61 protein-coding genes (2 of these 61 running past the window's edge) are annotated in these 55061 nt (G+C 72.8%); 23 read left to right on the plus strand and 38 right to left on the minus strand.

The window, feature by feature from the left end; all coding sequences use genetic code 11:
• Positions 1–120, plus strand: the 3' portion of a protein-coding gene (locus tag OG392_RS06030; protein ID WP_329276388.1) for an undecaprenyl-diphosphate phosphatase. 753 nt of this gene lie to the left of the window's left edge; only the last 120 of its 873 coding nucleotides appear in the window; its start codon lies beyond the left edge, outside the window; it ends in the stop codon at positions 118–120.
• Between the two features lie 84 nt (positions 121–204).
• Here the strand turns inward: OG392_RS06030 and OG392_RS06035 are convergent, their stop codons facing one another.
• Entirely contained in the window at positions 205–798 is a 594-nt protein-coding gene (locus OG392_RS06035; RefSeq protein ID WP_329276390.1) for a flavin reductase family protein, read from the minus strand.
• Between the two features lie 81 nt (positions 799–879).
• Between OG392_RS06035 and OG392_RS06040 the strand changes: the two genes are divergently transcribed.
• Positions 880–1326, plus strand: a complete 447-nt coding sequence (locus OG392_RS06040) for a nuclear transport factor 2 family protein (protein ID WP_329276392.1) — start codon at positions 880–882, stop codon at positions 1324–1326.
• Positions 1327–1450: 124 nt separating this feature from the next.
• Positions 1451–3166 carry an apolipoprotein N-acyltransferase gene (gene lnt / locus OG392_RS06045; RefSeq protein WP_329276394.1) on the plus strand — a complete coding sequence of 572 codons (1716 nt, stop codon included), beginning with the start codon at positions 1451–1453 and terminating at the stop codon, positions 3164–3166.
• Here lnt and OG392_RS06050 read toward each other — a convergent pair.
• Both OG392_RS06050 and OG392_RS06055 read right to left on the minus strand, forming a co-directional pair.
• On the minus strand, positions 3090–3995 hold the full coding sequence (locus OG392_RS06050) for a Gfo/Idh/MocA family protein (RefSeq protein ID WP_329276396.1): 906 nt from the start codon (positions 3993–3995) through the stop codon (positions 3090–3092). The two genes, lnt and OG392_RS06050, sit on opposite strands and share 77 nt — an antisense overlap.
• Positions 3996–4054: 59 nt before the next feature.
• Positions 4055–5296: an FAD-dependent monooxygenase gene (locus OG392_RS06055; protein WP_329276398.1), complete on the minus strand. Its 1242-nt coding sequence runs from the start codon at positions 5294–5296 to the stop codon at positions 4055–4057.
• Positions 5297–5398: 102 nt separating this feature from the next.
• Between OG392_RS06055 and OG392_RS06060 the strand changes: the two genes are divergently transcribed.
• From OG392_RS06060 to OG392_RS06070, 3 genes are all read left to right on the plus strand, one after another.
• On the plus strand, positions 5399–6235 hold the full coding sequence (locus tag OG392_RS06060; protein ID WP_329276399.1) for a TetR/AcrR family transcriptional regulator: 837 nt from the start codon (positions 5399–5401) through the stop codon (positions 6233–6235).
• Positions 6232–6759 carry a DinB family protein gene (locus OG392_RS06065; RefSeq protein WP_443054688.1) on the plus strand — a complete coding sequence of 176 codons (528 nt, stop codon included), beginning with the start codon at positions 6232–6234 and terminating at the stop codon, positions 6757–6759. Before OG392_RS06060 ends, OG392_RS06065 begins: the two co-directional genes overlap by 4 nt.
• Before the next feature lie 182 nt (positions 6760–6941).
• The gene (locus OG392_RS06070; RefSeq protein ID WP_329276402.1) at positions 6942–7424 is read left to right on the plus strand and encodes a hypothetical protein; all 483 of its coding nucleotides are present in this window, start codon (positions 6942–6944) and stop codon (positions 7422–7424) included.
• Between the two features lie 36 nt (positions 7425–7460).
• Here OG392_RS06070 and OG392_RS06075 read toward each other — a convergent pair whose 3' ends face one another.
• From OG392_RS06075 to OG392_RS06110, 8 genes are all read right to left on the minus strand, one after another.
• Positions 7461–7934: a hypothetical protein gene (locus OG392_RS06075; protein WP_329276404.1), complete on the minus strand. Its 474-nt coding sequence runs from the start codon at positions 7932–7934 to the stop codon at positions 7461–7463.
• Positions 7935–8004: 70 nt separating this feature from the next.
• Entirely contained in the window at positions 8005–8688 is a 684-nt protein-coding gene (ung, locus tag OG392_RS06080; RefSeq protein ID WP_329276406.1) for a uracil-DNA glycosylase, read from the minus strand.
• 103 nt (positions 8689–8791) lie between these two features.
• Entirely contained in the window at positions 8792–10369 is a 1578-nt protein-coding gene (locus tag OG392_RS06085) for an ABC transporter substrate-binding protein (RefSeq protein ID WP_329276408.1), read from the minus strand.
• Between the two features lie 148 nt (positions 10370–10517).
• The gene (locus OG392_RS06090) at positions 10518–11285 is read right to left on the minus strand and encodes an SDR family oxidoreductase (RefSeq protein WP_329276410.1); all 768 of its coding nucleotides are present in this window, start codon (positions 11283–11285) and stop codon (positions 10518–10520) included.
• 29 nt (positions 11286–11314) lie between these two features.
• The gene (gene fabG / locus OG392_RS06095) at positions 11315–12076 is read right to left on the minus strand and encodes a 3-oxoacyl-ACP reductase FabG (protein ID WP_030316526.1); all 762 of its coding nucleotides are present in this window, start codon (positions 12074–12076) and stop codon (positions 11315–11317) included.
• A 239-nt stretch (positions 12077–12315) separates the two neighbouring features.
• Complete coding sequence (locus OG392_RS06100) at positions 12316–12699, minus strand: DUF3037 domain-containing protein (protein ID WP_073902014.1); 384 nt, start codon at positions 12697–12699, stop codon at positions 12316–12318.
• Entirely contained in the window at positions 12696–13541 is an 846-nt protein-coding gene (locus OG392_RS06105; protein WP_329276415.1) for a HipA family kinase, read from the minus strand. Before OG392_RS06105 ends, OG392_RS06100 begins: the two co-directional genes overlap by 4 nt.
• A 229-nt stretch (positions 13542–13770) precedes the next feature.
• Positions 13771–14913, minus strand: coding sequence for an agmatine deiminase family protein (locus OG392_RS06110; RefSeq protein WP_329276417.1), 1143 nt, complete (start codon positions 14911–14913; stop codon positions 13771–13773).
• Between the two features lie 183 nt (positions 14914–15096).
• Here OG392_RS06110 and OG392_RS06115 point away from each other — a divergent pair, with 183 nt between their 5' ends.
• A complete protein-coding gene (locus tag OG392_RS06115) occupies positions 15097–15735 on the plus strand; it encodes a TetR/AcrR family transcriptional regulator (protein WP_329276419.1) in 639 nt (212 codons plus the stop codon).
• Between the two features lie 35 nt (positions 15736–15770).
• Here OG392_RS06115 and OG392_RS06120 read toward each other — a convergent pair whose 3' ends face one another.
• The 8 genes from OG392_RS06120 to OG392_RS06155 all read right to left on the minus strand — a co-directional run bounded on the left by OG392_RS06120 (position 15771) and on the right by OG392_RS06155 (position 25318).
• On the minus strand, positions 15771–16754 hold the full coding sequence (locus OG392_RS06120) for an ABC transporter ATP-binding protein (RefSeq protein ID WP_329276421.1): 984 nt from the start codon (positions 16752–16754) through the stop codon (positions 15771–15773).
• Positions 16747–17760 (minus strand): ABC transporter ATP-binding protein, encoded by a 1014-nt coding sequence (locus OG392_RS06125; RefSeq protein WP_329276423.1) that lies wholly within the window; start codon positions 17758–17760, stop codon positions 16747–16749. The genes OG392_RS06120 and OG392_RS06125 overlap by 8 nt, the downstream gene beginning before the upstream one ends.
• Complete coding sequence (locus tag OG392_RS06130; RefSeq protein ID WP_329276425.1) at positions 17757–18611, minus strand: ABC transporter permease; 855 nt, start codon at positions 18609–18611, stop codon at positions 17757–17759. Before OG392_RS06130 ends, OG392_RS06125 begins: the two co-directional genes overlap by 4 nt.
• A complete protein-coding gene (locus OG392_RS06135; protein ID WP_329276427.1) occupies positions 18608–19567 on the minus strand; it encodes an ABC transporter permease in 960 nt (319 codons plus the stop codon). Before OG392_RS06135 ends, OG392_RS06130 begins: the two co-directional genes overlap by 4 nt.
• On the minus strand, positions 19564–21237 hold the full coding sequence (locus OG392_RS06140) for an ABC transporter substrate-binding protein (protein ID WP_329276429.1): 1674 nt from the start codon (positions 21235–21237) through the stop codon (positions 19564–19566). The genes OG392_RS06135 and OG392_RS06140 overlap by 4 nt, the downstream gene beginning before the upstream one ends.
• Positions 21238–21333: 96 nt before the next feature.
• Positions 21334–22347, minus strand: coding sequence for an agmatine deiminase family protein (locus OG392_RS06145; protein WP_329276431.1), 1014 nt, complete (start codon positions 22345–22347; stop codon positions 21334–21336).
• 577 nt (positions 22348–22924) lie between these two features.
• Positions 22925–23500, minus strand: a complete 576-nt coding sequence (locus tag OG392_RS06150) for a TetR/AcrR family transcriptional regulator (RefSeq protein ID WP_329276433.1) — start codon at positions 23498–23500, stop codon at positions 22925–22927.
• A 105-nt stretch (positions 23501–23605) separates the two neighbouring features.
• Complete coding sequence (locus OG392_RS06155) at positions 23606–25318, minus strand: serine/threonine-protein kinase (RefSeq protein WP_329276435.1); 1713 nt, start codon at positions 25316–25318, stop codon at positions 23606–23608.
• 88 nt (positions 25319–25406) lie between these two features.
• Between OG392_RS06155 and OG392_RS06160 the strand changes: the two genes are divergently transcribed.
• The 5 genes from OG392_RS06160 (at position 25407) to OG392_RS06180 (ending at position 29270) form a co-directional block, all read left to right on the plus strand.
• A complete protein-coding gene (locus OG392_RS06160; RefSeq protein ID WP_329276437.1) occupies positions 25407–25823 on the plus strand; it encodes a hypothetical protein in 417 nt (138 codons plus the stop codon).
• A gap of 61 nt (positions 25824–25884) precedes the next feature.
• A complete protein-coding gene (locus tag OG392_RS06165; protein WP_329276439.1) occupies positions 25885–26916 on the plus strand; it encodes a hypothetical protein in 1032 nt (343 codons plus the stop codon).
• 292 nt (positions 26917–27208) lie between these two features.
• Entirely contained in the window at positions 27209–27850 is a 642-nt protein-coding gene (locus OG392_RS06170; protein WP_329287096.1) for a TetR/AcrR family transcriptional regulator, read from the plus strand.
• A gap of 108 nt (positions 27851–27958) precedes the next feature.
• Complete coding sequence (locus OG392_RS06175) at positions 27959–28417, plus strand: group II truncated hemoglobin (protein ID WP_329276441.1); 459 nt, start codon at positions 27959–27961, stop codon at positions 28415–28417.
• A gap of 97 nt (positions 28418–28514) precedes the next feature.
• A complete protein-coding gene (locus tag OG392_RS06180) occupies positions 28515–29270 on the plus strand; it encodes an adenosylcobinamide amidohydrolase (RefSeq protein WP_329276443.1) in 756 nt (251 codons plus the stop codon).
• A gap of 128 nt (positions 29271–29398) precedes the next feature.
• Here OG392_RS06180 and OG392_RS06185 read toward each other — a convergent pair whose 3' ends face one another.
• From OG392_RS06185 to OG392_RS06215, 7 genes are all read right to left on the minus strand, one after another.
• Complete coding sequence (locus OG392_RS06185; protein WP_443054689.1) at positions 29399–30187, minus strand: alpha/beta fold hydrolase; 789 nt, start codon at positions 30185–30187, stop codon at positions 29399–29401.
• 91 nt (positions 30188–30278) lie between these two features.
• On the minus strand, positions 30279–31019 hold the full coding sequence (locus tag OG392_RS06190) for a DUF6230 family protein (RefSeq protein ID WP_329276445.1): 741 nt from the start codon (positions 31017–31019) through the stop codon (positions 30279–30281).
• A complete protein-coding gene (locus OG392_RS06195) occupies positions 31016–31648 on the minus strand; it encodes a hypothetical protein (RefSeq protein ID WP_329276447.1) in 633 nt (210 codons plus the stop codon). Before OG392_RS06195 ends, OG392_RS06190 begins: the two co-directional genes overlap by 4 nt.
• Complete coding sequence (locus tag OG392_RS06200) at positions 31645–32043, minus strand: DUF6114 domain-containing protein (RefSeq protein WP_329276449.1); 399 nt, start codon at positions 32041–32043, stop codon at positions 31645–31647. Before OG392_RS06200 ends, OG392_RS06195 begins: the two co-directional genes overlap by 4 nt.
• Entirely contained in the window at positions 32037–32822 is a 786-nt protein-coding gene (locus OG392_RS06205) for a DUF6230 family protein (RefSeq protein WP_329276451.1), read from the minus strand. Before OG392_RS06205 ends, OG392_RS06200 begins: the two co-directional genes overlap by 7 nt.
• Positions 32819–33352, minus strand: a complete 534-nt coding sequence (locus OG392_RS06210; protein ID WP_329276453.1) for a DUF6114 domain-containing protein — start codon at positions 33350–33352, stop codon at positions 32819–32821. Before OG392_RS06210 ends, OG392_RS06205 begins: the two co-directional genes overlap by 4 nt.
• A 164-nt stretch (positions 33353–33516) precedes the next feature.
• Positions 33517–34197, minus strand: a complete 681-nt coding sequence (locus tag OG392_RS06215) for a DUF6230 family protein (protein WP_329276456.1) — start codon at positions 34195–34197, stop codon at positions 33517–33519.
• Positions 34198–34393: 196 nt separating this feature from the next.
• Here OG392_RS06215 and OG392_RS06220 point away from each other — a divergent pair, with 196 nt between their 5' ends.
• Complete coding sequence (locus OG392_RS06220) at positions 34394–35014, plus strand: TetR family transcriptional regulator (RefSeq protein ID WP_329276458.1); 621 nt, start codon at positions 34394–34396, stop codon at positions 35012–35014.
• A gap of 15 nt (positions 35015–35029) precedes the next feature.
• Here the strand turns inward: OG392_RS06220 and lepB are convergent, their stop codons facing one another.
• Together lepB and OG392_RS06230 are read right to left on the minus strand one after the other, a co-directional pair.
• Positions 35030–35638 carry a signal peptidase I gene (gene lepB, locus OG392_RS06225; protein ID WP_329276460.1) on the minus strand — a complete coding sequence of 203 codons (609 nt, stop codon included), beginning with the start codon at positions 35636–35638 and terminating at the stop codon, positions 35030–35032.
• Positions 35639–35765: 127 nt separating this feature from the next.
• Positions 35766–36920 (minus strand): AraC family transcriptional regulator, encoded by a 1155-nt coding sequence (locus tag OG392_RS06230; RefSeq protein WP_329276462.1) that lies wholly within the window; start codon positions 36918–36920, stop codon positions 35766–35768.
• Positions 36921–37057: 137 nt separating this feature from the next.
• Between OG392_RS06230 and OG392_RS06235 the strand changes: the two genes are divergently transcribed.
• Positions 37058–37459: a Rieske (2Fe-2S) protein gene (locus tag OG392_RS06235; protein WP_329276464.1), complete on the plus strand. Its 402-nt coding sequence runs from the start codon at positions 37058–37060 to the stop codon at positions 37457–37459.
• Here the strand turns inward: OG392_RS06235 and OG392_RS06240 are convergent.
• Positions 37446–38189 (minus strand): cysteine hydrolase, encoded by a 744-nt coding sequence (locus OG392_RS06240; RefSeq protein ID WP_329276466.1) that lies wholly within the window; start codon positions 38187–38189, stop codon positions 37446–37448. The genes OG392_RS06235 and OG392_RS06240 overlap by 14 nt on opposite strands.
• Positions 38190–38267: 78 nt before the next feature.
• Here OG392_RS06240 and OG392_RS06245 point away from each other — a divergent pair, with 78 nt between their 5' ends.
• Positions 38268–38735, plus strand: a complete 468-nt coding sequence (locus OG392_RS06245) for a pyridoxamine 5'-phosphate oxidase family protein (protein WP_329276468.1) — start codon at positions 38268–38270, stop codon at positions 38733–38735.
• 83 nt (positions 38736–38818) lie between these two features.
• Here the strand turns inward: OG392_RS06245 and OG392_RS06250 are convergent, their stop codons facing one another.
• On the minus strand, positions 38819–39721 hold the full coding sequence (locus OG392_RS06250) for a LysR family transcriptional regulator (protein WP_329276470.1): 903 nt from the start codon (positions 39719–39721) through the stop codon (positions 38819–38821).
• A 73-nt stretch (positions 39722–39794) separates the two neighbouring features.
• On the opposite strand from OG392_RS06250, the gene OG392_RS06255 reads away from it, so the two are divergent.
• Positions 39795–40793: a DMT family transporter gene (locus tag OG392_RS06255; protein WP_329276472.1), complete on the plus strand. Its 999-nt coding sequence runs from the start codon at positions 39795–39797 to the stop codon at positions 40791–40793.
• Between the two features lie 73 nt (positions 40794–40866).
• Here OG392_RS06255 and OG392_RS06260 read toward each other — a convergent pair whose 3' ends face one another.
• Complete coding sequence (locus tag OG392_RS06260; protein WP_329276474.1) at positions 40867–42201, minus strand: aminotransferase class I/II-fold pyridoxal phosphate-dependent enzyme; 1335 nt, start codon at positions 42199–42201, stop codon at positions 40867–40869.
• 35 nt (positions 42202–42236) lie between these two features.
• Between OG392_RS06260 and OG392_RS06265 the strand changes: the two genes are divergently transcribed.
• Together OG392_RS06265 and OG392_RS06270 are read left to right on the plus strand one after the other, a co-directional pair.
• The gene (locus OG392_RS06265; RefSeq protein ID WP_329276476.1) at positions 42237–42962 is read left to right on the plus strand and encodes a pyridoxamine 5'-phosphate oxidase family protein; all 726 of its coding nucleotides are present in this window, start codon (positions 42237–42239) and stop codon (positions 42960–42962) included.
• Positions 42963–42986: 24 nt separating this feature from the next.
• Complete coding sequence (locus tag OG392_RS06270; RefSeq protein WP_329276478.1) at positions 42987–43631, plus strand: FMN-binding negative transcriptional regulator; 645 nt, start codon at positions 42987–42989, stop codon at positions 43629–43631.
• 78 nt (positions 43632–43709) lie between these two features.
• Here OG392_RS06270 and OG392_RS06275 read toward each other — a convergent pair whose 3' ends face one another.
• The 3 genes from OG392_RS06275 to OG392_RS06285 form a co-directional block, all read right to left on the minus strand.
• Positions 43710–44675: a DMT family transporter gene (locus OG392_RS06275; protein ID WP_329276480.1), complete on the minus strand. Its 966-nt coding sequence runs from the start codon at positions 44673–44675 to the stop codon at positions 43710–43712.
• A gap of 176 nt (positions 44676–44851) precedes the next feature.
• A complete protein-coding gene (locus tag OG392_RS06280; protein WP_329276481.1) occupies positions 44852–45940 on the minus strand; it encodes an EamA family transporter in 1089 nt (362 codons plus the stop codon).
• Positions 45941–45981: 41 nt separating this feature from the next.
• Positions 45982–46617, minus strand: coding sequence for a Clp protease N-terminal domain-containing protein (locus tag OG392_RS06285; protein ID WP_443054690.1), 636 nt, complete (start codon positions 46615–46617; stop codon positions 45982–45984).
• Between the two features lie 196 nt (positions 46618–46813).
• Between OG392_RS06285 and OG392_RS06290 the strand changes: the two genes are divergently transcribed.
• Both OG392_RS06290 and OG392_RS06295 read left to right on the plus strand, forming a co-directional pair.
• A complete protein-coding gene (locus tag OG392_RS06290; RefSeq protein WP_329276482.1) occupies positions 46814–47038 on the plus strand; it encodes a hypothetical protein in 225 nt (74 codons plus the stop codon).
• Between the two features lie 69 nt (positions 47039–47107).
• Positions 47108–47536 carry a type II toxin-antitoxin system Rv0910 family toxin gene (locus OG392_RS06295; protein WP_329276484.1) on the plus strand — a complete coding sequence of 143 codons (429 nt, stop codon included), beginning with the start codon at positions 47108–47110 and terminating at the stop codon, positions 47534–47536.
• Between the two features lie 76 nt (positions 47537–47612).
• Here OG392_RS06295 and OG392_RS06300 read toward each other — a convergent pair whose 3' ends face one another.
• The gene (locus OG392_RS06300; RefSeq protein ID WP_329276486.1) at positions 47613–48227 is read right to left on the minus strand and encodes a PadR family transcriptional regulator; all 615 of its coding nucleotides are present in this window, start codon (positions 48225–48227) and stop codon (positions 47613–47615) included.
• 292 nt (positions 48228–48519) lie between these two features.
• Here OG392_RS06300 and OG392_RS06305 point away from each other — a divergent pair, with 292 nt between their 5' ends.
• On the plus strand, positions 48520–49329 hold the full coding sequence (locus OG392_RS06305) for a PhzF family phenazine biosynthesis protein (protein WP_329276487.1): 810 nt from the start codon (positions 48520–48522) through the stop codon (positions 49327–49329).
• A 127-nt stretch (positions 49330–49456) separates the two neighbouring features.
• Here the strand turns inward: OG392_RS06305 and OG392_RS06310 are convergent, their stop codons facing one another.
• Complete coding sequence (locus OG392_RS06310; RefSeq protein ID WP_329276488.1) at positions 49457–50239, minus strand: CPBP family intramembrane glutamic endopeptidase; 783 nt, start codon at positions 50237–50239, stop codon at positions 49457–49459.
• 122 nt (positions 50240–50361) lie between these two features.
• Positions 50362–51861, minus strand: a complete 1500-nt coding sequence (locus tag OG392_RS06315) for a glutamate--cysteine ligase (RefSeq protein WP_329276490.1) — start codon at positions 51859–51861, stop codon at positions 50362–50364.
• A gap of 480 nt (positions 51862–52341) precedes the next feature.
• Here OG392_RS06315 and OG392_RS06320 point away from each other — a divergent pair, with 480 nt between their 5' ends.
• Complete coding sequence (locus tag OG392_RS06320; RefSeq protein WP_329276492.1) at positions 52342–52932, plus strand: hypothetical protein; 591 nt, start codon at positions 52342–52344, stop codon at positions 52930–52932.
• 332 nt (positions 52933–53264) lie between these two features.
• Positions 53265–53471, plus strand: coding sequence for a DUF5999 family protein (locus tag OG392_RS06325; protein ID WP_329276494.1), 207 nt, complete (start codon positions 53265–53267; stop codon positions 53469–53471).
• 91 nt (positions 53472–53562) lie between these two features.
• Here OG392_RS06325 and gcvP read toward each other — a convergent pair whose 3' ends face one another.
• Positions 53563–55061, minus strand: the 3' portion of a protein-coding gene (gene gcvP / locus OG392_RS06330; RefSeq protein WP_329276496.1) for an aminomethyl-transferring glycine dehydrogenase. It continues 1387 nt past the right edge of the window; 1499 of the gene's 2886 nt are visible here — the last part of the coding sequence; its start codon lies beyond the right edge, outside the window — the gene reads right to left on this strand; the stop codon is at positions 53563–53565.

The raw sequence follows: 55061 nt of genomic DNA on the forward strand, positions 1-55061 counted from the left end.
TTCATCACCACGAAGTCCTTCATGCCCTTCGTGATCTACCGGATCCTGCTCGGCATCCTGCTCTTCATCCTGGTCGGCACCGACGTCCTGAGCCCCCACGCGGGCGAGTCGGGCGGCTGATCGGGCCGGCGCCCCCAGCGCACCGTGAGCCCCTGGCTCCTCAGCCCGCGTCCCGGCGCGGGCTCCGGCGCGGGCTCCGGCCGGTCAGGCCCGGTAGGGCACGCGGGCGATCTCCCTGATGCCGCCCAGGGTGCCCCACTCGTTCTTGCCGAGCCTGGTCAGCGGGCGCATCAGGGCCATCTCGGGGTGGCCGTCGAGCACGACCGACTCGTCGACCGCCGCGTGGACGACCCGGCCGAAGACGACCGTCGAGTCGCCGATCCGCACCGTGCTGTGCAGCCGGCACTCCAGCGCCACGGGTGACGCCGCCACCCGCGGCGGCTTCACGCGGAGGCTCGGCTCGCGCTCGACCCCGCAGGCGTCGAACTCGCTGACCCCGCGCGGAAAGTCCGTCGCCGTCGCGTTGATCTGCTCGAAGAGCCCCTCGGGGGCGAGGTTCACGACGAACTCCCCCGTCTCCTCCACATTGCGCAGGGAGTCCTTGCGCCCCACCGAGGTGAACTGCACGACCGGCGGCGAGACCGACGCGATGGTGAAGAAGGAGTGCGGGGCCAGGTTGTCCGTCCCGTCCGCCGAGGACGTCGAGACCCAGGCGATCGGCCGGGGCACGACGGTGGCGGTGAGCAACCGGTAGAAGGAGGTGCGGTCGCTCAGTTCGGGATCGATGTTCACGCGCATGACCGACAGTATGACCGGGGCCGGGAACTCCCCCCGCGCACGCCCCTTGGCCCCTGGCCCGGGCTGCCCGACACTGATCCGATGACGCAGCGCGTGGACCTCGCGACCGTGATGGACCGAATCGCCGTCGACGACCTGGTCACCGGGTACGCGGCGGCCGTGGACGACGCCGACTGGACCGCCTACCGTGCCCTGTTCGCCGCAGACGGCAGGGCCGACTACCGGGGCTCGGGCGGCGTCGAGGGCCCGGCGTCCCAGGTGGCCGACTGGCTCGCCGAGACGTTGACGCTCTTTCCCGTACGCCAGCACCTCATCGTCAACCGCCGTGTCCTCTTCCGCGGGCCGGCCGGGTACCCGGAGAACGGGGACACGGCGGAGATCCGCGCCGACTACGTCAACCCGATGCGCTTCACCTCCGGCGAGGACTTCGTCTGCGGGGGCCGCTACGCGTTCGGAGCCGTGCGGACCGCCGGTGGCTGGCGGCTGACCTCGGTCGTCGTCGACGAACGGTGGCGCCGGCACGGCTGACCGCCACCACCGGCCCGGCGGCCGTCGCCCCGGGGAGTCTCCCGCCCCGGTCACCACGACGGACCGCCCGAGCCGCGCCGAACCCGGTCACGCCCGACACTGAGAGCAAGGGCGGAGGCATGCCATGCGAAATCCGTTCGTACGACGGGATCAGGAGCAGGGTCAGGGGCAGGGCCCGGACCCGGACGGGGACCAGGACCGCCCGGAGCCGTACCGGGGCCCGGGGAGGGGCCGGGACCGGGCCGAGGCCCCGGGCCGCGGTGGCCGGCCCCGGGGGCGCGCCCTCGCCCGCTCCCTGCTGGCCGTCGTCTGCGGCGCGCTGCCCGCGCTCGCCTTCCCCGCCCCCGGCCTCTGGTGGTGGGCGTACGTGGCGCTCGTCCCCTGGCTTCTCCTGATCCGGACGGCGCCCGGCGCCCGCCGGGCCGCCCTGGACGGCTGGCTGGGCGGGATCGGCTTCGTGTTCGCCGTCCACCACTGGCTGCTGCCCAGCCTGCACGTCTTCCTCCTCCCCCTCTCCGCGTTGCTCGGCCTGCTGTGGCTGCCGTGGGCCTGGCTCGTGCGGTCCCTGCTCGGTGGGGCGCCGTCGGCGCTGCGGGCCGCCGTCGGCCTGGTCGCGGTGCCCTCCGGCTGGCTGCTGATCGAACTGGTGCGCTCCTGGGAAGGGCTGGGAGGTCCCTGGGGGCTGCTCGGGGCGAGCCAGTGGCAGGTGCCGACGGCGCTCCGGCTGGCCTCGATCGGCGGGGTGTGGCTGGTGACCGCGCTCGTGGTGGCGGTGAACACGGCCGTGGCCCTGCTGGTGGCCGCGCCGGGGCTGCGTACCGTCGGGGTCGCGGGCCTCGCGGGCTGCGCGCTCGTGGCCGGTACGGCCGCCTGGGGCGTGGGGGCGCCGCGAGTGACCGGGACGGTGCGGGTGGCCCTCGTACAGCCGGGGGTTTTCGACGGGGCGGACGGCGCGGAGCGGCGGTTCGACCGGGCCGAGGAGCTGACCCGTTCGCTCGCCGGGCAACGCCTCGATCTGGTGGTCTGGGGCGAGAGCGGTGTCGGCGCCGATCCGGCCGGCCGGCCCGATCTCGCCGCCCGGCTCACCGCTCTCTCGCGGGAGGTCGACGCGCCGCTCCTGGTCAACGTGGACGCGCGGCGGGCCGACAGCCCGGGCATCTTCAAGAGCGCCGTACTGGTCGGTCCGGCCGGGCTCACGGGTGAGCGCTACGACAAGATGCGGCTGGTGCCGTTCGGCGAGTACATCCCCGCGCGCGGTGTCCTGGGCTGGGTGACGTCGTTCGGCAAGGCCGCCGCCGAGGACCGGCGGCGGGGCACCGCGCCCGTCGTGATGCGGCTGCCCGCCACTGACGACGGCAGCCCGCGGGAACCGCTGGTCGGCCCGCTCATCTGCTTCGAGTCCGCCTTCCCCGACATGAGCCGGAACCTCGTGCGGAACGGCGCGGGGCTCCTCGTCGTGCAGTCGTCGACCAGCACCTTCCAGGACAGCTGGGCGCCCGCCCAGCACGCCTCCCTGGCGGCGCTGCGGGCGGCCGAGACGGGCCGGCCCGTCGCGCACGCCACGCTCACCGGGGTCAGCGCGGCGTACGGCCCCGACGGGCGCGCCGTCGGGCCCGTCCTCGGTACGGACGCGAGCGCCGTCGCCGTCCGCGAGCTGCCGCTCTCGGACTCGACGACCGGCTACGTCCGCTGGGGCGACTGGCCCTTGTACGGGGCGCTCGCCGTGGTGGGCGCGGTGTGCGCCGCGGAGGGCGCGGGCGCGTTCAGGAAGCCTGGGTCAAGGCCTCGCGTACGACGCGCTCGCACAGCTCGTGCGTCTGCAGGGCGTCCCGGGCACTGAGCACCCGACCGTCGCGCACGGCGTCGAGGAAGGCCAGGACGGCCTGCTCGATGCCGCGCTGGCGGGGCACCGGCACCCAGTCCCCGCGCCGCCGCAGGGTCGGCTGCCCCTTGTGGTCGACGACGTCGGAGAGGTTGATGATCTGGCGCTTGGTGTCCTGCCCGGACACCTCGAGGATCTCCTCGGTGGAGCCGTTCATCCGGTTCATCATGCCGATGGCGGTGAACCCGTCGCCGGAGAGCTGGAGCACGACGTGGTGCATGAGCCCCTCCCGGATCCGGGCGCGCACGTCGACGTGCTCGATCTCGCCGGGGAGGAGGAAGCGCAGGGTGTCGACGACGTGGATGAAGTCGTCGAGAACGAAGGTGCGGGGGTCCTCGGGCAGGCCGACGCGGTTCTTCTGAAGGAGGATCAGCTCGCGCGGGTGCTCGGCGCACTGCGCGTACGAGGGGGCGAGGCGCCGGTTGAATCCGACGGCGAGCGCGACCGCGCGCTTCTCGGCCAGTTCCACGATCCGCTCGGACTCGGCGTACTCGTAGGCGAGGGGCTTGTCGACGTACGTGGGGACACCCGCGTCCAGGAGCCGGCCGGCGATCTCGGCGTGCGCGGCGGTCGGGGCGTGGACGAAGGCCGCGTCGAGTCCGGCGGCGAGCAGCGAGTCGAGGTCGCCGTGGCGCTGTGCGGCGGGCAGGTGGAGGGTGTCGGCGACCCGGTCGAGCGTCGCGCGGGTGCGGGTCTGGAGGTGGAGTTCGACCCCGGGGAGGGTGGCGAGGACCGGAAGGTAGGCCTTCTGCGCGATGTCGCCGAGTCCGATGCAGCCAACCTTCACGGGTTCTCCCTTGTCGTGTCCACAGGCCCTGTGCGGGTGGGCCGTTCGCGCTGGTCAGCTTACGCGGACCGGCCCGGGGCCGTCGGCGGCCGCCAGTCGGCGATGCCGTCGAAACCGCGCAGGACGAGCCCCGGGCCGAACCGCGAGACCGCGCTGACGAGCGTGGTGCGCAGCGCGACGGCGGGGCGGGCCGCGAGCAGGGTGACGGCTCCGGTGCGGGCGGCCTTGCGGACGATGGCGGTGGTACGGGGCAGCCGGTCGGCGGTGTACGCGGCGAGGTCACGGCTCGGGACGAAGTCGGGCGCGGGGCCGTTGCGGTGGGCACCGCGCGCGGCACCGGAGGGCGCGGGGGCGGCCGCGGGGCCGACGTGGTGGGCGAGGACGACGGCGTCCTCGATCGCCTGGTTCCCGCCCTGTCCGAGGCTCGGCATCATCGCGTGCGCGGCGTCGCCGAGGAGTGCGACCCGGCCCCGGTGGAAGGCCGGCAGCGGGTCGGGCAGGTGGTGGACGTCGTGGCGGAGGACCAGCGCGGGATCCGCGGCGGCGAGGATCTCGGGGACGGGGTGGTGCCAGTCGCCGAACAGGCGCAGGAGTTCGGCCTTCTCGTCGTCGGGCGCCCGGCCGCCCGCGGGGGCGGCGGCCATCGCGTAGGCGTAGATCCTGCCGTCCTTGAGGGGCTGCGTCCCCCACAGGCGCCCGGCGCCCCAGGTCTCGTGCGGGGCGAAGGGCCGCTCGGGGGCCGGGACGACGACCCGCCAGGTGGTGCAGCCCGCGTACCGCGGGCCGGGGTGGCCGGGGAAGAGGGCGTGCCGCGTCGCCGAACGGATGCCGTCGGCGGCGACCACGAGTGCGGCCTCGATCTCGCCGTCGGGGGTGGCGAGGCGGGCGGGGCGGTGGTCGTCGCCGGGGTCGACGAGCGTGGCGGCGGACCCGGTGCGGACGGTCCCGTCGGGGAGGGCGGAGGTGAGGATGTCGACGAGGGTGGCCCGGTGGAGCAGGACGAGCGGCCCGCCGAAGCGGGCGGCGGCGGCCTCGGCGTTCGTACGGGCGATCCACCTGCCGCCGGGGGTGCGCATGCCGCCGTCGCCCTGCCAGGCGGCGAGGGCGCGAACGCGGTCGCCGAGGCCGATGACGTCGAGGGCGCGCTGGGCGTTGGGGGCGAGTCCGATGCCGGCGCCGACGGGGGCGAGGTCGGCGGCCCGCTCCAGGACCGTGACCTGCCGACCGGCGCGGTGGAGGGCGACGGCGGCGGTCAGTCCGCCGACGCCGGCGCCGACGACGACGGCACGGTGCTGCTCCATGGCTGCTCCTCGGATCAGGGAACTACAGGTGTAGTACCTTCGATGCCGTGACCGTACTACAGATGTAGTGAGCCGGGAAGCGAGCGGTTGTAGGTTGTCCTCATGACCTCGGCGACGCCCTCCGCTGCCCCTCCCGGCCCGACCGGATCCACCGGCCCGATCGGGCCTCCTGAATCCCCCGGACCCTTCGGCGCTCCCGGCGCTCCCGGCGCTCCCGGCACCACCGCCTCCACCGCCTCCCGTGCGGACCGCATCGGCGACGCCGCCCTGGACCTGCTCGTGGAGCGCGGCATGCGGGGCCTGACCCATCGCGCGGTGGACGAGCGGGCGGGACTGCCCCAGGGGTCGACGTCGAACCACGCCCGCACCCGCCAGGCTCTCCTGGAGACGGCCGTACGACGCCAGGTGGAGCTGGAGTCCCGGGTCCTGACCCCGGACGAACTGCCGGGCGCCACCGGGCCCCGAGCGGCGGAAGGGGTTCCCGGCGGGGAACCGGCACCGGGAGGGCCGGGCGAAGGGGTGAGCGTCGACACCGGCACCCTCGCGGACGCCCTCTCCCTCGCACTGCACCGCTATCTCACCGACCACCGCGCCCTGCTCGTCTCCCGCTACGAGCTGGCCCTGGAGGCGACCCGCCGCCCCGAACTCCGCGCCTTCTTCGACGCCGCCGGTTCCGTCTTCCACGGCCCCCTGATCGCGATGACGGCTGCGGCCGGCTCGTCCGAGCCCGAGCGCCACGCGCTCTCCCTCATCGCCTGGTGCGAGGGGCTGATGTTCTCCTGCGCCGCCGGCTCCTTCCACGCCGCCGTGCCGGGCCGCGCGGAACTGCGCACCGGATTCGACGAGTTGCTTCGGGGCATGCTCGGCGACGAGACCGGTCCGGGCCGCGGGGAAAGCACTGGCACGGCCCGTGAGCGTGGGGGACGATGCCCCACATGATCGCCGAAAGCACCGACAGCACCCCCCGGGTCGACCCGTCCACGACCTCGGGCGAGCGCGAAGCCCTGGAACAGTGGCTCGACTTCCACCGCGCGACCCTCGCGAGGAAGTGCGAGGGGCTCGACGACGCCCAGCTGCGCACCCTGTCCGCCCCGCCCTCCGAGCTCAGCCTGCTGGGCCTCGTCCGCCACATGGCGAAGGTCGAGCAGGGCTGGTTCCGCAACGTCCTGGCCGGCGAGAAGGCGCCGAAGCTCTACTCGACCGAGGAGGACCGGGACCGGGACTTCCACGTCACCGACGAGGACACCTACGCGGAGGCCCACGCGACCTGGCAGGCGGAGATCGCCCACGCGCGCACCGTGGCCGCCGCGCGCGGTCTCGACGACCTCGGGGAGGGCGAGCACCACTCCGGGAAGCCGTACAACCTGCGCTGGATCTATCTGCACATGATCGAGGAGTACGCCCGCCACAACGGCCACGCGGACCTCGTCCGGGAGCGGATCGACGGCGCGACCGGCGACTGAGCACCCACCCGCCTCGGACCGGCCGGGGTCCGGCCGCGCGACCATGGGCGCGCCGGCGTGCCCACGACGACGAAGCAGGTCCCGCGCGGGGTCAAGGACGGTGCCGCGTCGGCTCACCCGTGCGGGGCATTCCCCGCCGGTAGGGGCGCGAAGATCACCACCGGACCCGCAGAGTTGCGCGGGTGCATGGAACCCGAACAACAGCGAAGATCCTGGTGGGGGCGGCCGTGGCCGCCCTCACGGGTTGCGTCGCGGTGGACACCCCGCCGACGGCCCCCGCCCCCGCGCCCGTCGCGGAGACCGTACGCCCCGGCCAGGACGTGGCTCCGCAGATCGTCGAGGGACCGGCCCTCGACGCCCTGGAGGCGGCGCTCCCCGCTCCCCCGCCGTCCGCCACGCCCCGCGCGACACCCCCACCCGACACGCGCCGGCGGGAGGCGGCTCCTGCCCGTCCCGCCGCGCCGCGCGCCGAGTCCGTGCCGCCACGGCCGGAGCGTCCGCGTCCGGAGACCCGGCCGCTGCCCGAACTCCCGGCGGAACCGGCCGAGCTGCCGAGGAACGCACCGGTCTCCCGGACGGACGTCTGCGACCTGGGCGAGCGGTTCGGCGGCTGGGCACCCGACAGCGACCCGTCACGCATCTGCCACGGCGCCTACGGCCCCTGAGGCTCCGGGGCACGGGGCCCGCGAGGCCCCCGGCCCTCACATGGCCCGGAGCCGCAGGTCCAGGCGCTCGATCGCGGCCCGCACCCCGTTCCCGTAGCCGTCGTCGTCGAGGTGGTCCGATGCGGCGCGGGCCCGGTCCAGATGAACCCGCGCGGCGTCGGGCCGCTGGAGCTTGACGTAGTCGGCGGCCAGATTGAGGTGGAGCGAGGGGTACAGCGCCCGGAGGGCGACCGCGGAACCGTGCTCGGCGAGCCGCTCCTCCGCGAGGCCCTCCGCCGCGCTCAGGGCCCGCAGGTCCCAGGCCAGCTCGGTGTCGGGGTCGTCCTGGGCATCGGCCATGTAGTGCGCGAGGGTGCACCGGTGCAGGGGGTCCCCGTCCGGGCCGATCTGCTGCCAGAGCAGCCCGAAGCGGTTGCGTGCCTCCTCGCGGTCACCACCGTGGAGCAGCATCATCGCCTGCCCGATCCTGGTCATGACCCCGTCGTCCGACACCTGCTGCTGCTCGGTCACCGCGACCTCCACCCGCTCACCCACTGGGAGAGCCGACGCTAGCCGCACCGGGGCCGGATCGGGCCGAGGCTCAGCCGAGGTCCGGGATGCGCCAGTCGATCGGCTCGTGTCCCTGAGCCGCGACGGCCGCGTCGATCTGGGTGAAGGGCTGCGACCCGAAGAACTTCTTCGCCGAGAGCGGCGAGGGGTGGGCGCCCTTGACCACCACGTGCCGCTCCTCGTCGATGAGGGGCAGCTTCTTCTGGGCGTAGTTGCCCCAGAGGACGAAGACGGCGGGGTCGGGGCGGGAGGCGACGGCGGTGATCACCGCGTCGGTGAACTTCTCCCAGCCCTTGCCCTTGTGCGAGTTCGCCTCGCCGGAGCGGACGGTCAGCACGGCGTTGAGCAGGAGGACGCCCTGCTCGGCCCACGGCATCAGATAGCCGTTGTCCGGGACGGGGTGGCCGAGCTCGGCCTGCATCTCCTTGTAGATGTTCCGCAGGGAGGGCGGGGTCTTCACCCCGGGCCGGACCGAGAAGCAGAGGCCGTGGCCCTGACCCTCGCCGTGGTAGGGGTCCTGACCGAGGATCAGGACCTTCACCTTGTCGTACGGGGTGGCGTCGAGGGCGGCGAACACCTCGTCCTTCGGCGGGAAGACCGGTCCCGCGGCGCGCTCCTCCTCGACGAACTCGGTGAGCTGGGCGAAGTACGGCTTCCGCAGCTCCTCGCCGAGAACACCCCGCCAGGACTCGGGCAGCATGCTGGTGTCGGTCACGGTCAACAACCTCCGGTGGACGTTCCTGTTACTCGTCCCCGAACCTACCGGGGGCCACTGACAGTGGCCCCCGCGGGCTCCCGGCTCCTGCCGGCCCCGGGTCCTACCAGCTGGCCCGGCGGCTCAGCTCCCAGAGCTGCATGACGGTCTGCGGGTCGAGCGCGCCCTCACCGCCGCCGATGTCGTCACGGGCCGCGATGTACAGCTTGCCCTGCCACAGGGGCAGCAGCCGGACGTCCTGGACCATGATCTCCTGGGCCTCCACGAACTCGTCCGTGACGGTCCCGCGGTCGCTCTCGCGGCGGGACTTCGGGAGCAGTTCGCCGGTGATCCTGGGGCTCACGTACGGCGTGCCGAGGACGTTCTCCTTGCCGACGAACGGCGCCACGAAGTTGTCCGGGTCCGGGAAGTCGGGGAACCAGCCTCGGCCGAAGACCGGGTACTCGCCCTTCTGGTAACCCGCCTGGAAGTCCTTCCAGGGCTTGCCCTCGATGGTGACCTTGAAGAGGCCGGTCTCCTCCAGCTGGCGCTTGAGCTCCTTGAACTCGGCGGCGGTCGAGGAGCCGTAGCGGTCCGTCGTGTACCAGAAGTTCAGCTCGACGGTCTCGGTGATGCCGGCGTCACGGAGGATCTTCTTGGCCTTCTTGGCGTCCGGGTCGCCGAAGCGGTCGAAGAACTTGGTGGTGTGGGCGGCGATCCCCTTGGGCACCATGGAGTACAGGGGCTCGGCGGTGCCCTGGTAGACCTTGCTGACCAGTTCGTCGCGGTCGACGACCTGCGCGATGGCCTTGCGGACCGCGGGCTTGGCGATCGTGGGGTCCTGGGTGTTGAAGACCAGGTAGCGAATGTCCGCGCCGGTCGACTCGACGATCTGCAGGCCCTGGTTCTCGGGCTTGTCGTCCTGGAGTTCGATGACCTCCTCGGCGGTGAGGCCGCGGTAGGTGGCGTCGATCTCCTTCTTCTTGAGCGCGGCGACCATCGCCTCGGACTCGTCGAAGTACCGGATGGTCACGCCGCCGTTCTTACGGTCGGCGAAGCCCTTGTACGTGGGGTTCTTGGTCAGCTCGGCCGACTCGCGCTCGGTGTACGAGTCGAGGACGTACGGCCCCGAACCGGTGAGCTTGCCGTCCTTGCGGAGCTGGTCGGCCGGGTACTCGGCCGGGTCCACGAGGGACATCGCCGGTGTGGCGAGGACCATCGGGAAGGTGGCGTCCGACTTGTTGAGCCGGAAGACGACGGTCCGGTCGCCGACGGTCTCGATCTTGTCGAGCGAGCCGAGCATGCCGTTCGGGCCGCCCTTGAAGTTGATCGTGCGGATGCGCTCGATCGAGTACTGCACGGCCTTGGCGTCCAGCTTGTGTCCGTTGGAGAACGTGAGGCCCTCCAGGAGCTTGCACTCGAAGACCCGGCTGGAGGTGTCCGAGAACTTGCAGTCCGCGGCATCGGAATCCGGGGTCGTGCTGCCTGTCGGGAAACTCACCAGGGTCTGGAAGACATTCCGGAAGAGCTCCCACGAATTGTCCCAGGCGGCAGCCGGGTCAAGCGTGGTGGGAGAGCTCGTCGTACCGACGACGATCCTCTGATCCCCGGCCGAATCACTGTCCGAGAAGACACTGCATCCGGTTACCAGGGATATGGACACAAGGGCTGCAGCGGCCTGCAGACTGGTCCGGTTGAACACGTGCACGCTCCTCGTTCAGCCACGGGTCGGCCGACGATACCGCAGCACCCCGTCAGGTCAATGTTCGAGCCTGACGGGGCACTTGAGGCATTCGACGTATAACCGGGTTCAATCCGGACACGGAATCCGGAAAGTGTCCGGTTATCGGTCACCCGACTCCGGCGTTCAGGAAAATCCCGCCGTCGACCACGAGGGTCTGACCGGTGATCCACTCCGACTGGGACGAGGTGAGGAAGGCGGCCGCGCCACCGATGTCCTCGGGCTCGCCGAGCCGGCCGAGCGGGTACGCGGCGGCCGCCTCCGCCTCCCGGCCCTCGTACAGCGCCTGCGCGAATTTCGTCTTCACGACCGCCGGGGCAATCGCGTTGACCCGGACGAGCGGGGCGAATTCATGCGCCAGCTGAATGGTCAGGTTGATCATCGCGGCCTTGCTGATTCCGTACGCGCCGATGAAGGGCGAGGCGGAGACACCGGCGACCGAGGCGATGTTCACGATCGCCCCGCCGTGATCCTTCTGCCAGGCGTGCCAGGTCCGCTGGGCGAAGCCGAGCGCCGAGACCACGTTGGTCTCGAAGACCTTGCGGGCCACCCCGAGGTCCAGGTCGGCGATGGGGCCGAAGACCGGGTTCGTACCGGCGTTGTTGATCAGGAAGTCCACCCGGCCGAAGCCGTCCATCGCCGCCTCGACGGCGGCGGCCTGGTGGGCCTCGTCATGGGCCTTGCCGGGGACGCCGATCGCCCGGTCGGCGCCGAGGCGCTCGACGGCCTCCTTGAGGGCCTCCTCGCCGCGCCCGGTGATGACGACGCGGTCGCCGCGGGCGACGAGCGCCTCGGCGATGCCGTAGCCGATGCCCCGGCTGGCGCCGGTGACGAGGGCGACCTTGCCGGACGGTTCCGGCCTTGCCTGTGCGGTCATGTCTGCCGTGCTCCTCTCGATGCCGGTCGTCAGTTGAGCGGGCCGCCGGCCACGTACATGACCTGGCCGGACACGAAGCCGGCGTCGTCGCCCGCGAAGAAGGCGATCGCGTTGGCGACGTCCTCGGGGCGGCCGACCCGCTGCACCGGGATCATGGACGCGGCGGCGGCCTGGAAGTCCTCGAAGCCCATGCCGACGCGCTCGGCGGTCTGCGCGGTCATCTCGGTGACGATGAAGCCCGGGGCGACGGCGTTGGCGGTGATGCCGAACTTGCCGAGTTCCTTGGCGAGGGTCTTGGTGAGGCCCTGGAGGCCGGCCTTCACGGCCGAGTAGTTGGCCTGGCCGCGGTTGCCCAGGGCCGAGGAGGAGGAGAGCGAGACGATCCGGCCGAAGCCCGCGTCCACCATGTGCTTCTGGCAGGCCTTCGCCATCAGGAAGGCGCCCTTGAGGTGCACGTTCATGACGAGGTCCCAGTCGGACTCCGACATCTTGAACAGCAGGTTGTCGCGCAGCACACCCGCGTTGTTGACGAGGATCGTCGGCGCGCCGAGCTCGGCGGCGACCCGCGCGACGGCGGCCTCCACCTGGGCGCTGTCGGAGACGTCGCAGCCGACCGCGAGGGCGGTGCCGCCCGCGGCGGTGATCTTCTCGACGGTGTCCTTGCAGGCCGCCTCGTCGAGGTCGAGTACGGCGACGGCGCGGCCCTCGGCCGCGAGGCGGAGCGCCGTGGCGGCCCCGATACCCCGTGCGGCACCCGTGACGACGGCTACGCGCTGCTCGGTGGTGGACATGCTTGGTTCTCCTCGCCCTTGGATCGTCCCTGGTCGCGGTCGAACCGGTCACCCGCTCCTGCGTCCCGCACATGAGCGACCGCTTAGTATCGTCCGCAGAACGAGACGCTAGAAGCCCTGGCACCCGGTGTCAACGGCCCACCGGGTGCACCCGGTCACTCCCCGTCGCCGAGGGCGGAGACAGGCGGCCCGCCCGGCCGCACGGCACGGGCGGGCTCGGCCGCGCGACAGGGCCGCACTCAGCGCACGAGGAGGTCGAGCAGCCGCTCCACCTCGGCCTCCGGGTCGGCGGTGAGACCCGTGTGGACCGGCCCCGGCTGGACGACCGTGGAGCGCGGCGCGATCAGCCAGCGGAAGCGCCGTCCTGCGTCGTCGCCCGCCGCCTGGCCGGCGGCGTCACCCCCCAGACAGACCCCCTCGACGGCACGCAGGGCGGCCCGCACCCCGGTCACGTCGGCCGCCGGGTCCAGCACCGACAGCTTCGCCTCGTCCAGGTGCGTACGGGCGGCCACGTAGGACCGGGCGCGGCAGTAGACGACCACGCCCGCGTTGAAGCACTCGCCGCGCTCGACCCGCGGCACCACGCGCAGCAGCGCGTACTCGAAGACATCGCGGTCGGTCACGGGGTGGTGTCCTTCTCGGTGGAGTGTGTCCGGGGCGCGAGGCGCTCGGCGAGCCAGCCCGGCGGCTGCTGCGGCCGGCTCTCGGTCCGCGGACCGAGCGTGATCCGCTCGTGGATGGTGGCGGCCCGCGGCAGCAGCGCCGCGACGTAGGCGGCGCGCACGTCGTCCGCGGTGTCGAATCCGGGCTCGTCGACGAGCCACTCGTCGGGCACGTCGGCGGCGATCTCGTCGAGCAGCTCGCGGGTGACGAGCGGGGCGAGCTCGGCGGCCGCGGCGGCGACGTCCGGCGCGTAGCGGGCGAGCACGTGGTCGGAGGCGTCGTACGGCTTGGCGGCGGACGCCTGGGCGCCGGGCCAGTTGTGGTGCCAGATCATGGTGGCGCCGTGGTCGATGAGCCACAGGTCGCCGTGCCAGACGAGCATGTTCGGGTTCCGCCAGGACCGGTCGACGTTGTTGATCACCGCGTCGAACCAGACGACCCGGCCGGCCTCGACGGGGTCCACCTCGTACGCCAGCGGGTCGAAGCCCAGCGAACCGGGGAGATAGTCCATGCCCAGGTTGAGACCACCGCTCGCCTTGAGCAGCTCCTGCACCTCCTGGTCAGGCTCGGAGAGTCCGATGACCGGGTCGAGCTGGATGGTGACGAGCTCGGGCACCCGCAGACCGAGCCGGCGGGCGAGCTGTCCGCAGACGACCTCGGCGACCAGGGTCTTGCGCCCCTGGCCGGCCCCGGTGAACTTCATGACATAGGTGCCGAGATCGTCGGCCTCGACGATCCCGGGCAGCGAGCCGCCCTCACGCAAGGGCGTGACATAGCGGGTTGCCGTCACTTCTGTAAGCATGATCCCAAACTATCCGCTCCTTAGGGCTTCCGATCAGAGGCCGTCCGGCGGTGCCGCGCCCGGTAGGTCCTGCCGGCCATGACCAGGCCGTGCGCCGGCGGGCCGGGCCGTTCGTCGGTCGGGGCGTCCGGTCGGGGCGGGCGGGTTCGCCACGATCCGACCGGACGCCCGTCAGGGATCTCCGGATCTCCGCGGGCCCGTTTCGGCCTCGGCCGCCGTGCCCCGCTCGCTAGCGGACGGGCTGCTGCTGGGTGACGCAGTGGATGCCGCCGCCACCGGTGCCGAGGCGGTCGATGTTCAGCTGCTCGATGACCCGGTCGGGGTAGAGGTTCTGCAGGGTGGCCTTCGCCGCCTGGTCCGCGCGGGTGTCCCCGAAGTGGGCGCTGATGACGGCGCCGTTGCAGAGGTAGAAGTTTGCGTAGGAGGCCAGGAACTCGGGGTTGCCGGAGCGGATCTTGTAGTAGTCCGGGCCCTGGAGGCGCATCGTGTCCATCGGGACGCCACTGGAGGTCGTCGAGGCGGACAGGATGCTGAACTGCTGGCGCGCGTCCCGGGCGTAGGCGTCGTTGTCGGACGCGAGGGGCATCTGGACGAGGGCCTCGCCGGGGGCGAGGAAGCGGGACGTGGCGTCGACGTGGTCGTCGGTGATGTCCTGGCCGCGGACGCCGTCGAACCAGATGACCTTGGAGGCGCCGTACGCCGTGCACATGGCGGTCTCCAGCTGGCGCTCCGTCATCCCGGGGTTCCGGTTGCGGTTCACGAGGCTGCTGCGGGTGGCCATGAGGGTACCGGCGCCGTCCTGCTCGATGGCCCCGCCCTCGCCGACCAGGCCGGCGTAGGTGATCGGCACGCCGACGTACGACGCGACGCGTCCGGCGACGAGCGCGTCCTTGGCGTGGGTCTGCTTGTTGCCCCAGCCGTTGAAGTTGAGGCCGACCGCGTCCAGGCCACCGGCTCCGTCGGTACGGAACACGGGGCCCGAGTCACGCATCCAGCAGTCGTCGACGGGGATGGTGCTGATGACGGTGACCGTGGAGCCGCACAGCTGACGGGCCCTGGCGGCGCTGCCCGGGTTGGCGCACATCACGACGGGTTCGTACGTGGCGACGGTACGGGCGATCAGGGCGATGTCCGCCTGGACGCCGCTCAGCGTGTTGCCCCAGATCGACGTGCTGTCCGGCCAGGCCATCCACGTACGGGTGTGGCGGACGTCCTCGACCGGGACGCGGAAGGTGCCCGCGGCCGTGGCGGCCCCGGCCTGGAACCGGGTCGTGGCGAGGGCGGCTCCGGCGGCGGTCAGACCGGCGGCGGCGAGGAATCCCCGGCGGCTCAGAGCGCTGCGTGCGTGTCGGCTGGATTCGGGTCGGCTCACGTGTGCCTCCTGCTTCAACTCCCCGCGGAGGGTCCGCGGTTGGCCAGAAATGTAAAACTGACCGAGCGCTCGGTCAATATTGTGCGCAGCATTCCCCGGAACCGCTGGAACGCGCCCGTCACCGGGTGCACGAAGCATCGAAACCCGCAGATCGCGGGCGTGGAGCCTGGCTAGAGTGAGGTCATGGCAGCATCCGCGAAGGACACTCCGAACCCGACCGCTCCCCCGGCCCGCCCGGCCGCCCGGTCACGGGCCTCGGTGAAGGGCGAGCAGACCCGGGCGCGGCTGATCGCGGCCGCCCGCACCCTGCTCGCGGGCGAGATGAGCGAGCGGTTCACCACGCGCAACGTGGCGGCGCTCTGCGGGGTGTCACACGGCATGTGCCACTACCACTTCCAGGACAGGACCGACCTCGTCCTCGCGGTCGTCACGGACATCCGCCCCGAGTGGATCTCCCCCCTGGAAGAGGCCGTCGCCGCCCCCGGCACCTTCGCCGAGCGCGCCGAGCGGGTGCTCGACCTGCTCGGCAGGCCGGAGAAGACGGACCTCGCCCATCTCCACTCCGCGCTGCACTGGCACGCGTTGAACGACGACCGGGTCAGGCAGTCGCTGGAGACGGAGTACCGGCGCTGGCGCGCCTGTTTCGTCGCCCTATTCCAGGTTCTCGCCGACGAGCGCGGTGACGGTCTCGATCCCCGGCCGCTGGGCGAGGCCGTCGCCGCGGCCGTCGACGGACTGGCCGCCGTGGAGTCCCTGGACGCCGACGTCGACGCCGGAGCGGTCCTCCGGACCCTGGTCCACACGCTCGCCGCCGGTGCCTGAGGCGACGGCCCTCCTCCGCACCGGCCTCGGCGGCCCTACAGCGCCCGGCGGGCGGCCGCGATCCGCTCCGGATCCCAGCCGGGGCGTGGCACGGACTCCAGGAGCAGCCGGGTGTACGGGTGTTGCGGAGCGGCGAGCACCTCGGCGGTGCGCCCCGCCTCCACGACCGCGCCGTGCCGCATGACGATGACGTCGTCGGTGACGCACCGGACCACGCCCAGGTCATGGGTGATGAAGAGGTAGCCGATCGAGGTCTGCTCCCGGATGTCGGCGAGCAGGTTGAGGATCTGTGCCTGCACGGACACGTCGAGCGCGGCGACGGCCTCGTCCAGGACGAGGACGGCCGGCTCCACGGCGAGGGCCCGGGCGATGGCCACGCGCTGCCGCTGGCCGCCCGAGAGCCGGCGGGGCAGCGCGTCGGCGGCACGCGTCCCGAGACCGACCTGGTCGAGCAGTTCCCGCACCCGCCGGTCGTGGTCCCGCTCCGGGAAGTGGAGCCGTAGCGTCTCGAGGAGGGCCGCCTCGACGCTGGTCCGCGGATCGAGGGACTGCAGCGGGTCCTGGAAGACCATCTGGACCTCGCGGGCACGGGCGAGGCGCTGCGCGCGGCCGCGGCGTCGCACGGTCCGGGACCGGCCCCGCACATGGACCTCGCCCTCGTCCGCCCGCTCCAGGCCGACGACGATCCGGGCCGTGGTGGTCTTGCCCGAGCCGGACTCCCCCACGATGCCCAGGGACCCGCCGTGCGGCAGCGTGAAGGACACGTCGTCGACGGCCCGTACGGCTCCGTAGCTACGGCGCAGGCCCTTGACGACCAGGACGTCCCCGGCGTTCTCGCCGTACCAGGCGTCCTCGGCGTGGTGTGCGGCCGCCCTGGAGGTCACGGCGTTCTCCGCGCTCCCGGTGTACTTCCCGCCGTCCGAGGCGCGCTCCTCGTTCGCTCCGCTCTCGGCGTTCTCGGCGCGCTCCGTGCTGTCGGTGGCCTCGGCGTTCACAGCGGTCTCGGCGTGATCAGGCATCGACGGCGCTCCCTTCGAGCCGGTCGCTGTGGTGACAGGCGGCCTGGTGTCCCGGCCGCCCCGGGGCGGGCAGCGCCACCGGGGCCTGCTGGTCGCAGAGTTCGGTGGCGAGCGCGCAACGGGCGGCGAAGGCGCAGCCGTCGAGCGTCACCCGGAGGTCCGGAGGCTGACCGTCGATGGCGGCGAGCCGCCCCCGCGGATTCTCCAGGCGGGGGGTGGAGGCCAGGAGAGCCGCCGTGTAGGGGTGGCGGGGCCGCGCGAAGATCTCTTCCGCGGGCCCGCTCTCCGCGATCCGCCCGGCGTACATGACGTACACCCGGTCGCTGATCGCGGCCGCGAGGTCGAGGTCGTGGGTGACGAACAGCAGCCCGGTGCCGAACCGTTCGCGCAGCTTGCCGAGGAGGGCGATGACCTCGGCCTGGGTGGTGACGTCCAGGGCGGTGGTGGGCTCGTCGGCGAGCAGCAGGGCCGGGTCCCCCATCAACGCGGCCGCGATCATGACGCGTTGCAGCATGCCGCCGGACACCTGGCTGGGGTACTTGACCAGCGCCATGTCGTCCAGGCCCACCGCTTCGAGGAGTTCGACGGCGCGCGCGGTCGCCTGCGCCGCGGTCATCGTCCTGGTCGCGCGGACGCTCTCGGTGAGGAAGTCGCCGATGCGCCGGAGCGGGTTGATGGCCGCCCGCGGGTCCTGGAAGATCATGGCCACGGTGCCCGTACGCAGGGCGCGCAGCCGGTCGGCGTCGAGGGTGAGGACGTCCTGGCCGTCGACGAGGACGCTGCCCCCGGTGACGGCTCCCGGCGGCAGGAGGCGCAGTGCGCTGCGGGAGGTGATGCTCTTCCCGGAGCCGGACTCGCCGACGAGCGCCACGGTCTCCCCCGTGTGGACGGTGAGGTCGATCCCGTCGAGGACGGGCCGTGCCGTGCCGGGCAGGGTGATCCGGAGCCCGTGGATGTCGAGTGCCGGCCTGTCGGAGTGGTTCACCGGCCTGTCGGATGTGTTCATCGGTCTCTCCTGGCGACGCGGTCGGCCCAGCGCTCTCCGACCACGTTGAACGCGACGACGGTGAGCACGATCAGGACGCTGGGCAGGATCGCGGACAGCGGGTAGCCCTGCTGGACGGCCGTCTGCCCGTCGAAGACCATGCGACCCCAGTCGGGGGTGAGCGCAGGTACGCCGAGCCCGAGGAAGGAGAGGCCGGCGAGGTCCATGAGGGCGTAGCCGAAGTTGATGGTGGACTGGGCGAGGACGATGGGGGCGATGTTGGGGAGGATGTGGCGCAGGCAGATCTGGAGCGCCGAATGGCCCTGGACCAGATAGGCGCTGACGTACGGACGCTCGCGTTCGGCGAGGACCAGCGAGCGCGTCAGCCGGCTGACGTAGGGCAGGTAGGCGATGGCGAGGGCGATGACCGGGGCCAGCAGCCCCTCCCCGTAGATCGAGATGATCAGGATCGCGAGCAGCATGCCGGGGAAGGCGAAGACGAGTTCGGTGCTGCGGGAGAGCACCGAGTCGAGCCAGCCGCCCCGCCAGGCCGCGGCCGTGCCGATCACGACACCGGCGAGGGTGGAGAAGAGGACCACCCCGAGCGGGCCGAGCAGCGAGGTGCGGGCGCCGAGGAGCAGTCGGGAGAAGGTGTCGCGGCCCGCCGCGTCCACGCCGAGGAGGTGCTCGGCGGAGGGTCCGGCGAGCGCGTTGCCGAGATCGACGGCGTTGGGGTCGTACGGCACGACGAGGGAGGCGAGGAGCGCCCCGGCGACGACGAGGACGACGAAGCCCAGACAGACGAGGTGGAGCGGCGACCGGGCCGTGCGGAGCTTGGCGAGGCCGGGCCGGCGGGTGAGGACGGCGGTCATGCGGAGGAGCTCCTCGATCCGAGGGTGATCCGCGGGTCGACCAGCGGGAGCAGCAGGTCGACGATGAGGTTCACGATCATGAACAGGGCGACGATGATCAGCGAGATGGCCTGGACGGTCGGGAAGTCCTTGGTGGTCGTCGACAGCTCCAGGAGCTGGCCGATGCCGCCGATGCCGAACGCGGTCTCGACGAGGATCGTGCAGACCAGGAGGGTCGAGACGATCAATCCGCCGGTGGTCAGGACGGTGCCGAGGGAGTTGCGGAAGACATGGCGGAGGATCACCTGGCGCTCCGGGACGCCCCGGCTGCGGGCCACGGTGACGTGCTCGCTGTCGAGGGCCTCCAGCATCGCCGAGCGGGTGACCCGGGCGAGCATGCCGATCAGATAGAGCGCGAGCGCGATGGCGGGCAGGGTCAGGTGCCAGAGTTCGTCGAGGAGGCCCTCGCCGGCGCCGCCGCTCGGGAACCAGCCGAGTCTCACCGCGAACAGGGCTTGGAGCAGGACGGCCGCGACGAAGGACGGGGTGCCGAGGGCGAACGTGGTGGTGACGAGGACGGCGGAGTCGGTCGCTCCGCCGCGTACGGCGGAGACCCAGCCGAGCACCAGGCCGATCACCACCACCACGATCAGTGCCATCGCGATCAGCAGCAGCGTGGTCGGCAGCCGGTCGGCGAGGAGCCGGGACACGTCGACGCGGTACGTGATGGACCGCCCGAAGTCGCCGTGGAGCATGTCCCTGAGCCAGCTGAGGTAGCGGACGAAGAACGGGTCGTCCAGGTGGTACTGGGCGTTGATCGCGGCAAGCGCGTCCGGCGAGGCCGAGCGGCCCGAGAGCAGGAAGCTCGCGGGGCTGCCCGGCGCCAGGTACATCGCGCCGAAGACCACGAACGACGCCACGAGGAGGGTGACGGCCATCTCCGTCACCCGTCGGACGGCGAATCTCGCGAAGTTCACTGCGCGGCCCCCACGTCGGCGGCCCACGGGTAGTACATGTACGCGATGGTGGTGGGGGCGCCGGTGATCCTCTTGTTCAGGAAGACGGCGGTGGGCCACTCGGCGACTGGGATCCACAGCAGGTTCTCGGCGGCGTGCCTCTGCAGCTCCGACTCGATCGTCAGGCGCTTGTCCGGGTCGTACTCGGCGGTGGCCCGCGCGACCCCCTCGTCGTACGTCGTGTCGCTGTAGCCGGCGAAGTTCATGTACGCGCCGGTCTTGAAGTTCTGCAGCAGGTCGAGCGGGTCGGTGATCGAGTCGTAGTAGGTGAGCGGGAACATGTCGATGCCCTCGCGCGCCTCGGGGTCGGTGAACAGCGCGGTGAACGCGTTGGGCGCGATGGTCCTGAGCCGGATGTCGAGACCGATCCGGGCCCCCGCGGCCTGCACGGCGGTGGCGAGCAGGGAGACGTCCTGGCCGATGGAGCTGGTGGCGACGGTGAGGGTCTTCCCGGTGGCGCCCGCCTCCTTCACCAGCGCCTTGGCCTTCTCGATGTCGGGCGTGATCTGCGGGAGGCCGTCGAGGGCCTTCCTCCTGGTGGGCTCCGAGCCGGCCGTCCAGGCCGCGCGGGTGGTGAGCGAGTTCGTGACGGTGCCCGCGCCGCCGAGTCCCGCCTTCACGAAGCCGGAGCGGTCCAGGGCGAGGGAGAGCGCCTTGCGGACGCGGACGTCGCCGAGCGGGCCCTTCATGTTCGTGATGTTGACGTTGACGGTGCTGAGGCCCTCGCCGAAGGAGAGGGTGCCGACGCCGCTGCCCTGGAGGCGGCCGTAGCTCTCGGTCGGGATGAGGTATCCGCCGTCGGCCTCGCCGCTGAGCATGGCGTTCGTACGGGCGGAGGGGTCCGTCATGAACCGGAAGACGACCTTGCCGGACTTGGCCCTCTTCCCCCAGTAGCCGTCGAAGCGGTCGAGCTCGACGGACTGGCCCTTGTTCCAGGTGCCGAGGGAGAACGGTCCGGTGCAGGCGAGTCCGCCCGAGGTGCCGTAGTCCTTGCCGGCCGCCTCGACCCCTGCCTTGGAGGCGATCACACCGGCGGCGGTCGCCATGTACTGGGGGAACTGGGAGTCGGGCTTCCTGAGCTTGACGGTGACCTGGAGCGGGCCCGTCTTCCGTATGGAGGCGACGTTCTCGAAGTTCTGCGCCCAGGCCGCCGCGTTGTCCGGGTCCCGCTGCCGGCCGAGGCTGTACACGACGTCGTCGGCGCTCATGGTCCTGCCGTCGTGGAAGCGCACCCCGCCGCGGAGGTCGTACACCCAGGTGGTCGGGTCGGGGTTGGACGCCTTCTCGGCGAGCCCCGGTTCGAGGGTGAGCCCCGGCGTCCAGCGCATCAGGCTCTCGCAGACGTTGGACAGGATGGTGTTCTGCGGGTAGTCGAACGCCACGGTGTAGTCGAGCGTCGGCGGCTCCGCGTACACGGCCCATGTGAAGGAGTCGATCCCGCCCTTGGCGGCGGGCGTGGTCTTCGAGAGGGTGACACCGCCGGTGCTCGCCCCGTCCTTGGGCGGTCCCGCGCAGGACACGACGAGGGCCGCCGTCGTCAGGAGGGCGGCCGCGGCGGCGCGGCGGCCGCCGGACGGACGGCCCCGGGAGACGCTGCCGCGTCTGCCGGTGCGGGGTGCGGGTGTGGTCATCGTCGCGCTCTCTTTCCGTACGGTCTGTGCGTACGCGATGGGGGAGGCTGCCGGACCGCGGGGACGGTCCGGCAGGAGCGATCGGTCCGGTCCGGGTTACGCGAGGGGGCGGGCGACGGGGATCTGCTGCGTGATGCAGTGCACTCCCCCGCCACCGAACGCGATCGCGAGCGCCTGCACGCCGACCACCTTGTGGTCCGGGTAGGCGGCGGCGATCACCGCGAGCGCGTCGTCGTCCTGGGGCAGTCCCGCCACGGGGACGACGACGCCGCCGTTGGCGACGTAGTAGTTCAGGTACGACACCTCGACCTCGCCGTCGGCCACGTCGACGAACGCGGCCTGCGGAACGTCGACGATCTCCAGCGACCGGCCCCGGGCGTCGGTGGTGGCCTCCAGGACCGCACGGTTGGCACGCATCCGGGCGTAGTCGGGGTGCGCGGGGTCGTCCGGCAGCGAGACGACGACCTTGCCGGGCGCGGCGAAGGCGCAGACGCCGTCGACGTGGCCGTCCGTCTCCGTGTCCAGGAGGCCTCCGTACGGAAGCCATACGACCTTGGTCACGCCGAGACGGGATGTCAGCTCGGCCTCGATCTCGTCCCGGTTCATGCCGGGGTTCCTGTTGGGGTGCAGCAGGCACTGCTCGGTCGTGATCAGCGTGCCCTCGCCGTCGACCGTGATCGCCCCGCCCTCCAGGATCATCTCGGAGGCGATGCGCTCGACACCGAGGTGCTCCAGGAGCAGACCGCTGATCCGGTCGTCGGAGTCGTACGGGTGGTGCTTGCGGCCCCAGGCGTTGAAGCGGAAGTCGACGCCGGCGCGGCGCCCGTCGCCGTCGAGCACGAACAGCGGGGCGGAGTCGCGGAACCAGGAGTCGTCCAGGGGAAGCTCCACGACGGTGATCCCGCTGCCGCAGTGGGCGCGGGCGTCGTCGCCGTGGCCGAGCGGGGCGACCATCGTCACCGGCTCGAACGCGGCGATGGCCCTGGCGACGTTCGCGTACTCCTCCTTGACGTCGTTCAGCACACTGCCCCAGAGGTCGGGGCGGGTGGGCCAGGCCATGAGGCAGCCCTCGTGCTCGGCCCACTCGGCGGGCATACGGAATGCGGTCATTCGAGAACTCTCTTCTCTCGCCAGAGATACCGGTCGGTGGCGGAAGCGCGGCACAAGGCCGAATCAGGCCACGGACAAGTACGTGGTGGATGGAATCTTCTCCTCGACTGAAATTTCAGTCAAGAGAGAATGCGTGGGTCGTTCACTCGGAAACGGAACGGCACGGGCCAGAGGGGACGGAGACGGCCGAGGGCGGACGTCCGGGGGGGTCGGCGCCCCCCGGAGCACGGGGCCCCGAGCCTCACACGGCCAACGGCCCGAGGGCCGCAGGTCCGCCGGACCGAGTCACGGCCCCGCGGCCCGCAGGGCGGCGAAGGCCGAGAGGGCCCGGCGGGCAGGGGGAGCCGGGGTACGGATGCGACGGCAGTCCGTTCGCCCTCACTGTGGCATTGACTGAAAAAACAGTCAATGCTTGGGAGGGAACGCCGGGCCGGTCACGGCGGAGACGCCCGGGAGCGGTGAGGCGCAGGGGCGGGGACGTGAAGGCCCGCGCGTGGTCGCACGCCAGGAACGTCTGGTCGCGCGACCGCGGACCGCGTGCGCGCGCTCCGGCGGGGCGCGTGCACGCGCCCCCCGCTCAGCGGAGCGCGGTCAGCTCCGCCTCGACCGCGCCGAGCAGCAACGCGCGCGCGTGGTCGATCTTGATCCCGCCGCCGAGCCAGCGCATGCTCAGTCCCTCCAGCAGGGCGGTGAGCCGCTCCCCCGCGGCGGCGAGCGCCGACGCGGACGCCATGGGGCGCACCTGGCCGAGGAGGACGGCAACGTCCTGGGCCCACATCAGGGTGGCCCGGGCGAGGTCCTCGCGGAGCAGCTCGTCGAAGACGGCACTCGCCCTCAACTCACCCCAGGCCGCGCTGTTCTCCCGTACCTCCACGGTGTCCTGAAGCTCCAGGAGGAGCGTGCCCTCGAGTTCCTCGCGCGGGCTCAGCGGCGGGGCGTCCGGGTCGCGGTCGCTCGTGTAGCGCTCGGCGCGCTGACTGATGAACTCCAGTGTGTGGCGCAGGATCCCGGAGCGGTCCTTGAAGTAGTAGTAGATCAAGGCCGTGGAGACGCCGGCCTCGGCCGCGAGCTCCTCCACCCGCAGCCCGCGGATCCCGCGACGGGCGATGACCCGTGCTGCCGCTTCGAGGATCTGAGTACTACGAGATGCCATGTCCGCACCCTACCCGGCGGTGATCCGGCCGGATCCGCGGCCCATGGGCGGCCGACCGGCCCCCGCCCTGCGCGCTGTTGGGGACGGAGCGCACGGGTCGCCGGCTCACCCGTCGCGCCGGTGCCGGTCGAGGACGACGGTCACGGAGCCGCCGTCCCCGGCGGCCTCGACCAGGCGCGCGATCACGATCTCCTTCTGGTCCGCGCCGCGCACGCAGAAGGGCCGTTCGTCGGCGAGTTCGGCGAACGGCAGCGTCGTCACCGGTTCCGACTCGATCCCGCGGGCGCAGTCGGCCGGGGTCAGCGCGTCGCCGCCCGCGATGAAGGCGTCGCTCTCCTCGGGCAGCACGAACGCCTTGTCCGTGCGGGCGAGGTACCAGGCGGCCGTCTCCCCGGGAACGACCTTGCCCGTCGTGAGATCGAACTCGTACGACGCGTCGGGCGAGGTGAGCGTGACGCCCGTGTACCCGGCCGTGTAGGAGGCGGCACCGGACGGCTTGGGCGCGCCGCTGGAGGGCTGCACGCTGATGGGCGGCCGCGCCGAGGGTTCGCCGGTGGCGCCGGCCGGATCCGGCCCCTCCTCCGGCGGAGGGTCGAGGTAGTAGACGGCCGCTCCGCCCACGACGAGCGCGAGGAGCGCCACGAGGACCGTGAGGAGCAGTCGGCCGCCACGACGGGGCGCCCTGCGCGACGAAGGGGCGTGCGCCCGAGCACCGGGGTGAGCCTCCGGCCGGTGAACCTCCGGCCCTCCGGGCGGAGCCGTGCCCGTACCGCCGAGGGAACCCGCACTGCCGGCGGGGCTCGTACCACCGGAGGAGCCGGTCACCGCGTCGGCTGCCTCGTGGGGGCTCCGTGAGGAGAACGCGGTGGCCGTGACCGTGGGCTGGACATGGGGCGGCCCCGGTCCCCCGCCGTGGCCCGCGAGGTCGGCGCTGACGGGGTGGGGCAGCCAGTCGTCGGCGAACTCCGGCCGCGGCCCCACGGCGGGATGGGCGTGGACGGCCGCGATCAGCGCGGCGGTCGAGGGGCGGTCCTCCGGGCGCTTGGCCAGGCAGCGTCCGAGCAGGTCGCGCAGGACGGCGGGGACAAAGGACAGGTCGGGTGCCTCGTGGACCACCCGGTACAGCGCGGCGGATTCCGGCCCGCTCCCGAAGGGCGGTGCTCCGCCGGAGACGTACACGGCGAGCGCGCCCAGCGCGAACACATCGGTCGCCGCCGTCGCCCGGAGCCCCAGCGCCTGCTCGGGCGCCATGAAGGCGGCGGTGCCGATCCGCAGGCCCGCCCCGGTCAGCGCGGTGGCGTCGGCCGCCCGCGCGATCCCGAAGTCGATCACCCGGGGGCCGTCCGCGGCGATCAGCACGTTGGCGGGCTTGAGGTCACGGTGGACGACGCCCACACCGTGGATGCCCTGCAGCGCCTCGGCGATACCGGCCACGAGCAGGAGGACGGTGCGCACCGGGAGCGGTCCGTGCCGCTGGACGACCTGTTGCAGGCTGGGTCCGGGGACGTACGCCGTCGCCAGCCACGGCGTACGGGCGTCCACGCCGTGGTCGACCACCTGCGCGGTGAACAGGCCGTGGATCCGCCGGGCGCTGGCCACCTCCTGGGCGAAGCGCTCGCGGAACTCGGGGTCGGCGGCGAACTCGGCCCGCACCGCCTTCAGGGCGATCGGACGCCCTCCGGGGGTGTACGCCAGGTACACGACGCCCATGCCGCCCGCGCCCAGCCGTGCGTGGAGGCGGTACCCGCCGATCTCGCGGGGGTCGTCGGAGGACAGAGCCGTATGGGCGGGCTGTACACCGGGAAGCTGAGCGGACATGCGGTGGCTCTTTCGGCAGGTGGAACGGAGCGACGAGCGACGCTCCCCGCATCGTGCCCTTAACTAAAGTTTCAGTCAATGTGAGACGATGGCGGGCCATGACCGGCGACACCGGACGACGAAGGGACTCCATGGCGGCGGACCGCAGAACCGCGACGCGCTCGGCTTCCTCACCGACGGCCGTCGCGCGGGAGTCGCCGCTCGCGGCGGCCGGCACCGTCAGGGTGCCGGAGGCGGGGCGCGCAGCCAGCGCTCCGCCCTCGGCGATGCGCTCCTGGGCGGTCAGCACCGCCCTGTCGACGGTGGCCCGCTCCTGGTCGCGCAGAAGGACGACGGTGGTGCCGGCCAGGGCGAGCAGTACGAGGAGCAGGGCGGCCATCGGCGGGCGGACGCCGCCGAGCAGCGGCATGTCGGCGCGGCGCCGGGTCTTGTGGCGGCGTCGCGAGCGCCGTGGCACCGCCCGGAGCGGGGACCCGGATGCGGGACGCGGGTGGCGTCCTGTTGAATCGGAGGCCATGCGGTCTTCGTTCATCTCCGGTTCAGCTCCTCAGCCAGGCGCGGGCGCCGTGCGCCGCCGTCTGCGGACCGGGGCCCGCTCCGCGGCGACCGCCCGACGTCCTTCCGCCGCGGCGTGCGCGGTCCTGCTGGCCCTCGTCGCGCTCGGCGCGACCGGCTGCTCGAACGGCTCCGACGGCGCGTCGGCGACGCGGCCCTCCGGGTCCGGGGCGTCGGCCGAGAAGGTCGTCGACCTCAGGAGCCGGATCACCGCCTTCACCGGGCAGCTCTCCGCGGACGGCGGCTACCGGGGGCCCGATCTCGCGCAGCGCCGTGTGGTGGCGGACGGCGTCCGCCTCACCCTCGACGGCGAGCTGTCGGCGGCGGGCGAGCGGCTCGCAGAGGTCGGCTGGACCGTGCGGACCCTGCGGGACCGGAACCACGGCCGCGAGTTCGCCGAGCTGGCCGACAAGGACGCAGATGCGGCCCGGGAGCGTGGCTGGGGGCGTGTGTACGTGAGCCTGGACGGCGGACGGGCGCGCTGGACCGTGCAGGCGCCCCATCCGGTCGCCGATCAGCACAGCGAGCGGCTCGCCGTCGACACCCTGCTCTCGGCGCCCCGCGGCGTCCTGGTCCTGGCGGGCGCGCACCGCGACGCGGGCGCGGGGGACGCCGCTGATGTCGCGCACCGCGAGGACACCGTGTTCGACGCGGTCTGCGACATGCTCGCCGGGCAGGGGTTGCCGGCGCTGCAGGTGCACGGTTTCGCCGACGGCTCGCTGCCGGGCAGGGACGTGGTCGTCTCCACCGGTCGCGGGAACGCGGCAGGTCGGCAGGCGGAGCAGCTCGCGGACGCCCTCGACCTGCGCGGACTGACCGTGTGCCGCGCGGCCCGGGAGGAGTGCGGCAGCCTGGAGGGCCGCAAGAACGTCCAGGGCGTACGGGCCGACGCGCTCGGAGTACCGTTCCTGCACGTCGAGTTCAATCGCTCGGTGCGCGGCGGCAGGGAGTCGGCCGAGGACGCGGTCGGCGCGCTCGGCGAGGTGACGCGGTCCTGGACCGAGGGTCCGGCCCCGGCCGCGCCGCCGGCTCCGGGGTCCTGAGGTTCCGCGTCCTGAGGTTCCGCGTCCTGAGGTTCCGCGTCCTGAGATTCCGCGTCCTGAGGTCCCGTGACCCGCCCTCCCCCACGAACGGTGCCCGGACGCGGTCGATCCCGTACGGGGCCTCTGGGGCGCTTCACCAGCCGGTCTCGGCCGGAGAGCCGCGAGGCCCAGACCGCCTCCCGACCCCACCGACGGGCCCCTCGGAGAATCCGACTAAATATTCAGTCAGCATGAGATACTCCGAGCGACGACAAGGAGGCACGACGTGGCCACAGACCGCCGGACGGCGATCATGGAGGGGGCTGCCCGAGTCATAGCGCGGCGCGGGGTACGCGGACTGCGGGTGGAGGAACTGGCGGTCGAGGCCGGGGTGTCCACCGCGCTGATCTACTACCACTTCAAGGACCGGGCGGGCATCCTGCGCCACACGCTGGAGTTCATCAGCGACCGGGCCGATCGGTACACGGCGGCGGATGAGGAGGCGGGCCTCGGGTCGGGCGAGGCCTTCGACGCTCCCGGGGAACTGGAACGTTCGCTGCTCCTGGAGTTCCAGGACCTGCCCGAGGTCCGGGAGAACAGCACGGCGTGGGGCGAGCTGCGGGCCAGCGCGGTCTTCGACCCTGAGCTGCGCTCCGAGCTCGCCCGCGCCGGCCTGACCTGGGTCCACGATGTCGCGGCCCTGCTCCGTGAGGCCTGCCCGGCCGTTCCCGCGCCGACTCTCACGGCCTCCGCGGAGCGCCTGACCGCCCTCACGGAGGGACTCAGCACGCGCTGGCTGAGCGGCGCCCTGGGCCTGGACCGCGCCCGCGAACTGATGCGGGCGGCGATCGCCGTGGAGCTGAGCCATCTGAGTCGCCGCTGGCCGCCGGAGACCTGGGACACGGTCGCCCCCGGGGCGTGCCCCGCGCCCCGCCCCGACGTCACCCCGTGCTGAACCCCGGCGGGGCCGCCGCGCCCCCGCCTCGCCGAGAGTGAACATCCTTGGATCCGGGCCGTGTTGTGTGAAAGCTGGCAGGACACATCCCGGATCCGGAGGCCCTCCATGACCGCCGAGCACACGAACACCCTGTACGAGGCCGTGGGCGGCGCCGACGCGCTGCGCCGGCTCTCCGAGACCTTCTACGAGGCGGTCCTGGCCGACCCCCTCCTCGCCCCCGTCTTCGCCGACTTCACCGCGGCCCATGTGGAGCACGTCGCCGTCTGGCTGGCGGAGGTGTTCTCGGGTCCCGCCCAGTTCACGACGGAGCTCGGCGGACACCAGGCCCTGCTCCGCGCGCATCTCGGGCTCGGCATCACGGAGGAACAGCGGCTGCGCTGGATGGAGTTGATGACGGCGGCCGTGGAGAAGGAGCTGCCGGACGACGCCCTGCTGCGCCGCCGGGTGGTGGAGTACTTCGACTGGGGCACCCGCATCGCCGTGGACGTCTCGGCCTCCGCGCCGGGCACGGACCTCGGCGAGCCCGGCCCCACACCGCGCTGGGGCTGGGACGGCCTCGCCTGATCCACGGGGCACCGGGCCGGGTCCTCTCGTCGCACTCCCGCCGTCGCCCGAGGGGCGGGGCATGCGGGAGTCCGACGGCAGGATTTAAGGTGCGGGGGTGCCTACGCGAACCCTTCTGACCAGCGTGTCTCTCGCCGACGCGGCTCTGCTCACCCATACCGAGCAGGGCCGTGACTGGCCCCTGCTGGTGTGGGCTCCGGGGCCGGGCGTCCGCATGGTGTCGAGTGCGGTGCTCGGCGGCGGCATCGGTGAGCGGGAGTGGGTGATCAACGCCCAGGTGCCGCCCGGCTACGACCGGCTCGATCCCGTCGCCCACCTCCGCGACCTGGCCGCCGGGGCGGGGCTCACCGGAGCGGGCGTGGGTCTGATGACGGCCGCCTCGGTCGCGGACCGGTGTCACGCCGAGGACGGCGGTGTACGGGCGGTGGTCACCGCGGGCATAGGGGTACGGGGCTGGGCGGCGGCGCCGGGCGTCGGTGGCCTCACGATCCCGCACCCCGGCACGATCAACATCATCGTGTCCCTGCCGGTCCCGCTCACGGACGCGGCCCTCGTGAACGCGGTCGCCACCGCCACCGAGGCGAAGGTGCAGGCCTTGGTGGAGCTCGGCGCGGACGCCTCGGGCACCCCGACGGACACGGTCTGCGTGGCCGCCCCGATGCCCACCGCCTCGCGCGCCGGCGCCGACTCCGGCCCTCGCACCGGAGCCGGTTCGGGCACCACCAGCCCCAGCAGGACCACAGGCGCCGAAGTCCAGCCCTTCGCCGGCCCGCGCTCCCTGTGGGGCGCCCGCCTGGCCCGAGCGGTCCACGGGGCGACGCGCGCGGCCTGCGCCGGCCTGATCACCCCCTAGAGAGGCGTCTTGCCGACCGGGCCGGATCAGGGAGCGGCGAGCCCGGCCCGGCCGACAAGACACCCCCTGGCGTCGAGCCGGCTCCCGGCGGTGGCCGTCGGCGCCCCGGCCCGACCGCTCGCGACCCCTCACCCGTGCGACAGCAGCGCCGCCGTGAGTTCGGCCGCCCGCCGGTGCCACAGATGGGCGCCGCGCAGCATCGCGTGGCCGCCCGTCGGCATCGGGATGCCCGCCGCGTCCGCGCCCGCGGCGCGGGCCCTGCGGACGAAGTCCCAGGACGCGCGGGCCGAGGTGACGCGGTCGCTCTCGTCGTGGAGCAGGTAGAGGCGCCTGCCGCCCAGGTGGTCGACGGGCTCGTCGGTGGGGCACCAGGGCGCGAGGGCGACGACACCGCGGACGGCGGGATCTCCCGCGGCGGCGAGTGCCGCGCGGCCGCCCATCGAGTGGCCGACGAGCACGACGGGCACGGGCCCGGCCTGTTCCCGGAGCCGTACGAGCGCGCTCTCGGCGTCCCTGGCGGCGTCGGCGCTCTCGCCGTTCCAGCCCCGGTGGCGGTAGCGGACCTCGGCGATCAGCACGCCCCGGCCCCGGACGGCCCGGCTCACGGCGGCGGCGAAGGGCCGCATGCGCAGCGCGGGCAGGTTGAGGGCGGGCGGCGGCCCGGGGCCGTCGGCGCGGCCTCCGTGGAGCAGCAGTACGGCCGCGGTCGGCACGGCGGGCGTACTGCGCACGACGAACGTGCCGGGATCGGCGCGCCGGGTGGGGCACAGCGTCATCGGGCGCTCGCCCCGCTCCCGGACCTGTGCGGTGGCCGGCGGGCCCGTCCGCTCGTGCGGACCGCCGGCTGTCCGGGCTGCTGCGCCATGGTGGGCCTCCAGGAGTCGCGTGCCGCTTCCCCGGTGGAGCGGTCCGCTCACGACACGGGGGAGACGACGATGAGGCCCGCAGTCTGCCAGGTCGCACGGTCCGTCAGATACGGACCCCGGTGGACGGGAGGCGGCCGGGCTGTCACGGGGTGCCCGGGGTCCCGGTGGGCGCCGCCGGGGCGGGGCAGGCGACGGTGCCCGGTCGTACGGAGAGCGTGAGGCCCGGTGAGGTGAGGAGGCCCGGGATCTGGAAGTCCTGGGCCGTGCCGACGATGCGGTCGAACTTGGCGTACCGCGCCTGGATGCCGAAGCGGTGCCGCGGGCTGTTCAGCGGGTTCACGACGTACGCCCCGCTCGCGTCCTTGACGGTCTTCACGTCGGCGCCGTCGGTGTTGAGGTCGACGACGCCGTCCATGTCGAGGACCCCGGTGGCGTTCCGCAGGTCGAGGACGGTGTTCTTCGTCCTGATCTCCCAGGAGCCCGGGTCGTCGTCGCCGAGGGTGAGGAGCAGCGTGTACGTGGCTCCCGCGATCTGCTGGCGCTGGCTCAGGCACAGGCCGTTGATCATCCCGTCCGCGAATCCCATGCGGAGGACCCGTACGGATCCGGCCGAGCCGTCGGGCCGTACGACGGGCTGGTCGACGACGGCGGCGCCGTACTGCGTCCCGTACAGACTGCTGGTCGTGAAGTCGACGGGCCGGTCCTGGATCCGGAGGCCGACGGCGAGCGCGCCGCTCGCCATGGCGGAGCCGAGGCCGGCGGCCGCCAGGAGCGCGGGCACGGCGACGGCGAGGGACCGGCGCCAGTGGGTGCTCCCTTCCGCCCCGTGGCCGAGGGAGCTCACCCGGCCCTTGGAGGCGGCCTGCTGCCGCTCAGGGTTCATGGCGTGGTCACCGTGATGGTCCCGGGAAGGTGGACGGGGTTGTCGGTGGAGTCGAGGGCCGCGTGGTCGTCGACCGTGCGGATCGCGTAGACGTCCCCGACGAAGTCCTCGGCCCCCGCGGTGAGCGGGATGAGGGAGCCGAAGAAGTCGAGGAGTCCCTGCACTCCGCAGATCTTGACGAGGACGCGGACGCAGACGTGGGAGATGCTGCCCCACATCGTGGTCGTCTCGGGCCTGCCCGCGCTGTCGTAGCCGCCGAGGGAGCCCTCGCCGGGGACGTCGATGGTGACGGTGTGACCCGCCGCCCGCTGGGTCACGTTCATGTGCGAGCGGATCTTGAGCTTGGTGAAGGTGTACTGGTTGGTGATCCGCGTCGTGCCGTCGGAGAGCCTGATGGTGACGTTCTTCCGGACGGTCATGGAGACGGCGACCATGCTGGCGATGGTGACGTGGAGCGGGTCGGGCGAGGGCAGGAAGGGCACGCCCATCGGCTCGACGACTGCCGACGCCACGGCGGCGCGGCTCGGCTGACCGGACCAGAGAGCGGTCACGACGGCCAGTACGAGGGCGGCCGTGACCGCCACGGCCCGGCGCCACGCCCCGGCCGGCCGCACCGCGTGGCCGCTCACCCCTCCACCTCCCCCGCAGCCGCCCGGCGGCGGGGCCGTTTGAGGCCCCAGCCGACCGTCATGGAGCCGCCGAGGACCCCGAGCACCATGCCGAGCAGGAAGCCGCCGAGGTTGGAGACGACGAGCGAGACGACCGCGAGGACCACGCCGATGAGTCCGAAGGTGTATCGCTGGCCGGGCAGTGCCAGCGGGATGAGACCGCACAGGATCATCCCGCCGCCGACGAGGTAGCCGGCTACTCCCCCGAAGCCCGTGCTGACGATCAGCTGCAGGGAACTGAGGGAGAACTTGAGGACCGTCCACCCCCCGGCCACCAGCCACACCCCGCCCCAGAACGGGCGCGTGCGGCGGAAGGCCCGGAACCACGCGTGCGCGTGCGCGAGCCGGCTCAGCATGTGGTGGCCGTTCCGGCGACGACCCTGATCTTCAGGTCGGGCAGGACGAGCGCGCCCGCCATCTCGGCGTCGTAGGCGGTGGCGTCGAGTCCGTGCAGCGTGATGGAGCTGCCGCCCTCGCCACCCGCCGAGCCCAGCCCGAACCCGCCGGGCAGCGCACCGGTGAGCGGTTTGCCGGCGACGGTGACCTGGTCGGCGGACTGGCCGAGGACCGCGTTCTGGAGCGTGGTCGGTCCGTACGCCCGGAGCTCGGTGGCCTGGATGTAGAGGTTCGAGGCGTCGATGTCGGTGGTGAAGGTGGTCGGCGGAGTGGCCGTCACCTTCTGGCCGCCCGTCAGGAGCAGCGAGTACGGGACGCCCGCGATGGTCTGGTGGACGATCCCGCAGAGCCCGGCGAGCCCGGCGCTGGCGAAACCGACCCGTGCCATCGCCGTGTTGGTGGTCGTGGTGCCGTCCGGGCGGCCGACGGGCGGGGTGTTGACGATGGCGCCGAAGCCACTGCCCTCGACGCCGTTGGACGTCAGGGTGAACGGCTGCCCCGCGACGCTGAAGTTGGCGGCGAGCGCGCCCTGCGCGAGCGCGGCGCCGAGGGCGCCGATGGCGAGGGCGGAGGGGACGAGGGCGAGCGCGCCGCGCCCCCAGCGGGTGCCGCGCCGGGTGCCGTCGGCGGCCTCGGCGAGCATCCGGGCGTTCCAGTCGGCGGCGGCACGGATTCCGGCGGTCCTCGTCCGGGCGAGGACCGGGCCGACGCCGCCGGTGTCGAACGGGCCGTACCTCATACGGATCCGCTCCCCACGGGTACGCCGCCCGGCCCGGTCCGGCGGAAGAGGCCGCCACTCCGCTTGGCGGGCTTCTCGGGGAGCCAGGCGAAGGCCATGGACCCGCCGAGGACGGACAGGGTCATGCCGGCGAAGAGCCCGCCGAGGTTCGACAGGGGGAAGGAGGCGACGCCCGCGATCACCGCGATGACACCGGCGGTGTGGCGCTGGCCGGGCAGCAGCAGCATGAGGAGGGCCATCGCCATGAGGACGACGCCGCCCGCCATGCCCGCGATCCCTCCGACGCCGACCTGGAGGATCTTCCCGAGCGGTGCCATCGGCAGGAAGAAGATGATGAAGCCGCCCAGCGCGGTCCAGACCGTCGCCCAGAACGGCCGGGTGCGACGCCAGCGCCGGAAGGCCGCGCGGGCCCCGCCGCTCCGCGCAGCCGGGTCGGTGAAGGTCGCGGCGGCGAGCGCCTCGGAACCCGGGGCAGGGTCGGCGAGCGGCTCGGGACGGGCGGTCGGCTCGGGCGGTGGATCGGCGGTCATGGGGGCCTCGCAGGTGAGGGTCGGGGGCGGGTGGGACCGGAGGCCGTGCCCCGGGGGAGGCACGGAACCCGGCCGGTGCCGGCGGGCCGGAAGGTGAGGGGCCCGGGTGTCGGGGGATGGACGACGCGGGTCCGGGTGGCGGGCCGGACGGTGCGGGTGCGGGCTCAGCAGCCCTTGTCGCCGTGGACGATGCCGATGGCGAGGTCCGGCAGGGTGATCGCGCCGGAGATCGTGGCGCCGTTGGCGTCGGCGCTGAGGTTCTTGATGTCGGTGCGGCCACCGCTGGCGTCCAGACCGAACTGGCCCGGAGTGCCGTCGTTGATGCCCGTGCCCTTGATCCCGGCGCCGTCGGCGGCCGCGCCGATGACGTTCGGGGTGGTGTCGCTCGCGTTGAGGGTGGCCGTGGCGGCCTTGAGCGACTGGGCGTCCAGGACCAGCTTGTCGGCCTGGAGTCCGCCTCCGGCGACGAGTTGGTCGCTGGTCAGCGGGGTGGCCGCGGCGGGCGAGGAGATGTTGAGCGACCAGGTGCCGAGGCTGCCGATCACCGGGAGGTCGACCGACTGGACGGCGTGCACGCAGATGCCGTCGAGCCCCGCCTTGGCGATGCCGACCTCGGCGGCGCCCCTGGCCCCGCCGGCGTCGATGGTGTGCATGACCGCGCCGATGCCCTGCGGCGCCGCCACCGTCTTCGAGCTGAGGGTGAAGGGGACGCTGGTCAGCGAGAGGTTCGCGGCGAGGGCGCCCTGCACCATGGCCGTGGCCATGGCGGCGACGGCCGCCGTGGCGGGCACGGCGAGGAACGCGGATCTGCGCCAGCGGGTGACGCCTCTGGGCTCGTGCTGCATGTGTTCTCCAACCGTCGTCCCGCACAAGGCGCGCGGGTGGGGATGTGTACGCAGCCGTGCGTCCCGCGGCCGGATGTGGCCGGTCGGAGACGGATGACACTTTGCGGCTGCCTGTTTGAGAATTGGACACTCTCTTATGGAGTGTCAACACTTCGGACAATCCTGGGAAGAATTCCCGCTGGACTAGGCTTGGCCGATGCCACGGTTCAGGGAAACGGTCCGGACACTGCTGCGCGAGCGCCTCCTGGACGCCGCGTACGAGGCGGTCGCGGACCGCGGATTCGACAAGCTGCGGATGTCGCACCTGGCCGGCGCGGTCGGAGTGAGCCGCCAGACCCTGTACTCGGAGTTCCCCTCCAAGGAGGCGGTCGGCGAGGCCCTCTTCCAGCGCGAGCTGGAGCGCTGTCTCGTCGGCATCCAGGAGGGCCTGGACGCCCACCGGGACGACCTGCGCGCGGCGGTCGAGGCATCCGTCGGCTTCACTCTCACGCTGGCCGGCCGGAACCCGCTGGTCAGGGCCATGCTGACGAGCACTGGCGAGGACGGCCTCCTCTCCTATCTGACCACCCGCTCGGCGGCGGCCTTCGACACGGCGACGGCGATGGCGGACGCGTACGTCACGGAGGCCTGGCCGACGATCGACCCGGTGGCACGCGAACTCGCCGTGGACGCGGCGGTCCGGCTCACGGCGAGCCACATCGTCCAGGCCGGCCCCTCGCCGGAGGAGTCGGCCCGGCGCGTCGCGGACACCGTGGTCCGCGTGGCCCTCAGCACAGGTCACGAGGCGGTCCCGCCCGCGACCGCGAGCCCGGCCTGATCGACTGGGCACCCCCTAAGGCCCCGGCCCCCGGTACTCCTCCAGAACCGGCCGGTTGCCGAGGTCCGGGGACGCGGAGACCGGGAAGGCCCGCACACCGACCCGGCCCTCGATCCGTGCGAGGTCGCCCCAGCCGTACGCCCGCGAGTCGTCCGACAGATCGGGGTTGTCGCCCAGGTAGAAGAACGACCCCTCGGGCACGGTCCGCAGCTCTGACCGCGCGGACCGGGTCCCGTCGGGACCGCAGCAGGCGCCCGTACGGTGGACCCGCGCCGCCCACTGCGGCGCCACGACCCGCCGCACCGGGCCCGCTCCCCCTTCCTGCAGCAGCACCTGGAAGGGCTCTTCCGGCGTGGAGACGATGCCGACCCGGTCGCCGGGCAGGCCGATCACCCGCTTGACCAGGAGGGCGTCCCTCCCGGCGGCCCGCAGCAGGACCACGTCGAAGCGGCGCGCCTCCCCCGCGGAGCCGGGTACCGCGAGGATCCGGTCCCCCTCCCGCAGGGTCGGCGTCATGCTCGTGCCGTCGACCCGTACACCGAGGGCCGTCACCGCCACCCCGGCGACGAGGCAGAGCACCACCCCGGCCGCGAGGGCGGCACCGGCCGCCCGGCGCACGGTCATCGGGACCCGGCACGCGGGCGGGGACGAGCACGGCGGGAGTCCGGGCGCCGGAGGGCTCCGGACCGGTGGATCTCGGTCATGGCGGGACGGTAGGACGGGCGGCGGACGGAGGCTGTGACCGTACCGCTCAGGGTTGTTGACCGGGAGCGCCCGGCGTCGGGGACGGTGCGCCCCGGTGGGCACGGGCCCGCGCCCTGGCCTGGTAGGCGCGGGGCGTCTCGCCGGTCCAGCGCCGGAACGCCCGGTGGAACGCGCTGGGTTCGGAGAAGCCGAGCCGGCGCGAGAGCCCCTCGATCGAGATGCGGCCGCCGGTCAGCTCGGCGAGGGCGTGGTCGCGCCGCACCTGGTCACGGAGCCGCTGGTACGTGGTTCCCTCGGCGGCCAGTTGGCGGCGCAGGGTCTGCGGGCTGACGGCAAGCCGGTCGGCGAGCTCCTCGGGCGTGGGCACCGGCCCGGCGGGCAGGGACCGTCCGATCAGATGCCGTACCCGGCCGGTCGCCGTACTGCCGTAGTCGGCGCGGACGAGCACGTCGACGGGGGCGCGACGCAGGAAGACCTTGAGCGCGGCCGCGTCCCGCAGGACGGGTTCGTCGAGGTCCGCCCGGTCGAGGACGGCGGTCGTTCGCGCGGCGCCGAAGACGCAGGGCGCACCGAACAGGAGGGCGTACTCGCGCGCGTGCCGGGGTTCGGGGTGGACGAACTCGACGCGGCGCAGACCGATCCGGCGTCGCACGAGCCAGCCGGCGAAGCGGTGCGCGACGAGGACGGTGGACTCGACGCCGAAGTGGAGGGGGTCGTCGTACCCCGAGACGTCGAACTCCACCCGGGCCTCGTCGAGACCGTCGGTCCAGGTGGCGTCCGCCCCCGGCTCGACGAGGCGGAAGCGCGGTCCGCCGGGGAAGAGGGAGTAGAAGGTGGCCGCCCGCCGAAGCGCCTCGCGCAGGTCACGGCTGCCGTGGACCACGACATGGGCCATCATCGCGAAGGTTCCGACCTTGCTGGGCGCGCCGCCGAAGCCGATGAGTTCGTCGTCGAGGGTGGCCCAGAGCATTCTGACGAGCTGTCCGAACTGCTCGGCCGGCACCCGGGCCGGGACCCGCTCGTGTGTCGGGGACGGTCCGTGCTCCTCGATCAGCTCCGAGGGCAGTCCCGCGCGGGCGAGCAGCGGCCCGGCGGCGACTCCGCGGCGCTCGGCGGCCAGCAGCACGGCGCGTACGTGATGGGCACTCACCGACCCCGTCAGCATGCCCGTCGCCTCCCGTCCGATGGACAGTTCAATCATCAGATGTCCAGGATCAGACACTCTAGTAAGAACTGTAAGGAGGCGAACGCCCGATCCTGTGAACGGGACACAGGTCACAGCCGTACCTTCGGGCAGGAGCACCACTGCACCGAACGCACGAGGAAAGAGGGCAGCACATGAGCGGAGTGGCACGCCGGACGGTCGTCGCGGCGGCGAGCGGCACGGGGCTCGTAGCGGTACTCGCCGCCTGCGGCGGCGGAGGCACGGACGACCAGGGCGCGCCGGCGGAGGGGGAGACGCTCGCGTCGACCGCGGACATCCCGGTGGGCGGCGGCAAGATCCTCGCCGACAAGGGCGTGGTCATCACCCAGCCGAAGGCCGGGGAGTTCAAGGCCTTCTCCTCGAAGTGCACCCACGCGGGCTGTGTCGTGAGCAGCGTCAAGGACGGCGTCATCGTCTGCCCGTGCCACCAGAGCCAGTTCGACGTGTCGGACGGCAGCGTGAAGTCCGGCCCGGCCGGCTCCCCCCTGCCGCCGACACCGATCCAGGTGGTCGGCGACGCGATCAGCCTGGGCTGACGGCGCTCCCGGCGCCACCCGGGTCGGCGGAATCCCCGGAGTTCGCGGGGGTTCCGGCGGCCGACGCGTTCTCCGCTCGCCCGGCCCGCCGGGGGAGCTTCCAGCAGGCGAGTATCTCGTCGGTCGTGGTGATCGCGGCGACGAGCGCGAGGGTGTGACGGATCATCGCGGGGGTGTAGTCGGCCGGCACCCCCGCGATGGCGTCCCCGGGCACGACCACGGTGTAGCCGAGGTTCACGGCGTCGAAGACGGCGTTGGGCACGGCCACGTTGGCGGAGACTCCGGTGACGATCAGGGTCCGGCAGCCGAGATTGCGGAGCAGCGGGTCGACATCCGTCCCGGCGAGCGGCGAGAGCCCGTGCAGCCGCCGTACGACGAGGTCCTCCTCGGCGACCTCGATCGGTTCGGCGATCCGTACCGCCGTGCTCCCGCTGTGCTGCTGTACGGGAAGCCGGGCGGCGGCCCGGAAGAGCCGGGCGTTGCTGTTGGCCCCCCGCCCGTCGGGGCGCCGTTCGGCGACCGCGTGGATCACCTGGACGTCCGCCTCGTGCGCGGCGGCCACCAGCCGGGCGACGTTCCGCAGGACCCCCGACGCGCGGGCGGCGGCGGCCAGTTCGGGCAGTGCGCTCTCCGGTCCGACGACCCCCTGCTGACACTCGACGGTGAGCAGCACGACCCCGCCGTCCGGCCGGATCCGCTCCCCGAGCCGCTCTCTCGCCCTCTGCTCCATGGTCTCTCCCCTTGCACGCGTGCGAATGGCCCTCCATGCTTTCTGACGTCTCATCAGAAATCCAGAAGGGTGCGGACGATGACCGTCGCACAGCGCCGTGGACGCCGGATCATGATGACCCCGGCGGAGCTCGACTCCTTCCTCGCCGAACAGCGCACCTGCCGGGTCGCGACCGTCTCCGCCGACGGCCGCCCGCACGTGAGCGCGCTCTGGTTCGCCTGGGACGGCTGCTCGCTCTGGCTGTACTCGCTGACGCGCAGCCGCCGCTGGGCGGAACTGCGCGCCGACCCGAGGATCGCCGTCGTGGTGGACGACGGCGAGGACTACGGCGAACTGCGCGGGGTGGAGCTGTCGGGCACCGTCACCTTCATCGGCGAGGCCCCGCGTACGGGCGAGCCCTGCCCCGAACTCGACGTGCCGGAACAGCTCTTCGCCGCCAAGAACTTCGGCCTGGACGCGATGCCGCACGACGGAAGGCACGCCTGGATGCGACTGACCCCGGACGCGGTCGCGTCCTGGGACTTCCGCAAACTCGGGGGCCTCTGACGGAGGGCGCGGACGGGCGGCGCGCCGGGGGGCGACGGCAGGGGCGCGCGCCGAGGAGGGCAGGACACCGGGCCTACCCCGGGTCAGCTGCCCAAGGGCTCGGCCGCCGCCCGCAGCGCGCCGACGACCGCCCGCACGGAGGGCCGGCGGCCCGCGTCGGCGCGCCAGGTGGCGTAGATGTGGCGTCGCACCTGCTGCCGTACGGGCACGAAGACGACCCCCTCCGGCACGGGCCTCCCGAGCCGGGGCGTGACGCACACGCCGAGCCCCGCCGCGACGAGCGCCAGCTGTGTGTGGTGCTCCCCCGCCAGATGACCGATGCGCGGCTCGATGCCCTGCGAGCGCAGCGTGAACATCAGCCAGTCGTGGCAGAACTCGCCCTCGGGCCAGGAGACCCACTCCTCGTCGGCGAAGTCCACCAGGTCCGCCGACTCCCGCCCGGCCAGCGGATGCCCGGCGGGCAGGGCCACGTCGGCGGCGTCGTCGAGGAGATGGGCACGCTCGAGGCCGCCGGGCACGGGCGCCCGCTTGTTGCTCCAGTCCAGGACGAGCGCGAGGTCCGCGTCGCCGCGCAGCACCGCGCGCACGCCGTTCTCCGGCTCCAGTTCCGTCGTACGGACCCGGAGGTCGGGGTGCCCCTGACGCAGGGCGGCGAGCGCGGCCGGGAAGAGGCCCCGGGCAGCCGTCGGGAAGGCGGCGACCCGCACCTCGCCCACGACCTGGCCACGCTGGGCCTCGATGTCGGCCTGGGCCATCTGCACCTGGGAGAGGATCCGCGCGGCGTGCTCGGCGAGCAGCACACCGGCGTCGGTGAGCCGCACGCCCCGGCCGTTCTTGGCGAGCAGCTGCTGTCCGACCTCGCGCTCCAGCTTGGACAGCTGCTGGGAGACGGCGGACGTGGTGACGTGGAGTCCGTCGGCCGCACCGCTGACCGATCCGTGCCGGGCGACGGCGTCGAGGGTGCGCAGGCGCTCCAGATTCAACATGTAAGTGATACTAAGGGAAGGGGTCGAGGAATTCTCGCTTGTCCTAAGAGGTGGCGGCCGTCACCCTGAGTGCATGAGCCCCGCAGCCCCACCCACCGCGTCCTCCGCCCCCCGTCTGCTCGACTGGCGCGTCCGCTTCGGCGTACTGGCCCTGATCTGGGGTTTCAGCTTCGTCTTCATCAAGGTCGGTACGGAGGGCTTCGCACCGTTCCAGGTGACCTTCGGGCGGCTTCTCTTCGGTACGGCGGTGCTCGCCGTCGCCCTGGTCGTGAAGCGGGACCGGCTGCCGCGCGGTGCCCGGGTCTGGGGCCATCTGACGGTGGCGGCGTTCCTCCTGAACGCGCTGCCGTTCTCCCTCTTCGCGTACGCCGAGCTGACCATCCCGTCGACGCTCGCGGGCATCTGCAACGCGACGACGCCGCTGTGGGGCATGCTGCTCTCCCTCGTGGCGCTCTCCGAGGACCGCCCGACCCGGGTGCGCGCGGCGGGCCTGGGCATCGGCTTCATGGGGGTGCTCACGGTCCTCGGCGCCTGGCAGGGCTTCTCGGGCGTCGACGTGACGGGCACGGCGCTGGCCCTGCTGGCCTCGTTCAGCTACGCGGTCGGCTGGATCTACGTCCGAAGGACACTGAGCGGCACAGGTGCCTCGAACCTCTCGCTCGCGGGTTCCCAGGTGGGCCTCGCGACCCTGCAACTGGCGGTCGTCACACCGCTGTTCACCTCGCTTCCGAAGTCGGTGGAGGTACTCCCGCTCCTGGCGGTGATCGCACTCGGCGCCCTCGGTACGGGGTACGCGATGCTGCTGCAGTACGGGGTGGTGGCGGAGGTCGGCCCGACGACGGCGGCGATGGTCACGTACTTCATCCCGGTGATCGCGACGGCGGCGGGAGTGGTGCTCCTGAACGAACAACTGACGTGGAACACGCCGGTGGGCGCACTGGTGGTCCTGGCGGGCGCGGCCCTCACCCAGTCCCGAGGCCCCCACCGAACCCCGCCGCCGCCCCCCATCGCGGGCAACCGCACACCCACCGCGACCACTTCCCCCGACCGAGCCCACGCCCCCACGCCGTGACCCCCGTTGTGGGCATCCGTTCCGCCGGGGCGGAGCGGATGCCCACACAAGCGGCCCGGCCACGGGTCAGGGCTCACCCATAGCTCCGCGCCGTCACCGGCCCCACCGCCGCCGCCACCGCCTCGGCCAGCGGTTCGATCTCCGTCACGGCGAGCCCCGACACCGTCACCCGCACCGCCGGCCCGGTCTCCATCCGGAACCGCGCCCCCGGCGCCACCGCCCACCCCGCGGCCACCAGTCCCGCCACCGCCCCGGTCTCGTCGGGCACCGGCACCCACACGTTCATGCCGCTGCGGCCGTGCGCCTCGACGCCCCGCCGGGCCAGCGCCCGTACGAGTCCGTCGCGCCGTTTCCCGTACGCGCGCGCGACCACAGCCGGGTCCACCGCCTCCGCGGCCCAGAGGTGCGCGACGGTCCGCTGGAGGAGCCGGCTGACCCAGCCGGGCCCGAGCCGCTGCCGGCCGAGCACCCGGTCGACGGTCTCGGCGTCACCGGTGAAGGCGGCGATCCGCAGGTCCGGGCCGTAGGCCTTGGCGACCGAGCGGATCAGCACCCAGTGGTCGGTGCCCCCGGCCAGCGGGTGGAGCGGCTGGGCGACGATCCCATGTCCGTGGTCGTCCTCGACGAGCAGCACACCAGGATGCCCGGCGAGCACCCGCCGCAGCTCCCCCGCGCGGGCCCGGGTCACGCACGCGCCGGTCGGGTTCTGCGCCCGGTCCGTCACGATCACCGCCCGCGCCCCGTCCTTCGTGATCGCGCGCTCGACCGCCTCGGGGAGCGGCCCCTCGTCGTCGACGGCGATCGGCACGGGCCGCAGTCCGAGCGCGGGCACCAGGTCGAGGAGGCTGCCCCAGCCCGGGTCCTCGACGGCGACGGCGTCGCCGGGCCGCAGGTGCACGGCGAGTACCCGTTCGACGGCGTCGAGGGACCCGGACGTGACGCCGATGGGACCGTCCGGCACCCCGTCCGCGTCGAAGGCGGCGCGCGCGAGGCGCCCGAACTCCTCGTCGACGGGAGCCTCTCCGTACATGCCGGGCCGTTCGGCGTACCTCCGCGCGACCTCGGCGAAGGCCTCGCCGAGCGGGGGCAGCAGGGCGGGGTCGGGGCTGCCGTTGCTGACGTCCCTGACCCCCGCGGGGGCCTCCACGCGGATCGAGCCGCGCGCGGTCGTGGCGGGCCGCGGGCGCACCCGGCTGCCGCGCCGCCCGTCGGTCTCGATGACGCCGCGTTCGCGCAGGGTGCGGTAGGCGGCGGCGACGGTGTTCGGGTTGACGCCCAGCAGGCCGGCCAACTCCCTCATGGGTGGCAGGAGTCGGCCGGGTTCGAGCGCTCCGAGCCCCACCCCCCGCTCCACACTCGCGGCGATGTCCGATGCACGACGACCTTCGATCCGATACTCTCCTAGCACAAACACAAGTATGCACTAGTGCAATGGAGAACGCAATGAGCACCACCGCCGACACGGCCGCCGACAGGACCTCCGCCGAGGCCGCCGACACCGCTGCCGTCGCCGACACGTACACGCCGACCGACCGGACCGTCCCCACCCGCTCCCGCCAGCGCGCGTCGTACGACAAGGCCCTGGTCCACTCGATACTCGACGAGGCGTACGTCTGCCACCTGGGGTTCGTGCGGGACGGCGCGCCGGTCGTGCTCCCGACGCTCTTCGGCCGCGTCGGCGACCGCCTCTATGTGCACGGCTCGACCGGCTCGCGGCCGCTGCGCGCGGCAGGCGACGGCGTCGCCGCCCCCGGCCTGCCCGTCTGTCTGACCGTGACCCACGTCGACGGCCTCGTGCTCGCCCGCTCCGCCTTCCACCACTCCCTCAACTACCGCTCGGTCGTGGTCCTCGGCACCGCGCACCAGGTCACCGACCCCGAGGAACTCCGCATCGCCCTCGACGCCCTGGTCGACCAGGTCGTTCCCGGCCGCTCCGCCGACTCGCGCCCCGCGAACGCCAAGGAGCTCGCCGCCACGGCCGTGATCCGTCTGGACCTGAACGAGGTCTCGGCGAAGGTCCGCACCGGCGGCCCCAACGACGACGCCGAGGACCTCGGCCTCCCCCACTGGTCCGGCGTGGTCCCGGTGCGCGGCGGCTACGGCGTCCCGGTCCCGGCCGACGACCTCGACCCGGCCGTCGCCCTGCCCGACTACCTGACCGCGCTCTAGAGGCGGACGAGGAAGCGACGGACGATGCTGATCCACCCCTGGGACGCCCCCCACGACGAGGGCGAGTGGCGCGACTGGCTCTCCCGCCACGACTTCGGCCAGCTCGCCGTGAACGGCCTGCCCGGAGAGCCGCCGTGGGTGCAGCCGATGCACTTCCGGTACGAGGCCGAGCCCGGCCCGTACGGCCGGGTGCTGACCCATCTGGCCCGCCCGAACCCGCTGTGGCGCGCCCTGGAGGCGAACCCGACGGTGCTCCTCGGCGTGGTCGACGACTACGTCTTCGTGCCGGGCACCTGGACGGCCCCCGAGGGGACGCCGACGGCGCACGGCACGCCCACCTCCTACTACGCCGCCGTCCAGCTGCGCTGCACCGCGCACGTGGTCGACGATCCGGCGGAGAAGGCGGAGCTCCTCAACCGCCAGGTCGCCCACTTCCAGCCGGACGGCGGCACGGCCCCCGCCGCTCCCGGCGAGGCGCCGTTCGGCCGCATGCTGTCGGGAATCCGGGTGCTGCGCCTGGACGTGACCGAGGTGCGGGCCAAGTTCAAGTACGCCGGGAACAAGCCGCAGGAGGTCCAGGACCGGGTCATGGAGCGGCTGGCCGAGCGCGACGGCCCCCGCGACCGGGCGGCGCGCGGCCACCAGCTGCGCCGACGCACCGCCGACTGACCGCGGCGGGGCACCCGAGCCCCCCGCCGCGGGCGCCGGCCGCACCGCCCGCACCGGCACGGCCCGCACCCTCCCGGCCTACACCGCCACGGCCTCCCGCCTCCGCTGCGCCGTCGCCGTTCGCGCCTCGGCGAACGCGAGGCCCGTGACGGCGGCCAGCAGCAGCAGCGTGCCGAGCACGACGGCGGCGGTGAGCCGCTCACCCAGCAGTGAGACGGCGATCACGGCCGCGCTCACCGGCTCCAGAAGCATGATCACGGAGACGGTGGCGGCCCGGACGACCGCCGCCCCGGCGAAGTACAGCGCGTAGGCGAGCGCGGTCGGCACGGCGGCCACGTAGACGAGCAGGAGCAGCACGCCGACCGGCGCGTCCGTGTGCGGCACGGCTCCCTCCGCGAACGCCGCGGGCAGCAGCCCGGCCGCCCCGATCGCGAAGGCCCAGGTCGTGGTGGACAGCGCGTCCGAGCGGCCGCCGTCCCGGCCGAGGTAGCGCGTGAGGAGGGTGATCGCCGCGTATCCGGCCGCCGAGACGACCGCGAGGACGACACCCAGCGGGCGGACCTCCGCCGCCCCGCCGCCGAGGACGAGGACGAAGAGCCCGGCGAGCGCCCCGGTGACGGCGGTGATGCCGCCCCGGCCGAGGCGTTCGCCCATGGTGAGACGGGCGCCGACCGCGATGAGGACGGGGCCCGCGCCCAGCGTGACGACCGTGCCGACCGCCAGGCCGGTGGCCTCGACGGCGGCGAAGTAGGCGCTCTGGAAGACGGTCAGCCCGATCCCCGTACCGAGGATGCGGGCCGTCCGGCGGCCGCGCGATTCCGCGGTGGTACGGGCGGCCGGGCGCCGGGGCCGCAGGGCGAGCGCCCCGAGCAGCAGGACGAGACCGCCGACGCAACGCCAGAAGGACAGGGCCAGCGGGCCCATGTCGCTGACGCGGAAGATCAGCGAGGCGGCGGCACCGGCCGTGCCCCAGGCGATCCCGGCGACGATCAGATAGAGCAGGCTCCGCCCGACGGACAGGGCGGATTCCGAGGAGTTCGACACGTGAGGTCTCCGTGGAAGACAGGAGGGAAGGGTGGTCGCTCGGCTCCGCGCGCGGGCAGCGACGAACCGCTCGGGGGCGAAGGGTCGCCCGGCCGAGCCCGGTCTTCGTCGAGGAGAGTCTCCGCGCGCGCTAGGCGGCGGGAGGCGGAAGCACGGTCGAATGCATGATCCGCACCCTAGGGCCCGGTCCGTCGCGCGGACAAGCCGGTATCACGGTCCGCCACACCACCAGCGCCCGTCACGCCGACCGCGTCCGCCACACCAGCAGCACGCGCCACTCCTGCCGCACCTCCCACACCAGCCGCGTCCACCACACCGAGATCCGCCGCCGACCCCGCCACGGGTACCGCCGCAGGTGCCTTCGGTGTCGACGACTGGGCGATGAAGGCTCCGACCAGGACCACCGCGCCGCCGATGATCTGCGGCGCGTCGAGGTACTGCCCGAGCAGCACCCAGGCGAGCACCGTCGCGATGACGGCCTCGAGACAGGCCACGACACCCGCCACCTGCGGCGAGAGCCGACGCACCGAGACGACGCCGGTGACGTACGCGAGCACCGTGGCGATCAGCACGATCCAGCCGAGCAGCAGCCACGCGGGCACGGAGGTGCCGTCCATGTCGGCGCTGCCGCCGAGCAGCGCCCAGTCCATGCTCCACGGCCGGGCGACGACGGTGAGGACGAGCGCGCCGATGAGCAGCCCGTACGCGATGACGCCGATGGGGTCTGCCTGTTCGGCCTCTCCCGAACCCTGGTCGGAGAGGACGAAGTAGCCGACCTGGCAGCAGGCGGCGGCGAGCGCCAGGAGGAGGCCGACGAGGTCGAAGGTGAGCCCCGACCAGATCTGGACGACACAGGCGAGACCGCCGACGGCCAGGACGACGCCGAGGGCGGCGGCGCGGGTGACGGGCCTGCGCTGGACGAAGCGGACCCAGCCGAGGACGAGGGCCGGGGCGAGGTACTCGATGAGCAGGGCGACGCCGACGGGGATGCGGGAGATCGAGGCGAAGTAGAAGGCCTGGACACCGGCGACGGCGAGCAGCCCGAAGCCCACCAGGAGAGCGGGTTTGCGGCGCAGGAGGTCACGGTGGCGCCACGCCACCGGGAGCATGACGAGCGCGGCGCCGGCGACCCGGAGCCACACCACATGGAGCGGGTCGAGTCCCGCCTCGATGAGCGGCTTGGCCGCCACTCCTGAACCACCGAATGCGAAGGCCGAGGCCAGGGCTAGTCCCAGGCCGGCGCTTCTCCCCTGAGACGCGTGCATCGGGCCATGATGACAGGGCGCGGTCAGGGGCGTAACCCCTGTCACACCTGTTGAGACGGACCCCCGTCACGCCACGGAACGGATCCTTCCGCCAGCGCGGCCGGACCGGCCTCCGCACGGGCCCCGGCCGGGGCTCCCGCACGGGCGTTCAGCGCTGCCGGATCGACGCCGGCGCGGCGCAGCACCTCGGCGGCCCGGCTCTCCGGATCGGCGGCGACGACTGCGAGGAGGTCCAGACCGCGCGCCCGGGTGTCCCCGCGCGCGGCGGCCCGCCGGAAGGCCTCCTCCAGGGCCACGGTCGCGGCGGGCGACCAGCCGGAGGCCCGGCCGTCCTGCCCACCGGACCCACGGCTGGCGGGCAGCAGTCGGCCGGCCCCCGACTCCTCGACGGAGCGCTGCCAGCGCAGCCCGTATCCGATGGAACGCTGCACGAGGTAGCCCAGGACCCGGGCGAGCTGCTGACCGCCCTCGAAGACGGCGCCCGCCTCGGGATCGGACTCGATGAGCGAGTGCAGGAGGTGGGCGGTGTCGATCTGCCGGTCGCCGTCCCGGAGGGCTCTTCGGCGCGCGCCGGTCACGACCGTCATCAGGGACGGCGTCAGGAAGGGCGCGAGTTCCGCGCGCGGGGCGGCGGGCTGCCGGAGCGGCTGCTGAGGAATCGGGACGGGACGGTGCACTCTCCCACCTCATCAGGCGCGGGCGGCCGGGTCATCGCCGCGGAGAAGCATGTCCGCATCCCACCGGAGTTGGGCACGCGCGCGCGGTTCCTCCTCCTTACGGATGAGATCACGCGCGTTGCCCTCCCGGGGCGCGCGCCGCCTTGCCTTGCGCCCCCGACGCAACCACGGTCCCGGTCCGCCACGTCTTCCGATCGTGTTCTGGATGGTGGCTCTGCTCGCGCGCGACGGGCGGCAGTACGTCTACCGGGTCTACGCACCCCGGGAGGCACTGCCGGCCGATCTGTTCTGGGCGGCCTTCCACTGTCACGAGGAGGACGGGGCGCCACGGGCCTCCGACAGCTTCGACGCGTCCGAGATCTGGTGGATCGGCGACGGGGCCGGGCCGACCGCCGCAGAACTGACGGTTCATCAGTATTGAATGTTCACGGCCGCCCGGCTACGTTCCGCGACACCGGAACCCAGCAGGCACGCGTGAAGGGGTGGTCTCATGGCCGAAGTCAGCGCGGAGGCACGGATCGAGGCACCGGCCGAGAAGGTCTGGGCACAGCTCGTGGACTTCCCCTCGTACGGCGAGTGGAACGCCACCCACACCAACTTCCCGAACGGCGGCCCGGCCACCCTCGAGGCGGGTGCCACCTTCACGGAGAACATGAAGCTGATGGGCTTCCCGGCCGAGGTGCTCTGGACGGTCGAGGAGCTGGCGGCCGAGCGCGCCTTCGCCATCAAGGGCAAGGGCCCGATGGGCGTGCTCGTCACCACCCGCTACTCGCTGGCGCCGGACGGGGACGCCACGACCGTGCGGATCGACGGCGAGTTCACCGGCGCGGCGGTCTCGCTCATGGCGGGCAAGCTCAAGGACTCGGCGACGGCGGCCCTGACGGAGTCGCTGCGCAAGCTCTCTGGCCTGGTGGCCTGATCCGGACGGACGAAAGGGCCCCGTGGCAGTCGCCACGGGGCCCTTCGACCGCTCCCGGCCCTTCTCGGGCACGGGCTCAGTCCTCGTCGGCCAGGATGAGGTAGAGCTTCTTGCGGGCCTCGTTGATCACGCCGACGGCCTTCTTCCGCTGTTCGGCGCTGCCGGCCTTCCAGACCTGCCCGAACGCCTCCATCAGACCGAAGCCGGCCTGCCGGATCTCGTTCATGGCCTCCCAGTCGACACCGCGCCCGGCGTCCTCCCAGGGCGCGTCGGGGCCCTGTTCGGCCTCGGCGCGTCCGGTGTCGGTGAGCGTGAACAGCTTCTTGCCGCCCTCGCTCGCGCTGGTGATCAGGCCCTCGTCCTCCAGCATCTGGAGGGTCGGGTAGACCGAGCCGGGGCTGGGCCGCCAGGCCCCGTCGCTGCGCTCGCCGATCTCCCTGATCATCTCGTAGCCGTGCATCGGGCGGTCCTTGAGGAGCGCCAGGATCGAGGCACGCACGTCGCCGCGCCGCGCCCGCCCCCGGCCGCCCCCGTGACCGCGTCCGCCACCGAAGGGGCCACCGCCGCCGAAGCCCGGCCCGAAGGGACCGAACGCCGCGCGTCGTCCTTCGAAGTCACCGCGAGGCCCGGGGCCGCAGCCTCCACGGCCGGCTCCGTGTCCGTTTCCGTACTCGTGTCCATGTGAACGCATCGCAACGCTCCTTCCATCGGGATTCATTCGCTGAACTGTCGCGATGCCTCAACGATATATCGGAACTGTTCGGCGAGCAAGCATTCCGACTGGAGGGCCCCTGACCGGCGACTCCCCCACACACGGCTCACGACCGAGCGGCTCCGCCCGTCTCCGCCGCCGAGCGCACCCCAGCGCTCATCCGCCCAGGTCGTGAGCCCACAACCGAAAGGGCGCGGTGCGCGCCCGGTCGGTCCAGTTCCCCGCGATTGGCCTTGGCCCGCCAGAATCCGCCCCCGGTACGGTCGGCGCCATGAGGATCCGAATCGTCGACGCCTTCACCGACCAGCCCTTCTCCGGCAACCCGGCCGGAGTCCTGCTCCTGGACTCCTTCCCGGACGACGCCTGGCTCCAGCGGGTCGCCGCTGAGGTCAACCTCTCCGAGACGGCCTTCGCCCACCCGCTGCCCGCCGGCGGCGAGGCCGACTGGGCCCTCCGCTGGTTCACCCCCACCACCGAGGTCGACATGTGCGGCCACGCCACGCTGGCCACGGCCCACGTCCTGCACTCCACCGGTACGGCGAGCGGCCCCGTCCGCTTCGCGGCCCGCTGCGGCCTCCTCGGCGCCACCGCCGAGACCGACGGCACGATCACGATGGACTTCCCGACCTCCTCCCTCACCCCGGTCCCCGTCCCGGACGGCCTGGAGAAGGCGCTCGGCGCCGAGGTCGTCGCCGTCCACGACACGGCCGACCACATCGGCGACCTCGTCGTCGAACTCCGCGACGAGGCCACCGTGCGCGCCCTGGCGCCGGACCTCGCGGCCCTGATGGCCCTCTCGACCCGCGGCATCATCGCCACCGCCGCCGCCCAGCAGCCGGACGGCGGCTACGACTTCGTCTCCCGCGGCTTCTTCCCCGCCGTCGGCATCGACGAGGACCCGGTGACCGGCAGCGCCCACACCGCGCTCGCCCCCTACTGGTCGGCCCGGTTCGGCCGCGACGACCTGGCCGGCCTGCAGGGCGGCGCCCGCACCGGCATCGTCCGGACGAGGCTGCGTGGCGACCGCACCCTCCTGAACGGTCACGCCGTCACGGTCATCGAGGGCGACCTGCACGCCTGACCGCGCACTCGCGGAACGACTGAAGGGGGTACGGAGAACCGGTACCCCCTTCACTCGCACTCGGCGAAGCCGAAGCCGACACCGAGACCGCGACGCCGAGCCCGAGGCCGACCCGGAGCCCAGGCCCTCATACCGTGGGCAGCCAGCCCACCTTGCCCGCGAGGAGCCCGTATCCGACGAAGGCCACGATGTCGAGCAGCGCGTGCGCCACGACCAGCGGCCCGACCCGCCCCCAGCGCCGGTACAGCAGGACGAAGACCACGCCCATCACCACGTTGCCGACGAACCCGCCGATCCCCTGGTAGAGGTGGTACGAGCCGCGCAGCACCGAGCTCGCCACCAGCGCGGCCATCGGCGTCCACCCCAACTGCCCGAGTCTGCGCAGCAGATACCCGACGACGATGACCTCCTCCAGAACGGAGTTCTGGATCGCCGAGAGGATCAGCACCGGGTACTTCCACCACACGTCGGGCAGCGACTCGGGCACCACGGTGAGGTTGAAGCCGGTCGCCCGCGCCGCCAGATAGAAGGCGAGGCCCGCGCTGCCGATGCCCGCCGCGACCAGCGTCCCGCGACCCAGATCGGGCCAGGGCCGGGTCCGGTCGAAGCCGATGGCCCTGAGCCCCGAGCCCTCCCGCAGCAGCAGATGGGCGACGAGCAGGACCGGCACGAGAGCCGAGGCGATGCCGAAGAGCTGCCAGGACAGGTCGAGCCAGGGCCGTCCCGGCGCGTACGAGCCGTTGAGCGTGGCCGCCTGTTCCCTCAATGCCCCGGACTTGGTGAGCGAGCCGATGAAGCTGATGAGGGACGACAGGGCGCTCGCCCCGAGCGAGAGCGCGAGGACGATGAGCGTCTCGTTGCGCAGCACTCGGCGCGAGAGCCCGTCGGGAGGCAGGGAAGCGTCACTCACTCGTTGGTCCGACACCACACCTGTCTCCACTTCCCTGTCGCGCACGGACGCCGTTCCGGCGGCATCCCGATCACTGTGCCATGATCGGCCACCGCCTCCGCCCGCGACCCCGGGAGCCGCGCTCAGTCGATCCCGACGGGCCAGGTGTGCACCGGCTCCCCCGCGTGCATGAGGCTCCGGTAGCGGCGGGTGGTCGCCGCGAGCGCCGCCTCCCGGTCGAGGCCCGCCTCCAGCGCCTTGTGGAAGGTGTCGGCCTGCCAGGAGGCGCCGTTCATCCGCCGCAGACAGCGCTGTTCGATCACGCCGAGGTAGAAGTCACGGTCGGCGGGTTCGATGTGCCAGGCGTCGAGCCCGGACGCCGCGAGCGGCAGCAGTTCGTCGAGGACGAGCCGCACCGCGGGGACGGTCGCGACGCCCCCGGCCCGGCCGGAACGGGGCCATCGCAGCTCCGCCTCGATGCCGTGCCGGCAGGCCGTGTCGAAATTGGCCTCCGCGTCCTCGAAGGCCATGCGCTTCCAGACGGGCCGGGGGTCGTCGGCGAGGGACCGGACGAGGCCGTAGTAGAAGGCCGCGTTGGCGATGACGTCGGTGACGGTCGGCCCGGCCGGCAGGACCCGGTTCTCGACGCGCAGATGGGGGACGCCGTCGACCCAGCCGTACACGGGCCGGTTCCAGCGGTAGACCGTGCCGTTGTGCAGGACGAGCTCCTGGAGGCGCGGGACCCCGCCCCGGTCGAGGACGAGGAGCGGGTCCTCCTCGTCGCAGATCGGCAGCAGCGCGGGGAAGTAACGCAGGTTCTCCTCGAAGAGGTCGTACACCGAGTCCACCCACCGCTCCCCGAACCAGGTGCGCGGCCGGACGCCCTGGGCCTGGAGTTCGGGCGGCCGGGTGTCGGTGGCCTGCGTGAACAGCGGCGGGCGGGACTCGCGCCACAGTTCACGGCCGAAGACGAAGGGGGCGTTGGCGCCGAGCGCGATCTGGACCCCCGACACCGCCTGGGCCGCGTTCCACACGGCGGCGAAGCGGGCCGGTGTGACCTGGAGGTGGAGCTGGACCGAGGTGCAGGCCGCCTCCGGGACGATCGACTCCGAGGTGCACTGGAGCCGTTCCACCCCGTGGATGTCCAGGGTGAAGTTCTCGCCCCTGGCCGCGAGGATCTGGTCGTTGAGCAGCGTGTAGCGGTCCGCGGAGGAGAGGGTCCCGGGCACCAGGTCGTCCTGGGTGAGGGTCGGCAGTATGCCGATCATGACGACACCCGCGTCGAGTTCCGCGGCCTTGCGGTCGGCGTATCCGATTCCGGTGCCGATCTCCTCCGCGAGCCGGTCGAATACGCGCCCGTCGAGCTGGTGCGGCGCGATGTTCACTTCGAGATTGAACATTCCGAGTTCCGTCTGGAAATCGGGACTTGCGATCTTTTCGAGAACCGGCCCGTTCAGCATGCGGGGCAGTCCGTCGGCACCGGCCAGATTGAGTTCGATCTCCACGCCCATGAGATTCCGTGGACGGTCGAACCTCTTCTCCGCCAGAAGCCTCGCGAGCCCCGCGAGGCACTGCTGGAGCTTTCTCCGGTACTGCTGCCGGTCGGACGGGCCGAACCCGTCGGCCACGACCTTCTCCCCCATCGAAGCGTCCCTCCGCGATTGGGCGGCCGCCAGGACGGCCGCGCGTCACGGACGATGATGCCCACCCCGCTGATCCACAACGCCTGCGAAGGAGGGCCGTCGGAGGATAGGCTGGATGCTGTGCCCCACCGTCACATCCCAACGGCACGGAACAATCGACATATACCAATGTCCTATTGTCCCGGAACCGGGGGCATGAATTCAGCCGACCGGCTTCGCAAGGAATACGCAGGTGGGAGCGCCACCACCCCTGGATTCCGCTTCTACGGCCCTTGTTTTACGGCTTGATGACTCCTTGCCAGGAATATCGCCGACGTCTAGCGGAAACACTCCGTGAACACGTGTCGTATAAACTCCGCGGACGAGGCAGAGTGTTGGCGCCCGGTCATGGCCTCATGGCCCTCCTCTGGCCCCGCCGCCGACAGCGCCGTCGTACCTGCCCACGCGTCACCGTGTCTCCTGAGTGAGAGGCGACCCACCATGCTCCGACCCTCCCCGGCCCCTGCGCCGGCCCTCCGCAGTGTCCTCGCGGCCCTCGGCTCACCGACCGCCGTCCGCGAGGCGCGAACTCCCGCCCTGCGGGCCGCGCAGGGACCACTGAGCCCCGAACTCCCCCTGCCCGTGCACGTCCTCGGCGTCGCCGGGACACCCGGACAGGCCCCTCGCACCCGCCTCGCCGGCTGGCGCTTCCTGATCAGGAACGGGGGCCGGGCCATCGCCGCCGCGGACACCATGCTGACCCCGGACGGCTGGTCCTTCTCGCACTTCTTCGAGGGGCCCTACGTCACCGCGACGGAGCGGGCGCTGCTCCAGGCCGAGGCACTGCCCGGCCCGTACCAGCCGCGGCTGCTCTCCGTACCGGAGCTCTACATGCTCACCCTCTGGCTGCACGCCGACCCGGAGGCGGACGGCTCCACCACCACCCCGGCGGAGGCGGATCTCATGGTGCCGCTGGCACCCGCACCGCCGGGGATCGCGGCACACCGCCCGTACCAGGTCGCCGATCTCCTGCCCGTGCTCAGTACGCGCCTCGCGCCGCCGCCCCTCCTGGGCTCGGCGGCGCCCGCCTGATCCACCGCACGGGCGTCACCGCCCCGTGACCCGCCCGGGTCACGGGGCGCACTGCTGTCCGAGAACCGGGCCCGAACGCATCGCCCGAACACCCCTCCCGGACGGACTAGCCCACTGGGACCACTCCGAACCACCCAAAGAGACGGTGCAGTTGACCTGAACCGCCCCTGCGGGTGATGCGTCTTCCCAGGAAAGGACGAGCTGCCGCGAAATCCCTGCGGAAGACCGTCCATGGGGCAAGACTGGGAGAGGAACCGAACCGACCGACGGGGGCGGCGATGAGCGCGAAGAGCCGCAGGACATCCACTACGACGCAGCGAAAGAACCCACCCATGTGCCAGCACCAGCCTGCCTGTCCCACCGCCGACTCCGCCGACCGTGAGGCGGCCCGACTGATGGCACACCACCCGGAACAGGGCTGGAGCCTGCTGTGCAACGGCGTCCTCCTCTTCGAGGACACCGGCGAACTGCTGCCGGACGGGCAGATCATCGCCCCGCACCGGCCGTTGTCCGCGGGGCAGGTGACGACCGCCGCCTGACGGCACGCGCACCGCCGAGGGCCGGCCCGGAGACGTGCTCCGAACCGGCCCTCGATTCACACGCGACCGTCGTACGCGGCCACGATCGTGCTCAGTTGTCGTACTCGTCCAGCGGCGGGCAGGAGCAGACCAGGTTCCGGTCGCCGAAGGCACCGTCGATGCGACGGACCGGCGGCCAGTACTTGTCGGCGGCCGAGACACCGGCCGGGAAGACGGCCTCGTCCCGCGTGTAGGCGTGGTCCCACTCGCCGCCCAGCGCGGCCGCGGTGTGCGGGGCGTTGCGCAGCGGGTTGTCCTCGGCGGGCCACTGGCCCGAGGAGACCTTCTCGATCTCGGCCCGAATCGCGATCATCGTGTCGCAGAAGCGGTCGAGCTCGGTCAGGTCCTCGGACTCGGTCGGCTCGATCATCAGCGTGCCGGCCACCGGGAACGACATCGTCGGCGCGTGGAAGCCGTAGTCGATCAGGCGCTTCGCGATGTCGTCGACCGTGACGCCCGTCGCCTTGGACAGCGGACGCAGGTCCACGATGCACTCGTGGGCGACCAGACCGGCCGGGCCGGTGTAGAGCACCGGGAAGTGCGGCTCGAGGCGCTTGGCGATGTAGTTCGCCGCGAGGACGGCGACCTGGGTGGCGCGCTTGAGGCCCTCGCCGCCCATGAGGCGCACGTACGACCACGAGATCGGCAGGATGCCCGCGGAACCCCACGGGGCGGCCGAGATCGGGCCGACGCCGGTCTCCGGGCCCGCGGCGGGCTGGAGCGGGTGGTTCGGCAGGTACGGGGCGAGGTGGGCGCGGACACCGACCGGGCCGACGCCCGGGCCGCCACCGCCGTGCGGGATGCAGAACGTCTTGTGCAGGTTCAGGTGCGAGACGTCGCCGCCGAAGTGACCCGGCTTGGCGAGACCGACGAGCGCGTTGAGGTTGGCACCGTCGACGTACACCTGACCGCCGGCCTCGTGGACCTCGGCGCAGATGTCGGCGACGTGCTCCTCGAAGACGCCGTGCGTCGACGGGTAGGTGATCATCAGCACGGACAGCTCGTCGCGGTACTGCTCGATCTTGGCACGCAGGTCCGTGACGTCGACCTCGCCGTCGTCGGCGGTCTTGACGACGACGACCTTCATGCCGGCCATCACCGCGGAGGCGGCGTTGGTGCCGTGCGCGGAGGACGGGATGAGGCAGACGGTGCGCTGCTCGTCACCATTGGCACGGTGGTACGCACGGACGGCGAGAAGGCCGGCCAGCTCGCCCTGCGAGCCGGCGTTCGGCTGGATCGACACCTTGTCGTAGCCGGTGACCTCGGAGAGGCGCTCCTCCAGCTCGGTGATGAGCGTGAGGTAGCCCTGCGCCTGCTCGACCGGGGCGAAGGGGTGCATCTGACCGAACTCGGGCCAGGTCACCGACTCCATCTCGGTCGTCGCGTTCAGCTTCATCGTGCAGGAGCCGAGCGGGATCATGCCGCGGTCGAGCGCGTAGTCGCGGTCGGCGAGCTTGCGCAGGTAGCGCAGCATCGAGGTCTCGGAGCGGTGCGCGTGGAAGACCGGGTGGGTCATGTACGCGTCGGAGCGCAGCAGCCCGGCGGGCAGCG

The organism is Streptomyces sp. NBC_00691, from assembly GCF_036226665.1.
In the GTDB taxonomy this organism is placed as follows: Bacteria; Actinomycetota; Actinomycetes; order Streptomycetales; family Streptomycetaceae; genus Streptomyces.

Coding starts and splice junctions, on each gene's coding strand:
- OG392_RS06040 (WP_329276392.1), top strand. CDS start 880: ATGACGCAGCGCGTGGACCTCGCGACCGTGATGGACCGAATCGCCGTC.
- OG392_RS06255 (WP_329276472.1), top strand. CDS start 39,795: ATGAGCCCCGCAGCCCCACCCACCGCGTCCTCCGCCCCCCGTCTGCTC.
- OG392_RS06305 (WP_329276487.1), top strand. CDS start 48,520: ATGAGGATCCGAATCGTCGACGCCTTCACCGACCAGCCCTTCTCCGGC.
- OG392_RS06160 (WP_329276437.1), top strand. CDS start 25,407: ATGGCGGGCCATGACCGGCGACACCGGACGACGAAGGGACTCCATGGC.
- OG392_RS06210 (WP_329276453.1), bottom strand. CDS start 33,352: ATGACCGCCGATCCACCGCCCGAGCCGACCGCCCGTCCCGAGCCGCTC.
- OG392_RS06230 (WP_329276462.1), bottom strand. CDS start 36,920: ATGATTGAACTGTCCATCGGACGGGAGGCGACGGGCATGCTGACGGGG.
- OG392_RS06250 (WP_329276470.1), bottom strand. CDS start 39,721: ATGTTGAATCTGGAGCGCCTGCGCACCCTCGACGCCGTCGCCCGGCAC.
- fabG (WP_030316526.1), bottom strand. CDS start 12,076: ATGTCCACCACCGAGCAGCGCGTAGCCGTCGTCACGGGTGCCGCACGG.
- lnt (WP_329276394.1), top strand. CDS start 1,451: ATGCGAAATCCGTTCGTACGACGGGATCAGGAGCAGGGTCAGGGGCAG.
- OG392_RS06060 (WP_329276399.1), top strand. CDS start 5,399: ATGACCTCGGCGACGCCCTCCGCTGCCCCTCCCGGCCCGACCGGATCC.
- OG392_RS06105 (WP_329276415.1), bottom strand. CDS start 13,541: ATGCTTACAGAAGTGACGGCAACCCGCTATGTCACGCCCTTGCGTGAG.
- OG392_RS06115 (WP_329276419.1), top strand. CDS start 15,097: ATGGCAGCATCCGCGAAGGACACTCCGAACCCGACCGCTCCCCCGGCC.
- OG392_RS06155 (WP_329276435.1), bottom strand. CDS start 25,318: ATGTCCGCTCAGCTTCCCGGTGTACAGCCCGCCCATACGGCTCTGTCC.
- OG392_RS06140 (WP_329276429.1), bottom strand. CDS start 21,237: ATGACCACACCCGCACCCCGCACCGGCAGACGCGGCAGCGTCTCCCGG.
- OG392_RS06170 (WP_329287096.1), top strand. CDS start 27,209: ATGGAGGGGGCTGCCCGAGTCATAGCGCGGCGCGGGGTACGCGGACTG.
- OG392_RS06150 (WP_329276433.1), bottom strand. CDS start 23,500: ATGGCATCTCGTAGTACTCAGATCCTCGAAGCGGCAGCACGGGTCATC.
- OG392_RS06265 (WP_329276476.1), top strand. CDS start 42,237: ATGAGCACCACCGCCGACACGGCCGCCGACAGGACCTCCGCCGAGGCC.
- OG392_RS06145 (WP_329276431.1), bottom strand. CDS start 22,347: ATGACCGCATTCCGTATGCCCGCCGAGTGGGCCGAGCACGAGGGCTGC.
- OG392_RS06130 (WP_329276425.1), bottom strand. CDS start 18,611: ATGACCGCCGTCCTCACCCGCCGGCCCGGCCTCGCCAAGCTCCGCACG.
- OG392_RS06280 (WP_329276481.1), bottom strand. CDS start 45,940: ATGCACGCGTCTCAGGGGAGAAGCGCCGGCCTGGGACTAGCCCTGGCC.
- OG392_RS06175 (WP_329276441.1), top strand. CDS start 27,959: ATGACCGCCGAGCACACGAACACCCTGTACGAGGCCGTGGGCGGCGCC.
- OG392_RS06125 (WP_329276423.1), bottom strand. CDS start 17,760: ATGAACACATCCGACAGGCCGGTGAACCACTCCGACAGGCCGGCACTC.
- OG392_RS06215 (WP_329276456.1), bottom strand. CDS start 34,197: ATGCAGCACGAGCCCAGAGGCGTCACCCGCTGGCGCAGATCCGCGTTC.
- OG392_RS06190 (WP_329276445.1), bottom strand. CDS start 31,019: ATGAACCCTGAGCGGCAGCAGGCCGCCTCCAAGGGCCGGGTGAGCTCC.
- OG392_RS06300 (WP_329276486.1), bottom strand. CDS start 48,227: ATGCGTTCACATGGACACGAGTACGGAAACGGACACGGAGCCGGCCGT.
- OG392_RS06315 (WP_329276490.1), bottom strand. CDS start 51,861: ATGGGGGAGAAGGTCGTGGCCGACGGGTTCGGCCCGTCCGACCGGCAG.
- OG392_RS06320 (WP_329276492.1), top strand. CDS start 52,342: ATGCTCCGACCCTCCCCGGCCCCTGCGCCGGCCCTCCGCAGTGTCCTC.
- lepB (WP_329276460.1), bottom strand. CDS start 35,638: ATGACCGTGCGCCGGGCGGCCGGTGCCGCCCTCGCGGCCGGGGTGGTG.
- OG392_RS06220 (WP_329276458.1), top strand. CDS start 34,394: ATGCCACGGTTCAGGGAAACGGTCCGGACACTGCTGCGCGAGCGCCTC.
- OG392_RS06055 (WP_329276398.1), bottom strand. CDS start 5,296: ATGGAGCAGCACCGTGCCGTCGTCGTCGGCGCCGGCGTCGGCGGACTG.
- OG392_RS06090 (WP_329276410.1), bottom strand. CDS start 11,285: ATGACCGCACAGGCAAGGCCGGAACCGTCCGGCAAGGTCGCCCTCGTC.
- OG392_RS06205 (WP_329276451.1), bottom strand. CDS start 32,822: ATGAGGTACGGCCCGTTCGACACCGGCGGCGTCGGCCCGGTCCTCGCC.
- OG392_RS06120 (WP_329276421.1), bottom strand. CDS start 16,754: ATGCCTGATCACGCCGAGACCGCTGTGAACGCCGAGGCCACCGACAGC.
- OG392_RS06295 (WP_329276484.1), top strand. CDS start 47,108: ATGGCCGAAGTCAGCGCGGAGGCACGGATCGAGGCACCGGCCGAGAAG.
- OG392_RS06270 (WP_329276478.1), top strand. CDS start 42,987: ATGCTGATCCACCCCTGGGACGCCCCCCACGACGAGGGCGAGTGGCGC.
- OG392_RS06325 (WP_329276494.1), top strand. CDS start 53,265: ATGTGCCAGCACCAGCCTGCCTGTCCCACCGCCGACTCCGCCGACCGT.
- OG392_RS06035 (WP_329276390.1), bottom strand. CDS start 798: ATGCGCGTGAACATCGATCCCGAACTGAGCGACCGCACCTCCTTCTAC.
- OG392_RS06200 (WP_329276449.1), bottom strand. CDS start 32,043: ATGCTGAGCCGGCTCGCGCACGCGCACGCGTGGTTCCGGGCCTTCCGC.
- OG392_RS06240 (WP_329276466.1), bottom strand. CDS start 38,189: ATGGAGCAGAGGGCGAGAGAGCGGCTCGGGGAGCGGATCCGGCCGGAC.
- OG392_RS06065 (WP_443054688.1), top strand. CDS start 6,232: ATGATCGCCGAAAGCACCGACAGCACCCCCCGGGTCGACCCGTCCACG.
- OG392_RS06235 (WP_329276464.1), top strand. CDS start 37,058: ATGAGCGGAGTGGCACGCCGGACGGTCGTCGCGGCGGCGAGCGGCACG.
- OG392_RS06245 (WP_329276468.1), top strand. CDS start 38,268: ATGACCGTCGCACAGCGCCGTGGACGCCGGATCATGATGACCCCGGCG.